The organism is Orientia chuto str. Dubai, assembly GCF_000964595.1.
Lineage (GTDB): Bacteria > Pseudomonadota > Alphaproteobacteria > Rickettsiales > Rickettsiaceae > Orientia > Orientia mediorientalis.
Genome location: NZ_LANP01000004.1, coordinates 1 through 52,288, shown reverse-complemented (window position 1 = coordinate 52,288; position 52,288 = coordinate 1). Strand labels below are relative to the sequence as shown.

At 28.4% G+C, this 52,288-nt stretch carries 43 protein-coding genes, 3 tRNA genes and 6 pseudogenes; 35 read left to right on the top strand and 17 right to left on the bottom strand.

The window, feature by feature from the left end; translation table 11 throughout:
• Positions 1-441 precede the first annotated feature (441 nt).
• The 5 genes and pseudogenes from OCHUTO_RS06225 to OCHUTO_RS06220 form a co-directional block, all read left to right on the top strand.
• Complete coding sequence (locus OCHUTO_RS06225) at positions 442-1,110, top strand: response regulator (RefSeq protein ID WP_232296909.1); 669 nt, start codon at positions 442-444, stop codon at positions 1,108-1,110.
• A gap of 947 nt (positions 1,111-2,057) precedes the next feature.
• On the top strand, positions 2,058-4,130 hold the full coding sequence (locus tag OCHUTO_RS01110) for an autotransporter domain-containing protein (RefSeq protein ID WP_084215313.1): 2,073 nt from the start codon (positions 2,058-2,060) through the stop codon (positions 4,128-4,130).
• Between the two features lie 236 nt (positions 4,131-4,366).
• Positions 4,367-4,582, top strand: a pseudogene (gene traF, locus OCHUTO_RS01105) (conjugal transfer protein TraF); the annotation flags it as partial.
• A 29-nt stretch (positions 4,583-4,611) separates the two neighbouring features.
• A pseudogene (locus OCHUTO_RS01100) lies at positions 4,612-5,440 on the top strand (conjugal transfer protein TraH); the annotation flags it as partial.
• Between the two features lie 161 nt (positions 5,441-5,601).
• A pseudogene (locus tag OCHUTO_RS06220) lies at positions 5,602-5,733 on the top strand (integrase arm-type DNA-binding domain-containing protein); the annotation flags it as partial.
• A gap of 858 nt (positions 5,734-6,591) precedes the next feature.
• Here the strand turns inward: OCHUTO_RS06220 and OCHUTO_RS01095 are convergent.
• From OCHUTO_RS01095 to rsmG, 4 genes are all read right to left on the bottom strand, one after another.
• Positions 6,592-6,668 (bottom strand) — tRNA-Arg (locus tag OCHUTO_RS01095).
• An 812-nt stretch (positions 6,669-7,480) separates the two neighbouring features.
• Complete coding sequence (locus OCHUTO_RS01090) at positions 7,481-8,356, bottom strand: ParB/RepB/Spo0J family partition protein (RefSeq protein ID WP_045797028.1); 876 nt, start codon at positions 8,354-8,356, stop codon at positions 7,481-7,483.
• A 15-nt stretch (positions 8,357-8,371) separates the two neighbouring features.
• Positions 8,372-9,169: a ParA family protein gene (locus OCHUTO_RS01085; protein WP_045797027.1), complete on the bottom strand. Its 798-nt coding sequence runs from the start codon at positions 9,167-9,169 to the stop codon at positions 8,372-8,374.
• 3 nt (positions 9,170-9,172) lie between these two features.
• Positions 9,173-9,772 (bottom strand): 16S rRNA (guanine(527)-N(7))-methyltransferase RsmG, encoded by a 600-nt coding sequence (gene rsmG, locus OCHUTO_RS01080; RefSeq protein WP_084215311.1) that lies wholly within the window; start codon positions 9,770-9,772, stop codon positions 9,173-9,175.
• Positions 9,773-9,934: 162 nt separating this feature from the next.
• Here rsmG and tatC point away from each other — a divergent pair, with 162 nt between their 5' ends.
• Positions 9,935-10,693 carry a twin-arginine translocase subunit TatC gene (gene tatC, locus OCHUTO_RS01075; RefSeq protein ID WP_045797026.1) on the top strand — a complete coding sequence of 253 codons (759 nt, stop codon included), beginning with the start codon at positions 9,935-9,937 and terminating at the stop codon, positions 10,691-10,693.
• Positions 10,671-11,959 (top strand): annotated as a pseudogene (serS, locus tag OCHUTO_RS01070) (serine--tRNA ligase). The gene tatC and the pseudogene serS overlap by 23 nt, the downstream one beginning before the upstream one ends.
• A 6-nt stretch (positions 11,960-11,965) precedes the next feature.
• Here the strand turns inward: serS and rsmI are convergent.
• Entirely contained in the window at positions 11,966-12,823 is an 858-nt protein-coding gene (gene rsmI / locus OCHUTO_RS01065; protein ID WP_045797025.1) for a 16S rRNA (cytidine(1402)-2'-O)-methyltransferase, read from the bottom strand.
• 135 nt (positions 12,824-12,958) lie between these two features.
• Between rsmI and OCHUTO_RS01060 the strand changes: the two genes are divergently transcribed.
• The 20 genes and pseudogenes from OCHUTO_RS01060 (at position 12,959) to prmC (ending at position 35,450) form a co-directional block, all read left to right on the top strand.
• Positions 12,959-13,035, top strand: a tRNA-Arg gene (locus OCHUTO_RS01060).
• 96 nt (positions 13,036-13,131) lie between these two features.
• The gene (locus OCHUTO_RS01055) at positions 13,132-14,670 is read left to right on the top strand and encodes an Npt1/Npt2 family nucleotide transporter (RefSeq protein ID WP_045797024.1); all 1,539 of its coding nucleotides are present in this window, start codon (positions 13,132-13,134) and stop codon (positions 14,668-14,670) included.
• 16 nt (positions 14,671-14,686) lie between these two features.
• The gene (gene mutS, locus OCHUTO_RS01050) at positions 14,687-17,347 is read left to right on the top strand and encodes a DNA mismatch repair protein MutS (protein WP_045797023.1); all 2,661 of its coding nucleotides are present in this window, start codon (positions 14,687-14,689) and stop codon (positions 17,345-17,347) included.
• Positions 17,348-17,418: 71 nt separating this feature from the next.
• Positions 17,419-18,354, top strand: coding sequence for a protein translocase subunit SecF (gene secF / locus OCHUTO_RS01045; RefSeq protein WP_045797033.1), 936 nt, complete (start codon positions 17,419-17,421; stop codon positions 18,352-18,354).
• A 175-nt stretch (positions 18,355-18,529) separates the two neighbouring features.
• A pseudogene (locus OCHUTO_RS01040) lies at positions 18,530-19,596 on the top strand (rod shape-determining protein).
• Positions 19,597-19,602: 6 nt separating this feature from the next.
• On the top strand, positions 19,603-20,448 hold the full coding sequence (gene mreC, locus OCHUTO_RS01035) for a rod shape-determining protein MreC (RefSeq protein ID WP_045797022.1): 846 nt from the start codon (positions 19,603-19,605) through the stop codon (positions 20,446-20,448).
• Positions 20,449-20,713: 265 nt separating this feature from the next.
• Positions 20,714-22,015, top strand: a complete 1,302-nt coding sequence (locus tag OCHUTO_RS01030) for an MFS transporter (protein ID WP_045797021.1) — start codon at positions 20,714-20,716, stop codon at positions 22,013-22,015.
• A 55-nt stretch (positions 22,016-22,070) separates the two neighbouring features.
• Positions 22,071-22,409, top strand: a complete 339-nt coding sequence (locus OCHUTO_RS01025) for a YraN family protein (protein WP_045797020.1) — start codon at positions 22,071-22,073, stop codon at positions 22,407-22,409.
• A 779-nt stretch (positions 22,410-23,188) separates the two neighbouring features.
• Positions 23,189-23,779, top strand: a complete 591-nt coding sequence (locus tag OCHUTO_RS01020) for a phospholipase D family nuclease (RefSeq protein WP_045797019.1) — start codon at positions 23,189-23,191, stop codon at positions 23,777-23,779.
• Between the two features lie 1,202 nt (positions 23,780-24,981).
• Complete coding sequence (locus OCHUTO_RS01015; RefSeq protein WP_045797018.1) at positions 24,982-26,784, top strand: ribonucleoside-diphosphate reductase subunit alpha; 1,803 nt, start codon at positions 24,982-24,984, stop codon at positions 26,782-26,784.
• 20 nt (positions 26,785-26,804) lie between these two features.
• Positions 26,805-27,791, top strand: a complete 987-nt coding sequence (locus OCHUTO_RS01010) for a ribonucleotide-diphosphate reductase subunit beta (RefSeq protein WP_045797017.1) — start codon at positions 26,805-26,807, stop codon at positions 27,789-27,791.
• Positions 27,792-28,012: 221 nt separating this feature from the next.
• Positions 28,013-28,087: transfer RNA gene (locus OCHUTO_RS01005), tRNA-Glu, on the top strand.
• 114 nt (positions 28,088-28,201) lie between these two features.
• Positions 28,202-28,540: a monovalent cation/H(+) antiporter subunit G gene (locus OCHUTO_RS01000; RefSeq protein ID WP_045797016.1), complete on the top strand. Its 339-nt coding sequence runs from the start codon at positions 28,202-28,204 to the stop codon at positions 28,538-28,540.
• Positions 28,524-29,114, top strand: a complete 591-nt coding sequence (locus OCHUTO_RS00995) for a DUF4040 domain-containing protein (protein ID WP_045797015.1) — start codon at positions 28,524-28,526, stop codon at positions 29,112-29,114. The genes OCHUTO_RS01000 and OCHUTO_RS00995 overlap by 17 nt, the downstream gene beginning before the upstream one ends.
• A gap of 5 nt (positions 29,115-29,119) precedes the next feature.
• A complete protein-coding gene (locus tag OCHUTO_RS00990) occupies positions 29,120-29,548 on the top strand; it encodes a Na(+)/H(+) antiporter subunit B (RefSeq protein WP_045797014.1) in 429 nt (142 codons plus the stop codon).
• Positions 29,532-29,894, top strand: coding sequence for a cation:proton antiporter subunit C (locus tag OCHUTO_RS00985; RefSeq protein WP_045797013.1), 363 nt, complete (start codon positions 29,532-29,534; stop codon positions 29,892-29,894). The genes OCHUTO_RS00990 and OCHUTO_RS00985 overlap by 17 nt, the downstream gene beginning before the upstream one ends.
• Positions 29,895-29,913: 19 nt before the next feature.
• Positions 29,914-31,380, top strand: a complete 1,467-nt coding sequence (locus OCHUTO_RS00980; RefSeq protein ID WP_045797012.1) for a proton-conducting transporter transmembrane domain-containing protein — start codon at positions 29,914-29,916, stop codon at positions 31,378-31,380.
• Positions 31,381-31,444: 64 nt separating this feature from the next.
• Positions 31,445-32,863: a proton-conducting transporter transmembrane domain-containing protein gene (locus OCHUTO_RS00975; RefSeq protein WP_232296908.1), complete on the top strand. Its 1,419-nt coding sequence runs from the start codon at positions 31,445-31,447 to the stop codon at positions 32,861-32,863.
• 891 nt (positions 32,864-33,754) lie between these two features.
• Entirely contained in the window at positions 33,755-34,582 is an 828-nt protein-coding gene (truA, locus tag OCHUTO_RS00965) for a tRNA pseudouridine(38-40) synthase TruA (protein WP_045797009.1), read from the top strand.
• 1 nt (position 34,583) lies between these two features.
• Positions 34,584-35,450: a peptide chain release factor N(5)-glutamine methyltransferase gene (prmC, locus tag OCHUTO_RS00960; protein WP_045797008.1), complete on the top strand. Its 867-nt coding sequence runs from the start codon at positions 34,584-34,586 to the stop codon at positions 35,448-35,450.
• On the opposite strand, the gene ubiG is transcribed toward prmC, so the two are convergent.
• From ubiG to pgeF, 11 genes are all read right to left on the bottom strand, one after another.
• Positions 35,437-36,177, bottom strand: coding sequence for a bifunctional 2-polyprenyl-6-hydroxyphenol methylase/3-demethylubiquinol 3-O-methyltransferase UbiG (gene ubiG / locus OCHUTO_RS00955; protein ID WP_045797007.1), 741 nt, complete (start codon positions 36,175-36,177; stop codon positions 35,437-35,439). The genes prmC and ubiG overlap by 14 nt on opposite strands.
• Positions 36,178-36,981: 804 nt before the next feature.
• Positions 36,982-37,467, bottom strand: coding sequence for a transcription antitermination factor NusB (nusB, locus tag OCHUTO_RS00950; protein WP_045797006.1), 486 nt, complete (start codon positions 37,465-37,467; stop codon positions 36,982-36,984).
• A 26-nt stretch (positions 37,468-37,493) separates the two neighbouring features.
• Positions 37,494-38,753 carry a histidine--tRNA ligase gene (gene hisS, locus OCHUTO_RS00945; protein ID WP_045797005.1) on the bottom strand — a complete coding sequence of 420 codons (1,260 nt, stop codon included), beginning with the start codon at positions 38,751-38,753 and terminating at the stop codon, positions 37,494-37,496.
• Positions 38,754-38,756: 3 nt separating this feature from the next.
• Positions 38,757-39,242: an outer membrane lipid asymmetry maintenance protein MlaD gene (gene mlaD / locus OCHUTO_RS00940; protein ID WP_045797032.1), complete on the bottom strand. Its 486-nt coding sequence runs from the start codon at positions 39,240-39,242 to the stop codon at positions 38,757-38,759.
• A complete protein-coding gene (locus OCHUTO_RS00935; RefSeq protein WP_232296907.1) occupies positions 39,232-39,588 on the bottom strand; it encodes an NADH-ubiquinone oxidoreductase subunit NDUFA12 family protein in 357 nt (118 codons plus the stop codon). The genes mlaD and OCHUTO_RS00935 overlap by 11 nt, the downstream gene beginning before the upstream one ends.
• Positions 39,581-40,048 (bottom strand): ribonuclease HI, encoded by a 468-nt coding sequence (gene rnhA, locus OCHUTO_RS00930; RefSeq protein ID WP_045797003.1) that lies wholly within the window; start codon positions 40,046-40,048, stop codon positions 39,581-39,583. Before rnhA ends, OCHUTO_RS00935 begins: the two co-directional genes overlap by 8 nt.
• Before the next feature lie 7 nt (positions 40,049-40,055).
• Positions 40,056-40,562: a ClpXP protease specificity-enhancing factor SspB gene (locus tag OCHUTO_RS00925; protein WP_045797002.1), complete on the bottom strand. Its 507-nt coding sequence runs from the start codon at positions 40,560-40,562 to the stop codon at positions 40,056-40,058.
• 117 nt (positions 40,563-40,679) lie between these two features.
• Positions 40,680-41,504 carry a DsbA family protein gene (locus OCHUTO_RS00920; protein ID WP_045797001.1) on the bottom strand — a complete coding sequence of 275 codons (825 nt, stop codon included), beginning with the start codon at positions 41,502-41,504 and terminating at the stop codon, positions 40,680-40,682.
• 78 nt (positions 41,505-41,582) lie between these two features.
• Positions 41,583-41,903: a ferredoxin FdxA gene (gene fdxA, locus OCHUTO_RS00915; protein ID WP_045797000.1), complete on the bottom strand. Its 321-nt coding sequence runs from the start codon at positions 41,901-41,903 to the stop codon at positions 41,583-41,585.
• 5 nt (positions 41,904-41,908) lie between these two features.
• Entirely contained in the window at positions 41,909-42,619 is a 711-nt protein-coding gene (gene ccmC / locus OCHUTO_RS00910) for a heme ABC transporter permease CcmC (RefSeq protein ID WP_045796999.1), read from the bottom strand.
• A complete protein-coding gene (gene pgeF / locus OCHUTO_RS00905; RefSeq protein WP_045796998.1) occupies positions 42,612-43,340 on the bottom strand; it encodes a peptidoglycan editing factor PgeF in 729 nt (242 codons plus the stop codon). Before pgeF ends, ccmC begins: the two co-directional genes overlap by 8 nt.
• On the opposite strand from pgeF, the gene OCHUTO_RS00900 reads away from it, so the two are divergent.
• A complete protein-coding gene (locus OCHUTO_RS00900) occupies positions 43,339-44,160 on the top strand; it encodes a type I glutamate--ammonia ligase (protein WP_045796997.1) in 822 nt (273 codons plus the stop codon). The genes pgeF and OCHUTO_RS00900 overlap by 2 nt on opposite strands.
• Positions 44,161-44,391: 231 nt before the next feature.
• Complete coding sequence (locus tag OCHUTO_RS06750; RefSeq protein WP_269745470.1) at positions 44,392-44,517, top strand: hypothetical protein; 126 nt, start codon at positions 44,392-44,394, stop codon at positions 44,515-44,517.
• A 158-nt stretch (positions 44,518-44,675) separates the two neighbouring features.
• Here OCHUTO_RS06750 and OCHUTO_RS00895 read toward each other — a convergent pair whose 3' ends face one another.
• Entirely contained in the window at positions 44,676-45,596 is a 921-nt protein-coding gene (locus tag OCHUTO_RS00895; protein ID WP_045796996.1) for a S49 family peptidase, read from the bottom strand.
• 286 nt (positions 45,597-45,882) lie between these two features.
• Between OCHUTO_RS00895 and miaB the strand changes: the two genes are divergently transcribed.
• The 6 genes and pseudogenes from miaB (at position 45,883) to OCHUTO_RS00865 (ending at position 52,243) form a co-directional block, all read left to right on the top strand.
• Complete coding sequence (miaB, locus tag OCHUTO_RS00890) at positions 45,883-47,232, top strand: tRNA (N6-isopentenyl adenosine(37)-C2)-methylthiotransferase MiaB (RefSeq protein WP_045796995.1); 1,350 nt, start codon at positions 45,883-45,885, stop codon at positions 47,230-47,232.
• Between the two features lie 96 nt (positions 47,233-47,328).
• Positions 47,329-48,165: an oxygen-dependent coproporphyrinogen oxidase gene (hemF, locus tag OCHUTO_RS00885; RefSeq protein WP_045796994.1), complete on the top strand. Its 837-nt coding sequence runs from the start codon at positions 47,329-47,331 to the stop codon at positions 48,163-48,165.
• Positions 48,166-48,299: 134 nt separating this feature from the next.
• A complete protein-coding gene (locus tag OCHUTO_RS00880) occupies positions 48,300-48,611 on the top strand; it encodes a DUF2610 domain-containing protein (protein ID WP_045796993.1) in 312 nt (103 codons plus the stop codon).
• Positions 48,612-49,139: 528 nt separating this feature from the next.
• A pseudogene (locus OCHUTO_RS05965) lies at positions 49,140-49,702 on the top strand (DDE-type integrase/transposase/recombinase).
• Between the two features lie 309 nt (positions 49,703-50,011).
• Positions 50,012-50,914, top strand: coding sequence for a hypothetical protein (locus OCHUTO_RS00870; protein ID WP_045796992.1), 903 nt, complete (start codon positions 50,012-50,014; stop codon positions 50,912-50,914).
• An 804-nt stretch (positions 50,915-51,718) separates the two neighbouring features.
• Positions 51,719-52,243 (top strand): sensor histidine kinase, encoded by a 525-nt coding sequence (locus OCHUTO_RS00865; protein ID WP_232296906.1) that lies wholly within the window; start codon positions 51,719-51,721, stop codon positions 52,241-52,243.
• Positions 52,244-52,288 lie beyond the last annotated feature (45 nt).

Here is a 52,288-nt window from a genome sequence, read left to right as displayed (position 1 = left end):
GAAAGAAAGAGTATTAACTATAATAACATTAGCTAATTCTGGTATTGAGAAATTGGTATCATATAGTAACAATTTACTTGATTTATCGAAGTTCGAACAAGGCGAATGGTATTTGATATAGAGTTAAATAATTTTCAATTCATGTTAAAAGAAATAGTTGCTGAATGTAGTAAACTCAACGTAACTGAAAACCATATAATTAGTTTAAATTATGTGATCAAGCTGAAACTATGTTTGATTTGATTATGCTAGAATAAGAAAAGTATGCTAAATCTTATTTCAAATGCAATTCAATATTCAATCTGGCATGTTCTAATTACAGTAAAGCCATACAAAAATGGATAGAAGTATCAGTTGAGGATGAGGAATAGGTATACCTGAGAATGAGCTTGAAAAAATTTTTTACCATTTGAAGAAAGAGCAAAACTAAATCTAAAGCTTGTGGTGTGGCTTAGGTTTAACGTTGCAAAAGAAATTATATTAGCACATCATGGCGAAATTTGGGCTGAAAATCGCCCTAATATAGGAAGTAAGTTTATCTTTAGTTACCATTACAACACCAGAAGGAGGTTTAATAAAGCTGTTTACAGTAAGAATGAAATTTTTCGTAAAACAGATGAAATGGAAAAATTATTGCTGGAATTTAGCTATGAATATCATTCTATAAAATCTCTTAAGGCGCTTGAGGAGCATATTAGAATCAATAAAAGTATTTTAATAGTTGATGATGATCAAAATGTTTTAGATACAATATCTTTGGATATATATGCTGAACGTTATAAGCCCACTCCAGTTAACAATCCTTTTGAAGCTATTAAGTTGATTAAGGAGAATCCAGAATTTTTCTCTTTAGTGCTGCTAGATATGGTAATGCCTGGTAAAAATGGAGAGCAAGTTGTACGAGAAATTCATACAATAACAAAAATGTATAGTATACCCATTATTATTCTATCTGGTCATACTCAGACTTATGAAACTAAACATTTACTTTATTCCATGGGAGTAACCGCATTTATTGAAAAACCTTATACCTACAATGAGCTGCATAATATTATCAACAATTATCTCAAGCAAGCCACTATTCCACTTCCTCCCTCTCGTTTCTCTTAGTTAACTTTAATCATTATATTTCCTTCCTTGGAAAGTTGAAAAATGATCAGTAAAAAGAGGTAAATTATGTATAAAATAGTTTAAGGGAATTGGTAATGATTAAGAGATCATCAATAGGAGATTAAAATTATCAAAGATAGAGGATTTCATGGAAAAAAGATGTAACAACACTCTATTCTGTAATAAGTATTCAGAAACTCTAATTATTAATATTATTAGTCACATTGCAAAAACTCTTCAAATATTTTTATATGAGCTATTTACAATTATGAAAACCTGATCTTAATGTACCTTTATACTGCTATTTTATTGTATTAAAAGCTAGAATGTTAAATTATTTAATATTCTTACTTAAATAATATTGTCATCTTAATTAAAGTATTAAGTTATCATACATAGACCTACATCAATTGCTATTTATTATTAAAAAACTTTCAGAAATAAATTTGATATTGCCGATCTTGGCAAAAAAACAGTATAAAGTTGGTTTTTGTGATTAAATTTACATTTGTTAATTAATGAACAATAAGAAATTTATAGTCTTAAACTAATTAAAAGGAAATTTAGATGATATGGTTCCCTATTCCTAAATTAATCAAGCATATTATTGGTTTATTATTTGGTAATAAATGCTATTTAAAGTGTGAATTAAAGTTAGTAACTAGTATAAAGAATTTATTTAACAATTGTTCGTCTTTGATTTTCAGTAAAATATTTTTAAGCATAACAAAAAAGTTAAGAAAATTTTCTTGCTAAAGCAATTAAAATATATTAATCTTCCTTAAGATTAAAGTAGTATAGTTAAATTGGTGATTATATCTATAAAGTAATTTTTAAATTATATAAAATTCTAAAATATATGTTATTTATAAAGCACTCTAGGGTTACATAATCTTTTTAATTTATTACAAAAAATATAAAATTATCTTAAATATATTACGCTATATATGATGAAAATTAATAAAAAAGTAGATTTAGCAAAAAAATTACTAATTATTTCTGCATTGTTTTTTACTACTGCGATTCAAAGCGCATCAAACATAGATATACTTAATAGTAAAATTAATCAGATATATGATAACAAAAGGAAATTATCTCAACTATCTCAACAACAGCAGCAACTAATCCAAGAAAAAAACAGAATAACGAAACAAATAATATTTAGTAATGATATATTCAAGTATGTAGTATTATTAAACGATTTAAGGAATGATGTAAATGCTACAATGCAATCTTTAAACGAGAAATATAATAATGATCCCAATAATAGGGATCATATGAAAGTCTTGTATGACCGTATATGTAGTACTTACGGTATAATATCTAAAATACCACAAGAAGTCAATAACCCCAATAATATTGTACCATTAAGAAACAAGTTACAGGCAAGAATAGGCCGAAGCCAAAACAGTGCCAATGAGACTAAGCATATTAATGAAGATATACAGGATTTCCAGCAAAAGATAAAGCAATTAGGAGATGGGATAACTAAATTTGAACAGGAAATAACAAATTTACCTTCAATCGATAATCTATCAATAAAATCAGTAGATCCAAACACAGCAGGTATGCTAAGGCTTATTAACATGCAGTTAAACACAATTAAAAGCGGCATAAATAGCATCTTAGCAGTACAGGGAGATGCTATTACACATGAAAACAATCTTATATCTTTATTTAATGAAATGGAACTTGCTATCAATAGTGCCCCTAACAGACTTAATCAAGCAATTCAAGATCTAGAAGTTTTTAAAAATGAAATGAAAAATATGATTGATCTTATATCAGCATTGCGCACAAACATAACACAATCCGGAGCACCTACCATGCAACAAGCAATGCTGCCGGATTTTGCAGATATGTTAGCTAATCTTTCTAGCCAACTTGATCAACAAGCACGGCAAATATCAGCACAATCGCAAGATCTTCTAAATCAGTTAAACATCCTAGATATAGCTAGGACAAGTCAACAGTATTACAATCAGGAGCTAGATATACTGCAACAACAGCTAGAACAGCAAATTAAAAGTTTTAAGAGTCAGCAACAAGCATTGCAAGCTGCTATTACAAATCATGATAAAATAACTAGTAATATTAATTTTGATGTTATTAGTACAGCTAGAGATGTTACAACATTAAGTCTATCTAAACTAACAGCTGAGCAAACCACATTGCCAGCAATGATAAGTTCTGGATCAAATATTTCTAATTGTTGGAATATTGATGGAAATATTTTCTTTGGTAAAGTTCAGCAAAAAGGAGAGAAGAATTATAATACAAGCATTAATGGAGCATTTATTACAGTAAATAAATATTTAAGCGAAAAGGTTATTATTGGTGCTACTGGTTTATATTCAAATCTTGATTTTATACACGATCAAAGTTCTGCTACAACAAGCAATGCATACTTATTTTCTTTAAATAGTAAATATCTTCCTCAGCAAAATGTTTTTATACAAGGTATACTTGGCGTTATTAAGTATGATAGTATAATCAGATATTACGATACTGTTCAACCTTCTGATAGCATGGGTTACTATAGTGATTGTATGTTAGGTGGAAATTTATATCCATTAAAACAACATCATCAAAAGATAATTGTTTCTCCAGTAGTGGGTATTATGTATACTAATCTTAAAGATTATAGTCATACATTCTTTAATAAATTTATTATAGGAGATAGAAGTCACGATATACTAACTGGTAGAGCAGGCATTATGATAAAATATGCTATTGAAAATAATAACATGTCCATAGTACCTGAGTTTTACAGCTATATTCATCGCTTATTGTATACTAACAGCAGTAATATGCAACTTAAATATGATGATGATACTATGCCACAAATATTTATTGTTTCTGAACCTGCTAAACAAATGCCTGAGTTGCTTTATCAATTGGGAGGAGCGATAACTATATGGAGTAATCAGATAGGATTAGGAGTATCAGGTAATATCTACTTATCTAAAGAAGAGTATATTTCTTATATTGGATCCATATATTTTAAAGCTAGATTCTAACGTATAATAGGAAGATGTTTAATGACCTTGTCCACTGAAAAATCATGAAAAGCATATATCAAATTATAGAAAAGATTTATCTATTTCTAAAAAGATCTTGAAAGAATAGCAAGTGCTGAGGATCAATGGTAGTGGTGTTCCTTTCTGATGATATTATGGCAAGTCTAGCTAGTGCAGATAGTTGATAAATAGCGCCAGTGGTATAAAAGTAATACTTAACTTGCTGTGTTATTTATTGTTTGTTCTGTAAGGCATTTATTCCTACTGTTCAAAGCTTTGCTGATAAATATAAATTTCAACTGTTAGCTGTTAGTAAGAATAATGAGTTGCTGAATAAATTAAACCCGGAACACATTGTACCAGTGTTGTATTTGATGGCTAGTAACGGCAGGAAAATATATCCAATAGCTAGAGGAATAGTCTCTGAGGATAAAATTATCGACAATATTTAGCAATTGTATTACCAAATTAGAGGTAGTTTATGAGCTTAAGGAAGCAAATTTTGTGCTACTATTTTTTTTTGCAAATGCCAACACTACTGGCTTGGAACATATTGAATGTGTTTCAAGGAATGAGTGTTAATGTAACTAGCATCGTATCAAGATCAAGCAGCTGGATATTATGCAGCTGGTGGATTATCAGCTCGAACAAGCCGAACATCATTTCATCCGTTTGCTATGACTCCCCACCATCATTAAGCATGAGCTGTAGCGGTATTGATGCTTATCTTGGCAGCTTCTCAATTATTTCAGGAGAAGAACTAGTACAACTAATGAAAAACATTGGCTCTCAGGCTAAGGTTTATGCTTTTTCATTAGGTTTAAAAACCTTTACTCCGCAGATTGAGAATGCTTTAAAAGACTTGCTTAACCTGGCAATGGAGATGAATCAATTTGCTAAAGGAGACTGTGAGTTAACTAAATCATTATTTGCAGCAACTTTACCAAAAACTTGGACTATGAGAGAATCTGTTTGCCATGATATACAGTCGTAAGGCGGTTTTGATTACCTTTTTGCTGCACGTAAAACGATTCTTTGACTCAAAAAAGAGCTTTACAACAGGTACAAAGTAGAGAGCCAGAAATAATGCTTGATGATTTCTTGATTAAAGCTGCAGAGAAAGCTGGTATTCCAGATAATATGCGTAATTCAATTATGTCTATAACTGGTACCATTGTTGTTGTAAATAATAACGTGAACTTTTTTGATTCTTTAGCTAAGGATGAAAAAAGTCGGATTAGTCACCTAAAAGGTGAAAAATCTGCTTCTCGATTTATAGATGTGATAGTAGAAGTTGCCTAAATCCAAACTCTAAAACGAAATACTAACATATTTATGGCTTCAATAATATTAAAGTTTACAAATCGAGTACTAAGTAGACTCCGAATGAAAAAACAGTTTATAGAGATCAAAAGTGGACTTGTCTTAAGAGTATCAAGAAGAAAAATATTTAGATAAGAAATATAGAAAAGAGGAACTAAAACTAAAGATAAGGACATATCCAGATTTATCAGTTAGAGATGCTAGAAAAATAGCAAGAGAATTCAAGACATTAATGGCAAAAGGAATAGATCAGGAGGAATTAAGAATTACAAGTGAATGAATGCTATCAAGTGATAGGAGCGGGAGCAGATAGCATCCATAATAGGATTGTATAAAATTTTTCAAAAGGCTAGCATAGAAAACTTAAGAATACAAGATTTAAAAGAGAATTTGAAAGTTGGATAGCAGATGCTGGTATAAGTTAATATATGATTGGTGCAGCATTGAATCATAGTAATATAAAATTAACTGATATTTATGCTAAAGTTAGTTTAGAACCAGTACTAAGGCAGTTTTTGACTACTTGAGGATTAAAGAAATGTTGCTCAATATCTTTATCAGTTAACTTTGAAACATGAAAAGATAAATGTAATTATAGCTTATTGTTATAGTTACTAATGGATTTTTCAGAATATTAAAAAATAATAGTAGTTAATTTTATCTACATAATAACCTGTAAAACCTTCTGTAAACCATTTGGACCTTTCAATATATTATTATACCAAAATTGCAGTCCTTCATGATTAAATACACGATATAAACTTTTTTCATTAGAATTAGGATTAATAAAAGCTATAATTCAGATATAAATGTTTAGCATATTATTGCGAATAAGACTTACCTTGAATGTCGTAGTTAAATCTGCCTGCAAAAGCAAAACATAATTTCTGTAGTACTATGAAAGGAACAGAAAATTTTAAAGAGAGATAGATAAAAAAAAACTAATACATATCAAATATATGCAAATATTAAAAGAATAGCCGGGATTAGCAAAAGATATGAAAAATATAGAATCATATCTGGGGTTGGAGTACTTTTTTTGAGAGGATTAATAATGTGTCCTAAAATCTTGTAACGACATACTATAGCATGACTTGTTTTGCTATTTTTTGATTTTACTGTAAAATAAATTTAAAAATGGTGCACCTGAAAGGACTCAAACCTCCAACCTCATGATCCGTAGTCATGTGCTCTATTCAGTTAAGCTACAGGTGCATAACATAAAAATATAAACATTCAAAAATCTAGAAGGTAGATATTATAAAAACACAAATAAAATGCTGCAAAACTTTGCTTCTTACCGTATCTTTAATTTTTACAATTCTACACAATAAATTTATATATAAACATTTGTATTTTCAACAAAATTAACTAATTTTATAAAAAAACATATTACATATTAATGTCAAGATAATAATACATCTAATATGAAATCTTTGACTATCTCGTTCTTTTCTTGCTTTACTACTTGTAAAAATTTCGGCATTTCATCGTAAGTTAGACTACGTTCTCTCGCTTGCATTTTATGTTCTCTATTTCTAGTGTAGTTTTTTTTCTATTAGACCCTGTTTTCTATATTTCTTATCTAAATAAACTTGTTCCACTACTTGATACTCTAAACACAAGTCCTCTTTCATTTTCATCTCTATTTTCGGCATTGTGCTTTAATTTTTTTATAATATTGACAAATTTTGTAAATTTAATTAAAGATAAAAAAATAAATATCTGAATAATATCATGAAGCGTGATTATAGATTTATTAAAAATCAAAATCAACTAATGCTTGATTTTAACGGTTTTCATAGTACTAAGATTACTATTACCAGTATAGAAAATATTTGTATGATTTAAAAACAGTCGGAACTAATGATCATATATGTATATACTTTCGATGATTTTAAAATGTTAATGGCAGTATAATTCCTAAAATCTCAGATTTTGGGTAAATTATTATAAATATGCCATACAGATGCGACGGAACCAGACTCAAGTGATATTGAAATAATAATAAAAAATCTTAAATTTTGCTACTTTATTCTTGATAAAATGGTATCTAATTTTTCTAGACTGGAAAAAAAGATAGTTATTTTGCCTCTCTGATTTGAATTTTCAATAATAACTTTTGTGTTCAGTTTTTCTGATAAAGTTTGCGTAAGTATACGCAATTCATCTAATTCTGAGCTAGTGACATGCTTAATTATATTATTGTTTAATTTATTTTTATTATTTAATTTTTTTATATATGCTTCTGTTTGTCGTACATTCAAATTTTGATTAATAATTGTTTCAATTATTTTAGCTGCATCTTCATAACCAACAAGAGTTCTAGCATGCCCCATAGTAATTTTACCTTGAATCAAACTCTCTTTAACTGATATAGGTAAACTGTTAAGTCTCAATAGATTAGCAATATGGCTACGACTTTTACCTAAAATTTTACTTAAACCTTCTTGAGTAAAGTTGAATTCCTCAATCAGTCTTAAGTATCCTTCAGCTTCTTCTATAATATTTAGTTTTTCTCTTTGAATATTTTCAATTAATGCTACTTGTAATGCTTGATTATTGTCAATCTCCATAATAACAACCGGCACTTCAATTATATTAGCTATTTTAGCAGCTCTCCACCTGCGTTCTCCAGCAATTATAATATATTTATCTGCTTCTTTAGTTTTATTAACAATTATAGGCTGTAATATACCATGCGCTAGTATTGATTTAGATAGCTCTATTAAACTGTCATGGTCAAAAGCTTTTCTTGGTTGATTAGAATTAACAATCAACTGATGTATATTTAAAATACTAATAGAATCATTTTGAGCAATATTAGAAGAAGAGCTACCAATATTATCGTTTAATAAAGCTGATAGGCCTCTTCCTAATCCTCGAGTTTTAGATGTGCGCATTTTTTATATTATCCATTAATTTGTACCTAATATTTCCTTAGCTAGGTGCATGTATGCTATAGATCCTAAGCATTTAGGATCGTATAAAATTACTGGTTTGCCAAAAGATGGAGCTTCAGATATTCTAACATTTCTTGGAATTACAGTTTTAAATACTAAATTTTTCAGATGCTTTCGAACATCTTCTTCAACTTGCAAAGTTAATTTATTTCTTCTATCATGCATAGTTAATAATATACCTTGAATTTTTAGATTAGGATTGAATTTTTGTTTAAACCTATCAATAATTTTTAAAAGTTGGCTTAGTCCTACTAGGGCTAAAAATTCACATTGCATAGGAATAATTACTTGAGTAGCAGCTGTTAAAGCATTTAAAGTTAGTAATCCTAAAGAAGGCAAACAGTCTACTATTATATAATCATATTGAGACTGAATATAGCTAAGAGCTAATTTTAATTTTGATTCTTTATCTTGTTCAGCAATAAGTTCAATTTCAGTAGCGCTAAGATCAATGTTAGAAATTATTATATCTAAATTAGGTACTATGGTTGGCACTAGTAAAGAATGAACAATATTATATGCTTGCTCAGAAATATTAATATTACGGTTAATAAAAATTTGATATATACTTTTTTTAGTGTTTAACTCATTTATTCCAAATCCTATACTTGCGTTGCCTTGAGGATCTAGATCGATAAGAAGTGTTTTTTTTCCTACCGCTGCAAATGCTGTTGCTAAATTAGTAGCAGTAGTAGTTTTACCTACGCCTCCTTTTTGATTAACAATGACTACAATTTGTGTGTTATTATTCATTGCTTATCGCATTTTAATTTCTAGTATATATGAATTATGCTTAGTACAACTTTGATATAACTTATAATTAAATTCATTATGTAATAATGATTGAGTGATTTCATTTTGTGGACTTTTACCTTTTAAAATTAAATATTTTTCTTTAATAATAAATTTTTTAGTATAAGACAATATTGTATCTATATTTGCTAGCGCTCTAACAGTCACAATATCACATTTTATCTTTAAGTTTTGTATTTTATCATTTATTATTTCAATCTTTTGCTCAGATAATTGAGCAGCTTGTAATAAAAAAGCAGCTTTACGGCTATCAGATTCTATCAGTACTACTTTTTTTATCCCTGCTATAGACAATACTACTCCTGGAAATCCAGCCCCACTACCTAAATCTACTAAAATAATATCTTTATTGTGAATGTAATTTAATAATTGTATAGAATCCAAAATATGCCTTTGCCAAAAGTTTTGTAAAGTAGTTGCTGAAACTAAATTTATTTTTGAATTCCATTTACTTAATAACGAATAATACTTTTGAAATTTATCAAATGTTTCACGTGAAACATTATAATTAACATTTAAAAGGTTATGCATTGATTGAAACATATTTACACTTCTGAAATTATCTTTTCATTAAATAACAAAGCATAAATTATTCAACTTTTTATTTTTAATGATATTATATTGCAAAAAATGTTTCACATGAAACATTTTTATGAACCATTTTTTCCATAATAGCATATATAATATCATTAAACCAATGTAACTATGAATTTTAAAACTTATAAATTCAGTGAACATCTAGCTGAACTTAAAGTTAGAGTATTAAAAGTACTAATTTGTTTTTTGCTAGCTTGTGGAATAAGTTATTGCTATAGTAAAAACATATACAATTTTTTAACTATTCCACTAAAAAATATCTTACCTGATCAAAGTCATAGAATGATATACACTGGTTTAGCAGAGGGATTCTTTACTTATCTACAATTGTCATTTTATACGGGATTTTTAATTATCATTCCAATATTATCAGCACAAATTTACTTCTTTATAGCTCCAGGATTGTATAAGTCTGAAAAATACTATTTTAGAATTTTGATATTTATATCACCAATATTATTTTATCTTGGCAACTTATTTGCTTTTTTCTTAGTAATACCTAATGCATGTTATTTCTTTTTAGGATTTGAATCACTAAAAGATACTGGACTTCCAATAGTCTTAGAAGCAAGAATGAGTGAATATTTAACTTTATTAATACAATTTAGTTTAGCTTTTGGTATTTCCTTTGAGTTACCATTAATATTAATAATGTTAAATTTATTAAATATTATTTCGATATCAACATTAATAAAAAAAAGAAGAATAGCTATAGTACTAAACTTCATAATAGCTGCTGTATTAACTCCACCAGATATTATAAGTCAGTTCGCTCTTGCAACTCCATTGATTTTATTATATGAGGCTTCTATAATAACATGTAAAATTTTAAAGTCGAGAACAAATGCTAGACATAAAGTGGATTAGAGAAAATCCAAGTAAACTTGATGAGTTATTAAGTAAACGAGGAATTAATTCAGTATCTAAATCAATAATGCATATTGATTTAAAAAAAAGAAAATTAATAGCTTTAATTCAACAATTACAGCATGAAAGAAAAGAAAAATCTAATTATATAGCCTGTGCTCATAATAAATCAAGCGTAGAGTGTGAAAAGATACAAAGTGATGTTAAACTTATTAATCAAAAAATAGATAAGCTAGAAAATTCATTATTTCATTATGAAAAAAAGTTTTCTGAAATTATGAATAATCTTCCCAATATAGCTGCCGATGAGGTACCATACGGTGTTAATAGTGATATGAATAAAGTGCTTAGAGAGTGTGGTACAATTCAAATATAAAATCACCTAAACATCATTATGAAATTGGAAAGAATTTAGGAATGATGGATTTTAATATAGCTACTAAGATGTCAGGTAGTAGGTTTGTAATTTTAAAACATGATCTTGCCAAACTTGAAAGAGCTTTAATTAATTTTATGATTGATATTCATACTACTGAATTCAATTTTTTTGAAGTATCTCCACCATATCTTGTTAAAAATCATGCTATGTATAATGTTGGCCAATTGCCTAAATTTTCTGACGCATCATTTGAAACTACTACTGGGTATAGATTAATACCTACTGGAGAAGTGCCACTAACTAATATTTTTGCTAATACCACCTTATTAGAAGATGAATTACCGATAAAATTAGTAGCCTTTACTCCTTGTTTTAGATCGGAAGTAGGAAGTGCTGGTAAAGATGTTAAAGGTATGTTACGAATGCATCAATTTGGAAAAGTAGAACTTTTCACTATTACTACTCCTGGAACTGCAACTAGAGAATTTGAGTATCTTACTACTGCTGCTGAAAAAATTCTGGAAAAATTAGGTTTACCATATAGAGTAGTGTTATTATGTAGCGGTGACATGGGATTTGCTGCACATAAAACTTATGACCTTGAAGTATGGTTACCAGCACAAAATTGTTATAGAGAAATTTCAAGTTGTTCGCATTTTGGTGATTTTCAAGCTAGAAGATCACTAAGTAAATATAAAGAACTCGGTTCTAAAAAAGTTAGATTTTTGCACACCATTAATGGATCTGGGCTTGCTATTGGTAGAACTATCATTGCTATTTTAGAAAACTATCAAAATCCAGATGGATCAGTTATTATTCCAGAAAATCTTAGAAATTATATGGGAGGGCAAAAGCTTATCACTCCATTAACAAAAAAAGTATTTTAATATATTTTACTGCAAACTATTTTTTATTTTTGTCACTAACTTATACAAATCAGATTTGTTATGTAGTTGATTACTGGTATCATAAATTAAATTTACGATATCTTTTGTTGTGAATTTTTGCTTAATAAATTTACGTATTTTGTTTTCTATTAAAAATTGCGATTGTTTTATATTAGAGTATGATGCAAACTGAGGGGAAATTAGCAATACTAGTTCCCCTTTTACTAGATTACTCTGATAATATTGAATCATTGCTTTAACTTTCATTTTTTTTACTTCTTGATGAATTTTTGTTAATTCACGAGCAATGCATACTTCAGTATCACCTAAAATTTTTAATATACTACTAAGAGATGAAAGTAACCGCTTTGCTGTTTCAAAAGCAATAATGGTTAAATCAGAATTACAAAGTGTTCTTAGAATCTTCTCTTTGGAGGTAGTAGTTTTAGGCAAAAATCCTAAAAACATAAATTTATCAGTTGGCATAGCTGAGATAGTTAATGCAGCAATAATAGAACAAGCGCCAGGAATTATATCAACATAGCAATCATTTTCTTGCAGAAATTTTATGAGCTTATAACCAGGATCTGATATTAATGGTGTACCAGCATCAGAAATTAAGCTAACTACTTCTTTATTAATAATCAAACTTTTAACATATTCTCTAGTTTCAAGTGTACTATGGTCGTTATATATTATTAATTTTTTGTTAACATTATATTCTGTTAATAACTTCTGAGATTTTCTAGTATCTTCACATAATATGTAGCTGGAACATTGCAATATTTCTAGTGCTCTAATTGTGATATCCTTAAAATTACCGATAGGAGTAGCGACAATATATAACCCAGGCTTATAAGACATACTTAAACAAGAATATGAAATTAGTTCAATTATTTTTAGTTGCAATAAAAGATGCTTATTAATATAATGGACTTGGTATTAAAAAGCACAAGTAAATTGTTAATAATTATTGATCAGGGCAAGTGTTTTAATCAAGCACTCGTAGCTTAATTGGATAGAGTATTGCCCTCCGAAGGCAAAGGTTGTTGGTTCAAGTCCAATCGGGTGCACCAAAAAAGATTTTTCATTATGCAATTAATAAATGCAGTTATACTGCCAATACATTAAAAAATTAATTGGTACAACACTTGATAGCCTTCAAAAATGTCATGTTTTATATGCAATATAATTCGGGCTTCTCTTATTTTCAAAAACTATGCAACAGCAAACTACGACAAATATTATGGCCAATTAGAGCATCAGAGCTAAGGAAATTTTTTTTAATGGCTTTGTTAATGTTTGCTGTTCTATTAAATCAAAATATTGTTAGAGCCATTAAAAATACTATTGTTACAACTCAAATCGGAGCAGAATCAATTAGTTTTATAAAATTCTGGGGAGAAATGCCAGTTGGTTTTTTGTTTATTCTTTTCTACTCAAAATTATGTAATGCAGTTACAGCTGAAAAAGCGTTTAGAATTATAGTTTTTTCTTTTTTTTTATTTTTTGTAACCTATAGCTTTATTATCTTACCAAATCATAAATTTTTTTATCCAAATCCTGAAACCATTGAACTATATACATTACAATTTCCTCACCTTAAATGGTTTATAAAAATGTGGGGACATTGGGGAGATGTATTATTCTATATAATAGGAGAATTATGGCCTATTGTAGTTTTCTCATTACTTTATTGGCAATTAGCTAATAAGATTACTACTACTGAAGAAGCTACACATTTTTACCCCTTTCTTACTTTATTTGGTCAATCAAATTTACTGCTATCTGGTAATATAGTAGTTTATTTTTCTAGAGAAAACCATATTTTCATAAAATTGTTTAGTAGCGAATTAACTACAGATGAAATACTGATAAAATCACTAATGATAATTGTTATTCTATCAACTATTATCATATTATTATTACATCGCTTCATAGAAACTCGCATAGTACATTCATTTATGAGCAACAAAGCAAGTTTAAATCAATGCTTTAAAATGAATCTTAAAGAAAGCATAAAAGTGATTTTGTCATCTAGATATTTATGGCAAATTTGCTGTATGATTATCTCTTATAGCGTTGTAATAAATATTATAGAAGGAGTATGGATGTCTAAAATTCAAGAATTATATTCTACTACTGAACAATTTATGACATACCAAGGTACAATACTTATTTATACTGGAATAAGTTCAATAATCTGTTCATTTTTAAGTTGTAGTATAATTCGTTATTTAGGATGGTATTATGGAGCAGTTATTACCCCGGTAATAATTTTAGTTGTTGGAACATGTTTTTTTTTTAGTATTGCATTAGAAAATTATCTTGAATCAATAATACATTGTGTGTCATCATTATCTATCATTGTGTTAATTGGAACTATACAAAATGTCCTAGCTAAAGGAGTAAAATATTCTATATTTGATGCTACTAAGGAAATGGCTTATATTCCTCTTGATGATGAAATAAAAACTAAAGGTAAGGCTGCAGTTGAAGTTGCTGGAGCAAAAATTGGCAAAGCAGTTAGTAGCATTATGCAATTTTCAATTTTTTCAATTATGCCATTTATCAAATATGATGATATTATCATATTCTTAACTATATTATTTATCATTGTATGTATATTTTGGATATTAAATGTTAAGTTTTTACATAAAAATTATATTGCTTTATTAATATCTGATAACAAGAAAAAACACCGTATTTAAAAATTATTGTTGGCTAATGCTTACTAGAGAAGATTTTAGAAATAAGTATCAATATTGTCAAGCAACACCAATGCTGCAGCAATATCTTGATATAAAATTTTTACATCAGTACTGTATTCTTTTATTTCGTGTAGGTGATTTTTATGAATTGTTTTTTGATGATGCTATTACTGTAAGTAAATTATTGGGGCTTGCTTTAGCTAAAAAAGGAAAACATGCTGGTCAAGATTTACCGATGTGTGGAATACCACATCATGCTCTAGAGTCTTACTTACCAAGGTTAGTTGAACAAGAATATAAAGTTGCATTATGTGAGCAGCTAGAATCACCAGAAGAAGCAAAAAAAAGAGATGGATACAAGGCTGTAGTAAAAAGAGATGTAGTAAGAATTATTACTGCTGGTACTATAACTGAAGAAAATTTAATCAAAGCTAATGCTCCTAATTATTTAGCTGCAATTGTCATCCATAAAGATACAGCATCTATATGTTATTGTGATGTTAGCACTGTAGAATTTATAGTTATTGATGTTGCAATACATCATTTAACTAGTGAATTATCAAGAATTAATCCTAAAGAAATAATTTTATCAGAGTCTATACAACATAATTCAAGTTTATTAGCTTTATTTGATAATTATAAACAAAAAATAGTATATCAAGTAGAAAGTTATTTTTCATTCAATAAAGCCCAAAGAATAATTCAAAATTATTATGAAATTATTACAATTGACTCTATAGGTAGTCTTAATAATGCTCAAGTATCAACAGTGGGAGCTATTCTTGAGTATCTTAATATTATACAAAAGCATAGTAAATCTAAGTTACCATTTCCACAAATAGTTAGTCATGAAAATTTTATGCTAATTGATGCTTCAGCAAGGAAAAATTTAGAGCTAACATCTGCTCTAAATGGAAATTTTAAAGGTAGCTTATTGTCAGTAATCGATGCTACAGTAACAAATCAAGGGGGCAGGTTGTTATACAAATTTCTTTCGACTCCTTTAGCAAATGTTAACTCAATTAATTCAAGATTACAGGTAACAGATTTTTTTTATCAAAACTTACAGCTAGTTGAAAATTTAAGACAGATTATTAAGTCAGCACCAGATATAGAACGGGCACTAAGTAGAATATTAATAGCAAAAGCATTACCTAAAGACCTAGAATGCATCAAAATATCTTTAAAATTAGCATTAAACATTAAAGAAGAACTAGCAAAAGTTTTAGATCAAAATATTCCTAAATATCTAGAGAAAATTTATAATCCATTATTTGGAGATAATGAATTATATAATCTACTAGACTCAGCTTTATTAACTGACCTACCTAATAGTACTAATGATGGTGGATTTATAAAAAGTAGTTACAATGCTAAATTAGCTGAACTACGCCATTTAGTTCATAATAGCTCGAACTTTATTGAACAATTAAAGTTACAATATCGTCAGGAAACATTAGTTGATACATTAAAAATCTGCCGTAACAATGTTTTAGGGTTATTTATTGAAGTTAGTAGTAAAAATGCTCATAAAATTACTGATCACAAGTTTATATATAAGCAAACTACTACTACTGCTGTTCGATTTACTACTAATGAATTACAGAATTTAGAAGCTGAAATGCTTAATGCAAATGGTATGATTATAGCTCTCGAACAAGAGATTTTAGTCGAGCTATGTAAGGCTATATCTTTAAAATCTAAAAAATTAAACAATTTAGCAAAGAGCATTAGCTTAATAGATGTATTTTGTAATTTTGCATATATATCACATGAATATAATTACTGCAGACCGGAGATTACAAATGATTTAGCTTTTAATATTGTCGCTGGTCGACATTCTGTAATTGAAAAATTAATAACGAAAAAGCATGAAAATTTCATTAATAATGACTGCAATTTACAAAATAATCAGAGAATATGGTTAATTACTGGTCCAAATATGGCTGGCAAAAGTACATTTTTACGTCAAAATGCAATAATTGTAATACTTGCTCAGATAGGTTGCTATGTTCCGGCTCAGTCAGCTCAAATCGGAGTAGTTGATAAATTATTTAGTCGTATTGGAGCAGCTGATGATCTTGCCAGTGGACAATCAACTTTTATGGTTGAAATGGTAGAAACATCTGTGATTTTAGCTCAGTCTACATTTAGGTCGCTTGTAATATTAGATGAAATTGGTCGTGGCACTTCTACTTATGATGGCATATCAATTGCATGGTCTTGTCTTGAGTATATTCATAACAATATTAGCTGCAGATGTTTGTTTGCTACTCACTATCATGAATTAGTAGATCTAGCTTCAAAATTACCGTCGCTAAAAAATTTTACTGTAAAAATTCATGATTCAGATGGTAAATTATCCTTTTTATATAAAATTATTGAAGGAGCAGCAAATAAATCATACGGAATCCATGTTGCTGAGCTTGCTGGTTTACCTCAAATAGTTCTTAAAAGAGCTAAAGAAATATTACTTGAGCTTGAACATAATAAGGCTGATATTAGTCAATTTAAGAGCGATACTATACAAAATAATACAACATTACCACCTGCTTATCCTATTAAAACAATAGAAATCATAAAACAACTCAATCCTGATCAATTAACTCCTAAAGAAGCATTAAATATGATTTATAAAATTAAAAACATAGCCTCATTAGAAGAAACAACCTGTTAGTATTGACTAAAATTAATATAAACTGCTATGTTAGAGAATATTTTAAACAGATAATATATTTTGGAGTTAAAATGCAAATTCTGACACTAGAATCAATAATTAATAAATTAACAATAGACTTTGTTGGACTAAGAAAAGTAAACTACTTAGTTTCAGGTTTACTAGTTATATTTAGTATAGTTAGTCTGTTAATTTTTAAGCTTAACCTTGGTGCAAGCTTTGTTGGTGGAATAAATTTAGAGATCAAAATATCCCCTTTTACCCAGCTAAGCTTGATTCGAACAGCTTTAAATGATACTTCTTTTGGAAAATTATCAATACATAACTTTGGAGCTGACGATGTTTTTGCAATAAAAATACCAAATAACTCTCAAAATAATGACATTGAACTAATAACCAACCAAATAAAAAGTATTCTTGAAACAAAACTTAATTGTAAAGTGGAATTAAGAAAAACTAGTTTTATTGGACCACAAGTTAGTAACTATTTAATTAAATCTAGTATTAAAGCCTTAACTCTAGCTCTTGTTGGAATTGCTATATATATATGGGTTCGCTTTAAATGGAAATTTAGTATAGGTATATTAATTGCTATTATGCATGATGCTATATTATCTATGGGTTTTATGAGCATTAGTGGTCTTGAATTTGATTTAAGTAGTGTTGCAGCTTTACTAACAGTTATTGGTTATTCAGTAAATGATTCAGTTATTATCTATGATCGTATTAGAGAAAATATGAATAAAACCAATCTCTCTAGCAAACCTATCGAAAATATAATCAATATTAGTATTAGTGCTACATTATCAAGAACTATACTAACAGTACTTACAACTCTATTAGCAAATTTAGCATTAATATTCTTTGGCGGAATTGCTATTAGAGGTTTTAGTATTCTGGTATTTATCGGTATTATCATAGGTACATATTCCTCAATATTTATTTCAGCTCCAATATTGATGTTATTGGATTCCCCCACAAAAAAAAGTAATAAACTATACAACTAATATATCATTTTTTGTATTTATAGAGTAATTGATATTATCATTCTTATAAAGAATAGAACTATAACGCTATTATAAAATATTAATTAATTCTTGAATAATTAATATTTTACATTTACTTCCAAACAAGGACAGCTATATTTATGTGTTGAGTTATAATTTTATTCTATTGTGGATTATGCTTTTTAAGAAATATATAAAAAAAGTCAAAGAAAAAGTACTAAGTTTATATTCCTCTAGTATGGCTATTGATCTTGGTACAGCTAATACGCTTGTTTATGTACAAGGTAAAGAATAGTATTAAACGAGCCATCTGTTGTTGCATTGATTCGTGATGGTGGAACTTATAAACCATATGCATTTGGTCATGAAGCTAAAATGATGTTAGGCAAAACTCCATCAGATATTGAAGCAAAAAGACCACTAAAAGACGGAGTTATTGCTGATTTTAAAGGTGCTGAAGAGATGATTAAGCACTTTATTCACTCAGTACACAATCGTAAAAGCTTCGCTGGACCAATGATTATCATATGTGTGCCTTCAGGCTCAACTCCAGTGGAACGGCGTGCTATACAAGAAGCAGCAGAGAGTGCTGGAGGGCGTGAAGTATTTTTAATTGAAGAGACTATGGCAGCAGCAATTGGAGCTGGATTGCCTGTTACTTCTCCAACTGGATCAATGATAGTAGAAATTGGAGGAGGTACTACACAGGTAGCAGTATTATCACTTGGGGGAGTTGTATGTTCAAGGTCAGTACGAGTAGGTGGAGATAAAATGGATGAGGCAATCTTGTCTTACATTAAACGTTATCATAACTTAGCAATAGGAGATCCTACAGCTGAAAGAATAAAAAAAGAAATTGCAACTGCTTATTTTTCTCCAAATACTGAAGCTAAAACTATGCCAATTAAAGGTCTAGATTTAACTAATGGTATTCCAAAGGAAATTATAATTTCTGAACAACAAATTGCTGAGAGTTTAATTGAGATAATTAATCAAATAATCGAAGCAATTAAAGCTACACTTGAGTGTACTCCCCCAGAGCTTTGTGCTGATATTGCAGATAGAGGAATATTATTAAGTGGTGGAGGGTCTTTAACTAGAGATTTACCTTTAGTGTTAAAAAAAGCTACTCAATTACCAGTGTTAATTGCTGAAAAGCCTTTGTTTTGTGTAGTTTTAGGATGTGGTAAAATATTAGAAGACTTTGGCAAATTTAAACATGTATTGTTCAAGCAACACTAATTTTTTATGGCTCTTTTAGAAAATCGCTATAAGTATCAGAGCAAAAATATAATAAAATATTTATTAACTATATTAACTAAATTTCGTTTAATTACAGTTGTTTTTATACTTGTTGCATCTATATTTATAGTCTGTTTTTCTAACACTCAGCGTATCAAGTCTATTATACTAGAAAATACAGGTCAAATACTTGAAACTTCTTTATCAGTTCTAAATTTTATTAGTAATAAATACACTAATATTGCGCAGTATTATAAATCTCTTAATCAATTACAATTGGATAATGCTGAATTAAACTTAAGAATATCTTATTTACAAGATGTTGAGCAAAAACTCGCTATATCAATAGCTGAAAATCAAAGATTAAAACATTTCATTAACTTTCGTGAAGAAGAGCTTAGTAATTCAATTACTGCTAGGTTATTAGCAATTAACTCAACTGAGTATAACAAACTAGGAATTATATCAGCAGGACTACATCAAGGTGTGAAGAAAAATAATATTGTATATGATAATTATGGGTTAATTGGACGAATTATTGAAGTAAGTGATAATTACTCTAAAGTTTTGCTTTTAGCTGATTCAAATTCAAAAATACCAGTAATATCATCTATTTCTCAGGAAAGAGCTATTATTGTTGGTAGAGGTAGTGATAACTATGCTGTAACACTATCATATCTAAATGAAAATGCCCAGGTTCAGCCTGAAGAAATATTTGTAACGTCAGGAGATGGACAATATTATCCTTATGGAATTGCAGTAGCTAAAGTATCTGCTATAAATAACAAAAATATTATCTTAACTTTATGTTCTAATTTAAATAGAGTTGAGTTTGTAAGAGTAAGATTATAGTACTAATATTAACATAGCTTATAATAAAATAGAGATATATCGTTAATACTTGACAATCAGATATATTATGCCAAAATGCATATACACTTATTTTACAAATAAATGAGAATTTACATAATTTTATTTTGTTATAATTTACTCAAATTGGAACAAAATTTAGCTTTCTAAGTATCAATGCATCATTTATTCTACAGAAATATCAAGAATTACTCTCCAGCACTTTTAGCATTAACAAATAATAATTTAACAATTAGGCCAGAATTTTATGTGTAAAAATAAGTACAAATTTGTTTTTCTTGCAGCAATATTTGGAAATATATTAGAGTATTTTGACTACACATTATATACAATTTTTGTATTACAATTGGGACAAGCGTTTTTTCCAAAAAGTTCTGAGTTTGTACAAGTAATATCTGCTTTATCATTGTTTGCTGTAGGCTTCCTAGCAAGGCCTGTAGGTGGAATATTTTTTGGTTATATTGGAGATAAGTATGGCAGAAAAATATCTTTAGTTATATCAATGTTAGGCATGACCATTCCTACCTTTTTGATAGGATTAATTCCAACTTTTAACCAGATTGGTTACTTAGCTCCACTTACATTAGCATTATTGCGGTTAACACAAGGACTGTGCTTAAGTGGTGAGGGAGCAGGAACTGCTATTTTTGTTTTAGAACACCAACATAATCTAAAACCAGGATTAGTTACAGGATTGGTACATGGATCTAATACTGCAGGGATGCTGTTAGCTACTATTGTTGGTATAATAGTTGAAAATTATTATTTTGATATTAAAGATGCTTGGAGAATAGCATTTTTACTAGGTGGTTTTCTTGGATTAATAGGGCTATATGTACGGATTAAAGTAGCTGAAACTCCAGTGTTTTTAGCGTTAGTCAAAAAGAGGAATTTATTAAAATATCCACTAGTTGATGTTATTAGAACTGCAAAGCATAAAATGTTAATAACTTTCTGTGTTGGAGGAGTAACAAGTAGTATTGTATATCTTGTAAAGAGTGTTAATGTTTTTTATAAAACCATATTACATTTTAATAATAGCAGTGCTTTATATTACTTATTTTATACATCTTGTATTTTAATGATTTGTATGCCAATATCTGGGGCTATTTCTGATTTTTTAGGACGAACTAAAATGATGATATACTCCGTTGCTGCTACAGTAATTATGGCGGCTGTAGTTTTTTCTCTTATGTCTTCAGATATTATCTGGCATCAGCTTTTAGGATTAACAGGTCTTGGCATGCTTGCAGGTGGAGTTTCAGGAGTATCTTATATCTTTATAATTTCATTATTCACTCCTGAGCAAAGATTCACTGGTATAGCATTTAGTTTTAACTTAGGTAATGCAATATTTGGCGGTACTGCTCCAACAATTACAACTTGGTTAGCTGGAACAATAAAAAACAATTATGGTTCAACACTTGGACATATTGCACCAGCATTTTATATTATGGCTACTTCAACAGTTTTTTTATTAGTAATGTATTTTACATATCACTGGGTTAAGGAGTATGATAATCAATTAAATTTTAACAATAAAAATTAAAGTTTTTAGCTATATTATCGTGTATAAAAAGTGCTAGCAGTTTAAAAGGACGTTAATGATAAGTTGTTACAATCTAGGAATATTAGCTGAATGGTTAATAATTGCTAGGTACTGTATAAGGTTATACTGTTTAATAGCTCATAGAATGCGTAACAGCGCTGGGGAAATTGATATTATATGTACTAAAGGTCAAATTATTATTTTTATTGAAGTTAAAGCCCGTAGATCAAATTTTGATGATACTATATGTAGTCATAATCAAATAGCTAGAATTAGAAAAGCAGCTGAGCTGTATCTTTACCACAATAAGCAATATAGTAATTTTAACGTTAGATTTGATTTAGCAATAGTAAGGCCTATGCAATTTCCATTAATTATTGAGAATGCCTGGTAGTAAACCACGATGTGTATAGCTTAATCTATTCATGTTAATTCAAAATAAGAAATAATAAATACAAATATTAAAATTAAGTTTAGTAAAAACCTGTAAAACATTAGAAAGTTAGAAAACAGCACTTTGAATATATAAACTTTGTAATTACATCTGTTTATATCTGTGTAGCATATTTATTACATAAAATCTGAGATTTTAGATGTTATACTGCCATTAGCATTTTAAAATTCTCGAAAGTAAGCTACATAATCATTAGTTCTAACTATTTCCTTTTTGGATCATACGAATATTTCTATACAGGCAATAGTAATCTTAGTACTAGTGAAAACTCTTAAAACCAAGCATTAGTTTAATTCTTTTTTTTATAAAATAAATACAATTTACCATTTAATGTATCTTGTTTATTCTCCAGCTATTTCTAATCGCTTTCTAACATTTCTTAACTAACCAAAGGAGAAAAAAAGTTGCATAATCTATTTTAGCTATACTTGCTATTTCTTCTAAATTATCTATAATTTAACGAAAATCTGCACTTCTAATATTATTATTTAGGTGATGAGCAAAATCCTTTCAAATACTCCAAGTATCTTGGAAATATAGTAAATAGCATAAATATTGTTTTTAAGATACTTACACTCTATAATCACATAACGAACAATAGATGCAATAGAACCGTATATTAAACCCCCTATTAATTCTATATCTCTATCAAGCAATTTATAGTTGTATTTATATTAATTTAATATTAAAATGTTGACTTTATTTAAGAAATATAAGATATGACAAATACTAACATATCAAGAAAATCTAAATTTATTAAAGGCCAGACTCTAGCAGTCATGCTTGTTAATCTTACAATTGGTGCTGTAGCTGGTATTAAATATTCAGACTTAGAACCGAGGCATCAGACTGTAATTAGTAAAGAGGCTAATTTAGATATTTGTTTTACACCTTCATCTTCTGGATGTGCTACTCTAATAACTAAAGAAATTGCTAGTGCCAATAGCAGTATATATATACAAGCTTATGGATTTACATCTGCTAGTATAGCAAATGAAATAGTAAAAGCGAAAGAACGTGGCGTAAAAGTATTTGTGATACTAGACAAAAGTAATCTTAGCGGAAAATATTCTAAAATTAAATTGTTAAAGCAATCTGGTATTGATGTTAGAATTGATACTGTACCTGGAATTGCACATAATAAAGTAATGATTATTGATGATAATAAAGTAATTACTGGCTCTTTTAATTTTACAGAAGCAGCTGATAAAAGTAATGCTGAAAATGTTGTTATTATTCAGAATAATGATGTTGCTAAAATTTACTTTGATAACTGGCAAAAAAGATATTCACGCTCAAGAGAAGCATAAATACTTATATTGCATGTGTGTTTATTAACTAAGGCATATCAAAGACATTGTATGTTAAAAATATATTAGTAATATAAGTTACAAAAGATTATGAAATAGAGAAAGCTAGTGTATAGTATAAGCTTATGAAGACAACAGCTTGTGCACTAGAAGCGACTAGCTTTCAGAACAATTCAAACACAAACAGCGGAGGTTTTTATAAAGTCATTAAGCGGGAAGTATTACTACACTCTTATATATCACTATTTTGGTATAGCATTATTCTTAAATACTTTCTGAAAAAATTACCTTAGCAGCTGCAGCATCTCTACGTTTTCGTTATAAGCATTTGATAATATTGCTACAAGAGTGAATTGCTATATAGATATATCCATTTACCATTTTAATATGTCTCATCCATGCTCTAGCTATTTCTAAGCGCTTCCTTATGTTTCTTAACCTCTTGATCTATAAAGAGGAAAACACAATTAACCATCTTTGAAAAGTCACATTATCTATGCAATTACAGCATCGATAAGAGCAGTAGTAATACTTCTGTCTTATAGAGCAAGATAATGCATTTATTAAAAAATGCATTACACTAATACTTAGTTTCATTAGTTTTAAAAGTCTTATAGTACTAAGATTACTATTGTTGTTATAGAAAATATTTGTATGATCACAAAAAAATAGCCAAGCTAATGATTATGTATCCGTTTTCGAGAATTTTAAAATACTAATAGCAGTATAACATCTAAAATCTCAGATTTTAATAAATTAATTATAATATGCTACACAGATAACAGCACCTCGATTTACAGTTGGCACTATAAAAAGAGCCATGAAAATTATTAACTTTTTATTGCAGGTATTAATATATGCAAGTTCTACAAATTAACTATTCTAGTTTTATTTCGTGTCTCTTATGCAACAAGAAAATTATATGCATAATAAGTGCCTATAGTCTTAATTTACTAAGTAAGCATCCAGTAAGTCAGCCTATAGTTGAAAATTTTGATAAAATATTAATCTTTTTAGATTGAATAGATTCAATAATAACTTATTATTACCAAATAATAGTTTAGTAATGCTAAATTAAACTAAAGATGGGTATTGATTTATAAAAAAAAACTCAGTAAACAATTCTCCACCACAATAAGGTACTGAAATTAGTTGTCTTGCTAAACAATTAAAGGTTATATTATAGAATTAAGTTTTTTGATATGGTAAGTTCATCAAAATTTAGTATAAAGATCAATAATGAACGAAATAAGTTACTATCTACTTCAAGTCAAGCTACTCTTGCAGATAGATATTTACTTAAAGGTGAGACATTCCAAGATTTATGTGTAAGAATAGCAAGCTATTATGCAGATAATAAATCGCATGCTCAAAGGTTGTATGACTATATGAGTCAGCATTGGTTTTTACCAGCTACTCCTATATTAAGTAATGGAGGTACTAATAGAGGATTAGCAATATCATGCTTTGTAAATGAGGTAGAAGATAGCCTTCAGGGAATAGCAGATATATGGATGGAAAATGTTTGGTTAGCATCACGTGGTGGAGGAATTGGCACCTATTGGGGTAATGTTCGTGCCATTAATGAAAAAATTGGTGCAAATGGTTATAGTTCCGGTATTATTCCATTTATAAAAGTTCAAGATGCTATGACTCTTGCTATTTCCCAAGGCTCTCTAAGACGTGGAAGTGCAGCTGTATATTTGACAATTTCTCATCCAGAGGTAGAGGAATTTATTGATATTAGAAGGCATACAGGTGGAGATTCTAATCGTAAATCATTAAATATTCACCATGGTATAGTAATATCTGATCAATTTATGCAAGCAGTGGAAAAAAATGAACCTTGGAACTTAGTTAGCCCTTATGATAATAAAGTTATTAATGTAGTTAGAGCTCGAGATTTATGGGCTAAACTCTTAACAACTAGAATTGAAACTGGGGAGCCATATATTCTATTTATTGATGCAGTTAATCAATCTTTACCTGAGCATCATAAAAAGTTAGGATTAAAAGTAAGAACATCTAATTTATGCAGCGAAATAACTCTACCAACTGGTCGTGATTACATAAATAATCTTAGAACAGCAGTCTGTTGTTTGTCTTCATTAAACCTGGAATATTTTGAACTATGGCAAGGTAATGAACATTTTATACCAGATATTATAAGATTCTTAGATAATATACTTGAAGATTTTATCAATAATGCTCCAGACACAATGTCTAATGCAAAATATTCTGCTATGCATGAGCGTAGCATTGGACTTGGAGTAATGGGATTTCATTCACTCTTGCAAGCTAATAATATACCAATTGCTTCTGTAATGGCAAAAGTCTGGAATAAAAAAATATTTGAACATATAAAATTACAGGCAGATAACATGTCTGTAGTTTTAGCAAAAGAGCGAGGTGCATGTTTGGATGCTCAAAAATGCAATATACAGGAAAGATTTAGCTATAAAACAGCAATAGCTCCAACAGCTTCAATCTCAATTATAGCTAACAATGCTTCCCCAGGTATTGAACCATATGCTGCTAATAGCTTTACACAAAAAACTTTAACTGGTTCATTTTCTATCAAAAATAAAAATTTAGAGAAATTACTTGAATCAAAAGGATTAAATAATGATCAGGTTTGGTCTTCTATTGCAACTCATGAAGGCTCAGTACAACATTTAACATTCTTATCTGATCACGAAAAAGAGGTGTATAAAACAGCGTATGAAATTGATCAACGTTGGTTGATAGAATTAGCAGCTGATCGCACACCATATATTTCGCAATCACAGTCACTAAATATATTTTTGCCAGGAAATTGTAGCAAACAATTATTACATGACATACATTTTGATGCTTGGAAAAAAAATATAAAAAGCTTATATTATTGCAGATCTACTTCTATTCAACGAGCTGAGAAAGTTTCACATGTGATTACAACGAATGGGTTGACAGATAAAGAATTAGCACAAAACAATCATAATGATGAATGTTTAGCATGTCAGTAATATAAATTTAGGAAAAGGAAATGTCATTACTTAATGCAAGACCAATTTATAAGCCATTTTCATATCCGTGGGCATATAAAGCATGGCATATTCAGCAAAAAATTCACTGGTTACCAGAAGAAGTGCCATTAGCAGATGATATAAAGGATTGGAAATATAATTTAACTCCTGGGGAGAAGCATCTCCTTACACAAATTTTTCGCTTTTTTACTCAAGCAGATATAGAAGTCAATAATTGCTATATGAAGCACTATGCTAGAGTATTCGAACCAACTGAAATACAAATGATGTTGTCTGCTTTTTCAAACATGGAAACTATTCATATAGCCGCGTATTCCCACTTGTTAGATACTATTGGTATGCCTGAAACAGAGTATCAGGCATTTATAAAATATAAAGCAATGAAAGATAAATATGATTACATGCAGCGATTTAATGTTGATAATAAAGAAGAAATTGCTACAACTTTAGCAGTTTTTGGAGCCTTTACAGAAGGCGTTCAACTATTTGCCTCATTTGCTATTTTACTAAATTTTCCAAGATTTAACAAAATGAAAGGGATGGGACAAATTATTACGTGGTCAGTTAGAGATGAAACTTTACATACAAATTCTATTATCACATTATTTAAAACTTTTATTCAAGAAAATCCAGAAGTTTGGACAGAACACTTAAAAAGTAGAATTTATGAAGCATGTTGTACTATTATACATTTTGAGGATGCATTTATTGATTTAGCTTTTGAAGTTGGAGGAATTGAAGGATTAGGAGCTAGAGATGTTAAAAAATACATTCGTTATATAGCTGATAGAAGATTATTACAACTTGGGTTAAAAGAAAATTATCTTATCGAACAAAATCCTTTAACATGGCTTGATCAAATCTTAAATGGAGTAGAACACACCAATTTCTTCGAAAATAGAGTTACAGAATATACTAGAAGTGCTACGACTGGATCATGGGATGAAGTATTTGCTAAGATAGATAATAATAAACCCACTATATAAAAGTAACAAGATAAATTTATAACTAGTCTTGTTATCTATTTATCTATCATGTATTTCTATGAGGGATTTCTTACCTAACAAAAGATTATAATTTTTTAATGAGAAGCACAAAGAATCATGTATTAAAAAAGCTATAATATTTATTACTTATATGAACTTATTTATTGATATATATTTAATCCTTGTATAATATAAATTTAATATTTGCTTATAAATGATAAGGCCCCTTCGTCTAGCGGTTAGGACATCACCCTTTCACGGTGGAAACACGGGTTCGATTCCCGTAGGGGTCACCACAAATGATCTTAAGTTAGTATTCTCTTTGCTAGAATCACAACTGTTATTAATACTTGATTATAATTAGTTTTTAATAGTACAATAAATCCTATTAGGAAAATAATATTTTATTCATGCTTCATATTTTTATTAACAGTTGTGGCTTTATATTTTTAGCTTGTGGGATATTTTTCATTGTCTCAAGTGTAGTTGGATTAATCAGATTTTATGATTTTTATGCTAAAGTCCATGCTGCTGGAGTAGCTGATAGCTGTGGAATACCAATGTCATTAATTGGCTTAACTATAATTAATTATCAAAGTATTAGTATTTTTAAAATCCTAATTTTAATTATCTTAATATATATTTTAGGACCAACAGCTACCCATACATTACTTAAAACTTGGTATAATTGTAATCAGCCTAAATCTTTGAAAATTAATGCAGACTCAAAACATGATGCTAACTACTAATTCTTTTCCTAATTTACCTCTAGAATTTAATATTGCTAACATATTTTTATATATATTCTGTTTTTTTTTAATTATAGCAAACATTTCTTTAGCACTAAGCTATAACTTACTAAAATCTATATTATTAATGTCATTATCTAGTTTAATCATTTGTGTATGCTATTTGTTAATGGATGCTCCAGATGTTGCAATGACTGAAGCGGCTCTTGGAGCTTGCTTATCTACTGTAATATTATTAAAAATTGTAAAAAGAATACAGTATAATTTTACTTCAGTAGAAAAATTACCGTTATATAGAAATATAACTTACAGTTTGATATGTATAATTTTTGCAATATGCTTTATGTTAGTTTGTTGCGATTTGCCTGACTTCGGCCAATTATCAACTCCAATGCATAATCATGTTTCAAAATACTATATTGATAATACTGTAGCACAAATTGGTATTCCATCATTTGTAGCTGCTATACTAGCTAGTTATAGAGGATATGATACTTTAGGAGAAACTACAGTAATTCTTTGTGCTGGAATATCAGTAATTTTAATTTTTGCTAATAAAAAAAACAATCAATAACACATATGAAAGGTAATAATGTTATCGTATCTTCAATTATTGCTAAAATTATTACACCATACATATTACTTTTTGCGCTATATATTCAGATTAATGGCGAAGTTTCTCCTGGGGGGGGTTTTCAAGCAGGATCTATACTTGCTTCTGCTATCATTGGATATGATAGCATCTATCCACAACAACTAGTAAGACATAAGCTAGCAATTTTACCACTTAGTATTATAGCTACTTTAGGAGTAATGATATATGGATTAACAGGATTATTAGCACTATTATATGGCAAAAACTACTTAAATTATAATGTAATAACTTTCAGCTATGATAGTCAATCGTTAGGTATTTTTATTGTTGAACTAGGAGTAGGTATAGCAGTAACTGCTAGCTTATTAATTATTTATTATTTATTTGTGATTAATTATGATACTAACCAATAAGTTAATTTATTTTTTTTCTGCAGTATTATTATCATTAGGATTATACATAATTCTTAGCAGTTATAATTATGTTAAGAAAACTATTGGTTTAGCAGTCTTTCAAAACTCTGTTCTAATTTTTTACATAGCTCTTGCAAAAACTAAAGATGGAATAACACCAATAGATCAATGCTTTAAACAACTAAATTGTTCACCTATTACTTATTCCAATCCTATATCACACGTACTAATGCTAACAGCTATTGTTGTAGGCATAGCAACTATGTCTGTAGGCCTTAGCTTAATTTGTCAAATTCATAAAAGTTTTAATAGTTGTAATGAAAATGATATTTTATTACAGCTATAAAAAACAGAATTAAAACAAGATGAGTAATATTTTTCAAGTTGTTAAAGATCATTTGGTAATACTGGAGGTTTTAATACCATTTTTTGGTAGTCTAATAACAGTATTGTGTAGAAAGTTTGCATTAATAATATCGCGTTTATGTGCAGTATTAGGAATAATACTAGGCATATATGGAGTATTATCAATGATAGAATCTTCTCCACATTTCTATGCAATTGGTAACTGGGAAGCCCCTATAGGCATAGAATATCGAGTTGATCGGGTAAACCAAATAATTATTGTTTTTAGTTATTTTATTCTATTCTCATTATTAACATTTAACTCTCAACTTATAAAAACAAGTTTATTATCATCACTCACTCCATCTAGATCTCATTTATTATATTCTATCTTACTTTTACTGCACACAGGATTTTCTGGTATTATTCTTAGTAATGATTTATTTAATATTTACGTTTTTATAGAGATTGCTTCATTAGCAAGCTATACTCTGCTTTCTCAAGGTTTTGATAAGCGAGCCTTAATTGGCAGTATTAATTATTTGATATTAGGAACTATTGGTGCTACTTTTATACTTATTGCCATAGGACTTATACTAAGCAATACTGGTAGCTTGAATATTACTGATATAATTTCCAGGTTGCCACAACAACACTCAAAAACTTTGATTGCAGCAATAATGTTTTACATTACTGGATGCTTATTAAAAGTAGCTATGTTTCCAATGAGTTCATGGCTTATTAACACTTATAAATATACTTCTTCATTAATATTATCATATTTTGCTCCAATTTCATGCATGGTTGGATTTTATATTTTGCTATATTTTGTCCATAAAATTATTGGTATTAACTATATCAACACATTGCATTCGCATCATATTATCAATGCCATAGGACTTGCAGGAACAATATTCTGTTCTTATTACGCTACTCAACAAGGTAATCTGAAGTCAATAATTGCATATTCTGTGTTAACAGAAACAAGCTATATATCACTAATGGTATTTAATATACAAAACTCCACTGTTGGTGCACAAATTATTATTATATTGTTAACTAGCTGTGTAATTAAATCTGTAATATACTCTTTAATTAGCAGAATAGAGATATATTACCATGATAGTAATCTGAAAAATATTGAAGGTATTGGATCAGTTTGCCCAGTGTTTGGTATATTATTTACACTAGCTTTAATTAGCAACCTAGGTTTACCATTAACTATTGGTTTTGTTAATAAGTTAAATATTTTTTTTACAATTTTACAGTCACTGGGTTATTTTAGTATAATAATCTTAGCCATTAGCAGCTGTCTGAGTTTTAATTACCATTATAAAATTTTTCATTACTTATACTCTCATTCTTCTAATATTAGCTTAAAACCTAAAGGTAATAATTATGGAGCATTAATTTTAACCGTTATTAGCTATTTGATGTTAATATTCTACAATCAATTATTAACATACTTGAAGCCATTTTTTTGCTAAAAATCATGTGAGTTTATTAATGCTAAAAAAAATTGTTTTATTATATAATGATATGATATGTTACATGCCGTTTACTATAATTACTGCAATAGGAATATGGAATTTAATTATTCCATTTCTAGTTCATAAAAGTTTTACTAAAGAACTATTAATGCTTGCAATAACAGTATTGCATGCTATTAATGCAATACTGTTATATTTTAAATATCAAGCTGGACATGAATGCTATACTACTTTTTTCAGTATTTGTGACTTTGATTTTAGCTTAAGATTAAGCTTATTAGGCAGTAATATACTTTTGCTAATAGCAATATTGTGGCCAATATCAATAATATATACTATTGGTTTTTTAAAGGCTCATAATGAACCAAATCAGAATAAATTTTTACTTTGTACTAATCTATGCATATTAATCAGTAACTATATTGTTTGTTCTGCTAATTTTTTTACTATGTTGATATGTTATGAACTTTTAACCTTTGCTACAATTCCATTAATAAGACACGTAATTTCTCATAGAACTAATAAAGTTTTACATAAATATACTCAAAGATTATATTTACCATCTTTACTATTTTTAATTCCAACTTTAATAGTTTTGCAATACCAATATCATACAACAGATTTTGTAGAAATTTATAGCATATTACAGTCTCACACTTCATCAATAAATTCTATTTTAGTATTATGCATATTGTGTGGTACTGCAAAAGCAGCAATTGTGCCATTTCATGGCTGGCTTCCACCTGCTATGATAGCACCATATCCAGTAAGCGCAATTTTACATGCAGTTGCAGTTGTTAATGTTGGGATTTTCTGTTTATTAACTAGCATTTTCTCAGTACTAGCGCAGGAAACGTTGTTACTAAATTACGTACAATATTTTATAGCATGTGGAATCGTATATACCAGCTTAAAAGCAATCTTTCAAACTAATATAAAAAGAATTTTGGCTTATTCAACTATCTCTAACTTAGGCCTAATAGTGCTAAGTGCATTTATGAATAGCAATGAATCTTTATTTGCTGCTATTTCTCACATAACTGCTCACTCAATAGGAAAGATTACAGTATTTTACTCTGCTGGCAGTTTATACACAATTAGTAAATGTACTGATATTAAAGATTTAATATCAATGTATTATAAAGCTCCTATAACAACATTATGCCTAACCATAGGAAGTTTATCATTAATAGGTATACCACCATTAGCTGGATTTTTTAGTAAACATCATATAATACTAGAAGCAGCAAATGAACATAATTATTTAGTAATTGCTATTACAATTTTTTCAGGAATTACATCATGCCTCTATCTAGCAAAAATAATAAAAACTTCTTATAGCAATGTAGATAGTGAGTGCAATAATATTAATAATTGTATTAATTTAGAACAAAGTATACCTAAACATATGCTTTATAGCACAATATTGTGTGCTTTGTTAGTTATATTAATTCCTATTATTAATGCTTTTATTATGTAATATAGTTGACAATATAGTTAACTACCAGTATATTGGCTAAATATTTTAGGTTTAGGGATGAAGATTTTAAATGCAACAATGTATTATTATTTTAATTATACTAATATTATTAATTACAATGATAACTGTATTTAATCCATTAGTATTTATTATCAATTATTTCATTTTACCTATGATAGGTAGCTGTATAATTAGTATTATAGCAAGGATATTTGGGTTTATCTTTAGAAAAAAACTTAATTCTTTATATGATAAAACAAGCATAAAAAATCGCTTGTAAATTACTGCTTTTGAATAAATAGTTTAAGGTATAAATTACTATTATAAAATAATATATAAAGATATAAGCCCCCATAAGAGCACTTAAAATAGAAATAAAAAATCAGTTAAAACATAGTTAGTTTCTTCAAAAGGGCTAATAAAATTTTGTAGTTTTTATTCAGCAGACTCAGTTGTTTTAAACCTCAGTTTTAAATTAGAATGCAGAATTAATAGAAGGTTCAATATGCTTAAACAATAAGTAACTAAGAAAGATAATATATGAACAAAAGTATTCCATATTGAATGGTATCATATTATGTTTAAGCTCAAAGAGCTCATTTAATATACTAACTACAACAATTGAACACTATGTTGTTAAGCTATTTTTTTTTTCACAAGTTATACTCTAACTTCTGTATATAATTCTTTCCAATCCAAAACTAAGATATATAATAATTAACTAAAGTATAGAAAATTACAGAAAAAGTTATAGTTTTTAATCATTAAATATTAGTTAACATTGTGTTGAAAAGAGCATACTTTATTAAGTGCAATAATAAAGTTTTTAATTTACTTTTTTTACATTATTAGTATATATGAAATATTACCTTTAATTATTGTATATTTTTAATGTGGCGTTATAAAGCTGTTGTCGAGTATGATGGCACTAATTTCGCTGGATGGCAACGGCAACAAAATAGCATTTCAATACAGCAATTACTCGAAGAAAAAATATCCACATTTACTAAACAAAATATTAATCTTATTGCTGCTGGTCGTACTGATTCCGGTGTGCATGCTTTAGGCCAGGTGGTACATTTTGACTTAATAAATACAAATAATAAAGCTTGCCTTAGTAAGGATGGTCAAGAAAGTAAACAGAATAATACTGCTGCAATTAATAGCTTAAATCTTCCATATTACTATGATCCTTACAAGTTAATGGCTGCAGTTAATCATTTGTTAAAACCTTACCGTGTAATATTAATAAGTTGTGAGCTAACGACTTTACAATTTCATGCTAGATTTTCTGCTAAAGCTAGGCATTATAAATATAGAATTATTAATCGTACAGTACCTTCAGTTATTGATCAAAATCATACTTGGTGGGTTAAAACACCGTTAAATGTTATTAATATGATTGAAGCATCTAATTATTTAATTGGTAAACACGATTTTACCTCTTTTAGGTCTTCTGCCTGCCAATCAAAATCTCCTGTAAAGACTTTAAATAAAATTGAAATCATTACTGCTAACTATCCAGAAATACAAATTTATTTTTCAGCTCCATCATTTTTGCACCACATGGTAAGAAATATAGTTGGTACCTTAGTTTATATTGGCTTATGTAAAATACCTCCTGCTGCTATTAAAACAATCTTACTTGCAAAAAACAGAGCAATGGCTGGCCCTACAGCACCATCCTCCGGTTTATATTTTGTAAAGGTAGATTATTAGTGTGCAGATCAAAGATGCTCTTATAATTGGCAGAAATTTACTATCGCAATATAAAATTTCAAATTCTCACTTTGAATCTAGAGCACTGCTAGCTCATGTTATTAATCAAAGCCAAGAATATATACTTTTTTATTCTGATCGCTTATTATTAAGCAGTGACTATAATCAATTTTTACACTTGATTAAGTTGCGTACTAAGTACTTGCCTCTTGCCCATTTAGTTGGATATAAAGAATTTTATAGCAGAAATTTCATTGTTGACAACTCGGTATTAATTCCTAGACCTGATTCTGAAACTTTAATCGATGCAGTAGTTAGAGATTATAGTAAGATAGCTAATTATCAAACTTCAATACCAATAAACATCCTTGAATTAGGAGTTGGAAGTGGATGTTTAATTATTACTTTACTGCTTGAACTTAAAAACGCTATTGGAGTAGGGGTAGATATTTCAATGTCAGCTTTAAATATTGCTCATCGTAACTGTCAAAAATATAAACTAATAAACTCATTAAAGTTATTACAAAGTAACTGGTTCAGTAAATTAGTATTAGGAGAAAAATATGACATAATTATTGCAAATCCACCTTATATATCAAATTCTGAATTAAATATGTTATCACGTGAAACATTATTATATGAACCACACATAGCTTTATTTAGTAGTAATAACGGACTTCAATCTTATCAAAAAATAGTTCCTTTTATTTCTAGTTTCTTAAATCAGAATGGTAGGTTATATCTAGAATGTAGTTATAATAAAGCAGAAATAATATCTAATATTTGCCTGAAAAATGGCTTAATTCTTGAAAATAAATATTATGATCTTAATGGTTATTGTAGATGCTTAAAATTTAAACTGCAGTAATATACATAATGTAATTAATGCTTATATCATTACTTAAGTACCATTGTTGCAATATAGGATTATAAGATAACCCCTGAATTTCTTTTAAGAACATATTGTTAGAGATCAAAAAATTGTTAATAGTAGAAGGCTTTAAAAATTTATTAAAATTATGAGTACCTTTTGGTAAATATCTTAATAAATATTCAGCTAAACCTATAGCGAAAATATAAGATTTAAAGGTTTGATTTATGGTTGAAATAATAACCATGCCTTTAGGCTTTAAAATTTTACTTAAACATAAAAAAAATTCCTGAATATTGCTTATATGCTCAATAACTTCTAAACATAAAACTACATCATATTTTTCATTGCTAATTTTTATATAATCTTCTATAGAAGTACAAATATAATTAACTTGTACTCCTATTTTACTAGCATGTATTTGAGCAATTTTTATATTTTCATTGCTGGCATCAATAGCTGTAACTGCAGCACCAAGTTTAGCCATAGGTATTGATGTTATTCCGCCACCGCAGCCAATATCAGCAACCTTTAGATCATTAAAAGGCTTTGAGACATTATCTATTAATTTATAATGTGTTAGTATTTTTTGCTTAATAAAACTAATTCTAACTGGGTTCATTAAATGTAATTGTTTAAACTTGCCATTTGGATTCCACCATTCATTAGCTATCGAATTAAACTTTTTTATTTCATCTTGATCTATTGTTGAATTATTGTACATAAGAGGTATTCTTTAAGAAATATGCATTATCAGATGATAAATTATAATGTAATTATAAAATAGTAAGATTGAAGATTATAGATCGATTTTATAAAAATTTATAGAAAACTAAAAAATATATTTTTAAACCTCAGTTTTAGATTAGAAAAGATTAGGTACAAAAGTTAGAGAGGTAAATTGTGAATAAAAGTAATTTAAGGAAATAGTTTACAAAGTATAAGAGATACTCTATCAAAATTAAAAAAATTATTAAAGAATTTCATCAAAAAAGGTATAACAGTTCTATATATAAAAGCTAGTATTATCTAATATATAACTACTTACTCAGTTTTTTATAACTCTTTGATTAATACATCTTCTACATAAATCTCCAAAATGTCTTTATTGTAGTTACCTTCAAATATAAAAGTAGCAGTTAATTACAATTATGCTAATAGACTTAATAGCACCTTTGCTCTGCTTATAGATGCTCTAACCATAGTTACGGTATACATTATCTTCTATCCAGACACATCAATAAATTGTCCTTTTGAAATTAATTTTTTCTATAAACTTATTCCTTAACCTATCATGCCTTTTGGAAGGATAAAAACTTTTTCATAGCTATTTGATTAACCTTAGTATTTGGATACTTGAAATCTTTATATACCATAACTTACTAACTCATTGTTGATTTTGTCTGTATTATTTTCAAGTAATTCCTTTTCCATTAATTCTATATCTCTAAACTTTAATATCTTTCCTATATTTTCTTCTTAATTTGACTTATTAATGCCTTATACTATAAGTATTTTAGAAAACTAATTACTTATCTTTGTTAAGTGATCGTACATTAAAGCTAACTTTTTCCAATAAAGAATTAACAAAGCCAATTTCATTTTCTTGTACAAAATCACTAGCTATATTAGTAAACTCATTAATTATAACTTTATATGGAGTATTAGTAAAAAATTTTAACTCACAAATAGCAACTTGTAAAATTGATAGCAACATTAAATGCAAATCTTTGATTTGCCAGTTATTAGCAAGATGTGATGAAATTATCATATCTATAGTTTCTAAGTTGCTTATAGTTTCATTAATTAACATAGTAAGGTAATTTACCTTTATTTTAAAGCAAGGTACAGTGGAATCTAATTCAAGATCCTCTAATGAACTTTTATCTTTATAGTAAGTAATAATAAAACTTATTATATAATCTATTGTATGCTCAGACTTTAGTATTTGATAACTATATACTCCCTGAATACTTGCAATCCTAGTTATAGTTTTAGCGTTAATTTTAACCATAAAACAGTAATTTACTTAATATAACATCAATTATTTTGTAAATAATTAAGTATTTCATTATGCATTATAACACACTCTTCACTAGTATCTAAGTCTTTGATTTTATAATTTTGCTTGTGAATTTCTGTCGATCCAATAAATATCACTTTTCTAGCATTAATACTATTAGCTTGATTTAATCTTTTAGAAACATTGCCTTGCAAATCAATTACTGTTACAATATTATTGTTTCTTAACTTTTGTAGCAACATAATAGCATGTTGGTTATTTTCTTCATTTATTGGTATAATAACTATGGGCCTTGTATTAACTAAGTTATAATTAGTTAAAAGTGCTAGCCTTTCTATTCCAGCTGCAAAACCCACTGCAGGTAATGTTTTTTTTACCCATTTCCCTCCCATTTGTTCAAATAATCCATCATATCGTCCTCCTCCTAAAACAGAGGATTGAGTTCCAACTTCAGTTAATACATATTCAAAAACTGTATGACAATAATAATCTAAACCACGTACCAAATTAGTATTAATACTATATTTGATACCACAAAACTCTAAATATTCTAGTACTTTATTAAAGTAATTTTTGGCATCTATAGTATAATAATCATATATATTAGGGGCTGATGCAGATATTTTTTGATCATGCAAATTTTTAGAATCTAAAATTCTTAATGGATTTTCTATAAGACGGCGTTGGCTATCTATTGATAATTCGGTTCTATATTTGCTGAAATACTCAACTAAAGCTTGTTGGTATTTTGATCTTGATTCTATACATCCTAATGAATTTATTTCTAAGTTTACTCGATTAATTAAATTCAATGCTTTAAATATATCCTGAGCTAGCAGAATTAGTTCCACATCACTAAATGGAGAACTATCACCTATACATTCTAAATTAATTTGATGAAATTGTCTCTGTCGTCCAGCTTGAGGGTTATCATACCTAAAAGCCGGGCCTGATGAAAAATATTTTAATGGTATCTTCTGATATTGTAGATTATTATGAATAACTGCACGCATAATGCCTGCAGTAAATTCTGGCCTTAAACTAATACTACGACTGCTCTTATCTAGAAAAGTATACATCTCTTTACTAAGAACATCAGAATCTTTGCCTAAAGTACGGCTAAATACTTCTGTATATTCTATTATTGGAGTTGCAATGGGCTGAAACCCGTATAGCTTGCTTAATTTTCTAGAGATGCTAATAATATAATCATGCTTATGAAATTCCTCAGGTAGTAGATCTTTACTTCCCTTAACCGGTTGCAGCTTAACTAACATTTTTTACTGCTTATTACTAAAAGGAATTTTAAAATAGTTATGTCCAAAAAGCTCAGAAAATACTTTACCAATCATTCTTTCAACATTTATAGCTGATTGAGTGAAATGAATTTCCCCTTTATCTGCAATATAACTTTCTCCTGTTCCAGGAAGAATAGTAATATACTTTTCTCCTAACAATCCTCGATTCATAATTATTGCTTGAGAATCATTAGGAAGATTTACATCAGCAGATAATTTTAATTCTACAGCTACATCAAATGATGATGGCATTAAAGTTAGCTTTTCAACTGTACCAATCTTAATACCAGATACTAGCACACTACTTCCTTTGTTTAATCCTTCAACATTTTGAAAAGTAGCATAGATAGTTTTAAATTTGTTATCCTTTGTGTAATCATTATATGATCTATAGCCAAAATATAGGCATAGCACTACGAATAGTAGTACAAAAAAGCCTGTAAATGTTTCTAAAAAACTATATTGCATTTTCATATTTTTTAGGTTGCCAAGACTGATAATCAGAAGATACATTTTGTCTTAAAAAGTTATTACCATTTTTTATCAATGGAGAATAAGCAAATTCAGTACCAGTCATATTTGGTATTCTATTAACTTGCCAATCATATTTTTTAAAACTTGATTGAGATGGAATATGATTACTCATATAATGCAGCCATTGATACCACTCGCAAGGTATTGAAGAAGGATCTTCTACACCATTAAAAATTACTATTCTTTTTTTATGCTTCAAAAAGCCAGTTTTTTTTAAAAAAAGGTAATACTTGTTGCCATATTGATCAATACCAACTAGCTTACTTGTATATTTAACCAATAAATTTCTTAATACTTTCATTTGCTATTGTTAGTGCTTTGATTTTTCCATTATTTGCTAATCTATCAGCAATTTCATTACCGATATTACCAGAATGACCTCTAACCCAATGCCAATTAATCTGATGATTTTGAGCTAAAGAATAAAGAGATTGCCACAAATTAACATTACAAACTGACTTCCAGTTATTTTTTATCCACTTTTCTATCCATTTAGTAATACCAACTTGTACATATTGACTATCAGTATATAGTTCTACTTTGCAGTGATACCTAAGTGTTTTTAATGCTTCTATTGCTGCTGTTAACTCCATTTTGTTGTTTGTAGTATTTATATCAAATCCATGAATTCTTTTTTCTTTATTTTTATAACTTAAATATGCTCCCCAACCTCCTGGGCCAGGATTACCACTACATGCTCCATCTGTATATATTTGAACTGAATTAGAAATATATAACATATAACTACTAATCGCTAGATCTTCGTCTGAAGCTATCTAAACTAACAACTTTATTTTCTATTGCATTTTTTTTATCTTTTAACTTGCCTTTAATAGATACTGGACTACTAGGCTGATTTTGATTTTTAGCATTACTTTTATGAAGCTGATTTTTATGCTTATTTACGTAGTAAATAAGCTTAATTCTTAGCTGAGCTACAGGATCAATAAACGTCATTATTGATTTCCAAGGAACAACGACTTCTTCAACTTTTCCGCTAAAGCTTAAACAAACTGAGAAAAAATCATGTTTAATTACTAAATTTGAAAATTGATGTTGTAATACAATAGTCATTTGCTCTGTATACTTAGTTCTTAAGTGCTCTGATATTTTCACGCCTGGAAATGTTGTACAAAATGATATATAAAAGTAATTATCTTCTAAATCTCCACTTGCAGAAACAAATTTAAGAGCTTGTTTAACAACATTTAACATTGACTGATCAACAAGCTCTTCGTAATTGATTTTTCCCATTATTACTTACCAAGATCACTACATTTAATATATTATTTAACCTATTAATCCTAATTCTATACTCATAAAATACTATGATTAATTCTAAAAATTGTCTATACCAATTTACTATTATTTCTATTGCTTGTATTCAATAGGACAAACAACAGCTTGATTATTTTTTTTCCTTTCTCTAGCTGCATCAATGCCGAGCTGTAATTTATCTACTAGTCCTGAATATACTTGACCATCAATTACTGTTAATGGCACACCATTTAAGCGACATTTTAAAGCTATATTATTAATTTCTGAAATTATGTTCTGTACATTAGAGCTATTAGTTAAATTGAGAACCTCATCAACATTGATTTGATATTCAACCAAAATACTTTCAATAGCTTGGGAAGTAATTTTAGTTAAGCTCATCATTTTATTATGAAACAAATCAAATTTACCTGGACTTACTTGATAAACTGCTAAAGCAACTCTAGCAGAATAATTTGATAATTCCCCTAGAATTGGTAATGGTAGCCATATAACCTTTATATCTTTATTTTTAGCAATTAGCTTATTAATTGAAACATTTAACTGTTTACAGTATTTACAATGATAATCATAAAAAATATTTACGATTATATCACCATTACCAATACTAGGTAATTTATGAGTATCATGTAAAATTTTTAGTTGCTCACTAATAACTTTAGAAAAAAGCTCTAGTTCTTGCTGTTGTTTTCTTTTTTGCATAGCATCAATAGATGCTACAATAACCTCAGGATGATCAAGAATATATTGTTTTATATGCTCATTGATTTTTTCAAGTGTTAAATCATTTGCTTGATGTGAAACTAGCTCTATTGTAGTTGAAGCATTTTCTAATAATTTTGCATATACTATACTACTGCATAGAATTAATACTACTACTGCAGTCACCGCCTTTTTATATATAGATAATATCATCATAATTATTACAAACTTAGTATTTTATTTATCAAAAATATCATCTCTTGTGCTTAAAACTAAGCATCATATTGATAATATTTATTTTGAAATACAATATTTCTCAAACTTATTAGTTTCATTTTTATATAAATCAGCTTGAGGTAGTGGTGCTTTTTTATGTAAAATTTGTGGCCATTTTTTAGAAAATTTCTGACCAAGCTCTATCCATTTAATCAACTCTTCTGCCTCTGGTTTTATAGCTTCTACTGGACACTCAATTTCACACACACCACAATCAATGCATTTTTCAGGATCAATAACAACCATAACCTCCCCTTCATGAAAACAGTCTACCGGGCAGACTTCTACGCAATCGGTATACTTGCATTTCACACAGACATCAGTAACAACATAAGTCATAATTATTACCTAAAGCTTATAGAATTAAATAACTTTAATTTAGTAAACAGTATATTAACTCTACAAATAATTACAATAATAAAATAGATTACAAATGCTATAAACATTATTATTAGCGGTTTTAACATTAAAACATGAATTGTAGGACCTCCAATTTTAAATACACTAGATTGTTGATGCAATGTGCTCCAAATATTTACTGAAAACTTAATAATAGGTATATTAATGATTCCAATTAGAGAAGTAACTGCTGCTGGTTTTTCACAGCGTAATATATTATCTCCTGCATTTACTACTATAATATAACTTAAATATAATAATAACAATATTAGCGTTGATGTTAGCCTAGCATCCCATACCCACAAAGTGCCCCATGTCATCTGTCCCCAAATTGATCCAGTAATCAATGTAATTGCTGTAAAACAGCAACCAACAGGGGCTGCTGAAATAGCGATTATATATAGCATTCTAATTTTCCAAACTATTGATCCAAAACTGCATAAAGCTATCAAAGTATATATTATTACTGCTAACCATGCTGATGGCACATGTATATACATTATTCTTACTAACTCTCCTTGCTGATAATCGATTGGAGAATTAAAAAGCGATAAATAAATACCATAGCTAAAAATAACTATAAATATAATTATCAAATAAGGTAATATTTGCCGAGATAACTGTAAAAAACACTTAGGATTAAGTAACTTAAGCATTATTCATTACTATAGTTGATAATATATGGTAGTTTATATGATGATCACGCCTATAGCTTGGATATAATTCTGGCAATGAGTAAGTGTCATCTTGATAAACCTTAACTATTTCAACATTTTCTTCTAATAATTTATCTTGCACAAAACCTACTAAGTTAAATAAAAATTTATTATTAAATTCTAATCGTTTAAAAAGATATTGATAATTATTACTCTCTTGCATAAAAGTATTATAGAAATGTTCATCAACTTCATAAGAGTTTTGTTGAATAGCTGGTCCAATTATAGATTTTATATTGATCATATTGTTTAAATTCCGCATTAAGGAAATAATATTCCTGATAATGTTAGCTTTAGCGCCACGCCAACCACAATGAGCTGCTCCAATCATTGTACCATTATCAGCAAACAATAATACTGGAACACAATCAGCTGTTTGAATACCTAATATTAGTTGTGGAAGATCAGTAACTATAGCATCAGCAATAGGTGCATAATCACTATAGCTTTTTGCATAATATACACTATTGCTATGCTTTTGATTTAAAACAATAAGCTCTTTTGCTGCAAAATAATTAATAACTAACTGCTTATTATTTGCTACTTGCTTAGAATCAATAGTTTTATTATTCTGAGGTGAAAGTAGATATACACCACTTGAGTGTATAAAACTTTTATCAAAGAACTTATACGAGATGTTATCAGGTATTAAATCTTGCATGCAGAATAATAATTTTCTTTTAAACCTATCAAATAATTTAAAAAAAGTAAATGCGCTAGAGAAATTGCAAAAAAAATTAGCACAAAATTTTAATTATAAGCTTAGGATTGGAGTAGAAATAGAATTTTACTTAGAGCCACAAGATATTCAACAAAAATTATATGCATATCTACAAGCTTATAATTTAAAGAAGGAAAGAGGATGTCATCAATATGAAATTGAAATTTCACCTACTGAAGATTTAACATATTTGGCTCAATTAATTAATGATATTATAACCAAAATTCAGCTATTAGCTCAATTATATAATGGAATATCAAAGTTTGATGCTAAGCCATATTTATTTGATTATGGTAATGCATTGCATTTTCACATTGAATTACTAGATTATAATAACTCAAACATCTTTGAACAAGATTGTAATATTCTAACCTTAATAATTAATAGTATTTGCCATTATATGAAGGAAACTTTTTTGGTATTTGTTCATCGTGAAGCGGATTTTCTAAGATTAAATAAAAACTTTATGGCTCCAACTCATATCTCTTATGGTGGTAATAATCGTACTGTTGCAATTAGAATTCCAAATAGTTTCCCCTTAAGAATAGAACATCGTTTAGCATCACCATTAATTTGCCATTATTTAGCCTTATACACCATATTGAGGTCAATATATCTTGGAATAAATATGCCCCAAACAATCAATCACTATGTTAAAGTCTATGGTAATGCTTATGATAGTCAATATAACTTAGAACCTTTGCCAACTGATCTTATTACTGCTACTCAATGTTTTAACATTGAATTCTTTAAAATATAAAAAGCAAATTTATTTTGCATAACATAAATATTAAGAAGCAGCTATATTCATAGCTAAAAATCAAGAAAATAGTTTACAAAGGATATAGAGATGTTCCATAGAAGATTTAAAAAATTTCTCAAAGAGAAAATATCTTATCCTTATCAAAAACTGAGATTACGAATATCGATAGTATGCCAATACTAGAAATATTCAATCAGAACAATACATCAATATAGCTATATCGGAAAGATGAAGGACGAATTATTACTAGCAATTGGTACTAATTTTGAAAACTTAACACAGGAAAAAAAGTATAAAAATGTGTTAGAACATTGGTGTTTATCAGGAATTGAATTTAAAATGGACACAACGTAATTAATATTTGTATCACTGCTACTGCTTAGATTTATAGATAAAAAATACCTTTGGATTCTTGTTCTTGTTACCACAATAACTAGTATTTTAACATTAAAATTCTATTACACAAATCTTAATGTTAATCAAAACCATAACTTTGTTGTTGTATTTGTTTATTAATGTAAATTATATCTATCTATAGATGCTTTTTGTTCAATGGTGTTTAATGTTTTTTGAACAATGCTTTCAGTGTTGAGATCTATTATTAACCCTAATCTTTTTTTGAGCCAACTTTGTTTAGCAGATACATATTCTATTTTGATTGAATCCCCATATTTAGTATCTAGAAAGCTATACATATCTTTTATGCCATCTATTAAACCATATTCTAAAGCTTGCTCTCCAGACCAAAATTCACCATTATAAATAATTTTATCTTCTTGAGTAATTTTATTTCCTCGCCTTGATTTTACATAATTTATGAAGTGATTATGTACTTGCTGCTGAAGATTTTTTATGATTTTTATATCGCTATCTTTTTCTGGCAGAAACGGATCTAATATAGATTTGTTACTGCCGCAAGTATAAACTCTACGCTTAATACCAAGCTTGCTTATTGCTTCATGTAAACCAAAGCCAGAAGAAATTACGCCTATGCTACCAATAATTGAACTTTTTGAGGCATAAATTTTCTTCCCAGCACATGCAAGCCAATACCCACCGGATGCAGCAACATCTTCAACGAAGCTATATACAGGTATGTTTTTTTGATCTGATAACTGAATAATTCTATTTGCTATTAATTCTGATTGTACTGGAGATCCACCAGGTGAATTTACTACTAAACATACAGCTGCTAATTTTTTAAATGAAAAAGCTTTTTCTATTACGGAATTTAATGCATGTAAAGTAAGACAAGGTTTTAAATTACTTATTTTTCCGATAATTCCAGTTAAATTAATAACTGATACTACACTTTTATTACTTAACAAACTACAATGTAAACAGGATAATAGTTGATCAATCTTACTTGCTGGTTGCCGTTGTGATATTGTCTTATCTAGAGCATTAGCATGATTTTTACTAATAATTCCCATATATACTCCTCCAAATTTTATATTAACTTAAATGACTGCATAATTTGCGCAATTTAAGACTGTAAAAGCTTGCATAACTGAACTACCATAAAACGCAACAGTGCTTAAGATGAAACAATAATATATTACCTTATAATTAACGCTATTTTAATGAAAAAACCTTGTATCTTAATGCTAAGGTAAGTATATTTTAAGATATAATGCAGTATTATGCATTAATTTATTTTTATAATCAAATAAAAATATATAAAAATAAATTTGAAATAACTTAGTATTTTAAAGCAATATGAATAAAAAGTTGTATATAAAAACATACGGCTGTCAAATGAATGTTTATGATTCTAATCGTATGGTAGATCTATTAGAAACCCAGGGGTATGATGTTGTTGCCAATATGGCAGATGCTAGCGTAATAATACTGAATACTTGCCATATAAGAGAAAAAGCTTCAGAGAAGATGTACTCTGAATTAGGTAGAATTAAAAAATTACAGCAAAATCAACTTAAAGCTGGCAAAAAAAAAGCTAAAATAATAGTAGCAGGATGTGTTGGACAAGCTGAAGGGGAGGAAATTTTTATTCGTGAGCCAGCAGTTGATATTATTGTTGGTCCTCAGTCATATTATAATTTACCTACTATGCTAAAAAAATTAGATGTAGAAAATCATCTAATTGATTTAGATTTTGTTGAAGCTGCTAAATTTGATATACTTCCTGAAGTTTCAAAATCACCAACTGTTAGCGGATTAGTATCGGTTCAAGAAGGATGTGATAAATTTTGCGCATTTTGTGTTGTACCTTATACTAGAGGTGCTGAGTTTTCAAGGCCTATGGAACAGGTATATCGTGAAGTTCTTAATATTGTTCAACAAGGTGCAAAAGAAATTACACTAGTAGGGCAAAATGTAAGCTCATATCATGGCAAAGATCAGAGTGGCAAAGAATGTAGTTTAGCAGATCTAATCAAGTATATTGCAAAAATAGACAAGATACAAAGAATTAGATATATTACTTCGCACCCTAATGATATGACTGATCAGTTACTGTCATTACATGCTACAGAAGAAAAGTTAATGCCATTTCTGCATTTGCCTATTCAGTCTGGTTCAAACAAAATACTAAAGTTAATGAACAGGCGATATAGTAGAGAGAAATATTTAGAAATCATTCAACAATTAAGAAAATTAAGACCTGATATAGTAATTTCTAGCGATATTATTGTAGGCTTTCCAGGAGAAGAAGATAAAGATTTCGAAGCAACTTTAAGTATTGCTAAGGAAGCACAGTTTGGGCAATGTTATTCTTTCAAGTATAGCCCTAGACCAGGCACTCCTGCAGCTGTTAAAGAGCAAATACCTGAAGAAATAAAACAACAGAGGCTCAGTATATTACAAACTCAGCTAATGCAACAGCAACTAGAGTGCAATCAAAAGTTGGTTGGTAAGATAGTGCCAGTGTTATTTAATCGTGATGGCAAATATGAAAATCAAATAATTGGAAAAACACCTTACATGCAATCTGTGTATACTAAGAATGAGAAAAGTAGCAACTTATATGGTAAGATAGCTAATGTAAAAATTTTGAGCGCTTCAGCATCTAGTCTATTTGGAGAAGTTTGTAGTAATAACATATTGTAAAATAAATTTACTTTAAATAATAATTTATTTATCAATTTTTATAAAAATAAGATATGGTACGTTAAAACTTAAATAACTCAGTCAAATTTTGCATTAATGCTTGAATATCAAGAAAAATGTTACCAATGGTTTAAGAGATTACAGGACAAGCTGATTAATTCATTTGAGTTAATAGAGCAATATTACGCATGTAGTCAAAAAGTAAAAGTAGCTAAATTTGTCCGCAGTAAATGGGATAGAATTGAAGGTGGAGGGGGGGAAATATCTATAATGAGAGGTAATGTATTCGCTAAAGTTGGAGTTAACATTTCAAAAGTGTATGGAAGCACACCAACAGCACTATGTGATATTATACCTAGAGTCGACGGCAGTTCTAATTTTTTTGCTACTGGAATTTCAGTAGTAGCTCATATGAAATCTCCTTTAGTTCCAGCTGTACACTTCAATACTAGATATTTACAAACTGAAAATTATTGGTTTGGTGGTGGAAGTGATTTAACACCATTATACCCTGATGATTTTGAAACTAAAAAATTTCATCAAGCTTTCAAATCAGTATGTGATAAGTATAATCCATTATATTATACAAAATTCAAAGCAGCATGTGACAGTTATTTTTATTTACCACATCGAAAAGAGTTTAGAGGAGTGGGAGGAATATTTTACGATTATCTAAATAGCAATGATTTTGATAATGATTTTAACTTTACTAAGAATGTTGGAGAAGCTTTTTTAGCTATTTATCCAGATATTGTGAAAAGTAAAATGTTTTTGCCATGGAGTAATAGCCAGTATGACGATTTATTAGTGAAACGTGGGAGATATGTAGAGTTTAATTTATTACATGATAGAGGTACTAAATTTGGATTAATGACTAATGGCAATATTGAAGCTATATTAATGTCTCTTCCTCCTGAGGTGAAATGGCCATAAATTACTATCAGACATCAAAAAATAAGAAATCTAAAGAGAGTATTTACTTATATTAGAAAAATAAATATGATACATCTACTATGAAAATTTAGATTATCATTAAAGCATTTAAAAATATATATAGCTAATTTAAAATGAAGAAACTTACAATTAATTGTAATTTTGGTGGCCAAATAGCTCCTTTTCAAGTAATGATAGGACAGCCAAAACCAGATCAACATCCTTTGCATTTTCAAGCAAATTGGTTATCAACTGAAAGAGGAGGAGTAATACCAGCAGAAGTAATGGAATCAATAACACAATTAGTAGAGTTATCAAAAAAGTATCAAGTACCTCTAGAAGAATTAGTAGTATATGCTTTAGGATCTGCTGCCAATGGTAATGCTACATCTACTGATAATAATACTCAAACTGACAAGGAAGGCACAGAAAATATAGCTACCTAATTATTACATGGTAAAGCAGTCTTAAATTAGTATAAATAACTAGAGAAAAATGCACTGGAGTATGAGAAGCTCTGCCTTTCTTCAAAAATATTTATACAAATCTAAAGCAAACTTTACTAACAATTGCTTAAATAATTTTGCTGTACCATATGTTTATAACAGTTTTTCGCATAATCAAGCTTAAATTATTAATCATAATAGCTTGTACTATTATGCCTAACAGGCATTTATCATGAGTTTAGCTGAAAAAATTGTTGAAAAGATAAGTTAATTACTTATGAGTAGTAGAGTATGTGTACTATGGGTATTACGAAAAAATTCGGTAAATTTATATTAAGATTAGTAGCAATAATTCATATGACACAATTATTCCTTCCAAAATTGGAACAACTATACCACGTAAGTGATATTTTCATCCTTCATACCTTTTGGATTTAAGATTTTAGAATTAACAGAAGAGTTCTATAGTATTGCCAAGTTATGTGATATAGAATATAAGTAGCTAAAAAAAAGATTTATGCCATTTTTATTTACCATATCCTAAGACACTTGAAGTATTTAAAAGGGTTTTGCTCATTACATGAAATAATAATATTATGATTATTTGTATATATGAAGTGCAGATTTTCATTAAGTTATATAGAACCTGAAGAGATGAAAAGTATAAGAGAAGCTAAAATAGATCATGCAACTTTTCAAAGATAGTTAAATTAATGTTTTCTCCTTTGGTAGATCAAGAGGTTGAGAAATATAAGAAAGCAATTGGAAATAGCTGGAGAATGGACTATACCTATTAATGGTACTATATAGAGCAATGACTCTTGGCAAGACTATCGAATTCTTAATGACTTTAATATACCTAAGAAACAAAAGATACAAATATTCCAAAATGAATATTCTGAACAATTTCATAGAGCAAGATCATAGATTTATTAAAAGATGAAACTAATGTTTGCTTTTAAGGGTCTTCATAGTGCTAAGATTACTATTACCGGTATAGAAAATATTAGTGTGATTCAAACAGGATAAATAGTTGGAGCTAATGATCATATATATACTTTGAGAATTTTAAAATGCTAATGGCAGCATAACATCTAAAATCTTAGATTTTGTGTAAATTAATAAATATGCTATACAGATGTGACAAAGCCTCAAGTTTCAAAATAACTAATTTTAAAAAGGTAATTGTTTTACTTAACTTGTAAGTTTTATTATACTTTGCTTTAAGTTATATAAATAAGCTACTATAAGATCTTCATTACTAATCATATAGCTTTTTTATTGCTTGATATTTTTGCCATATTGATTATTTATTATTGACATTAAATGTATAATTATGTTATCATTTATAAACAATAATTTATAAAAATTATAAAAACTTTAATATATAGTAACAAATTATGTTTGGAAATATATCTAGTAATATAACAAAGTCTTTCAGAGCACTTTATCAACCTATTTTAGAAGTAACAGGACTTGCTTCTAAAAACACAGTTTTTAAAAATACAACTTTAAAAAGTGCATATTTTAAAAATACAGTTTTAAACGGAGGGAAAAATGCTATTGATGCTTCACAGCTTGTTGTTGCTCAACAAGAAGTATTACCTAAACTAGTTAAATCAGCAAATCTTAAGCTCAAGGAAGTCATAGAATATAGAAGCAAATTATATGGAATTGTATCTGAGCAAAAAATGTCTGTACATGTTATTTTAAACGAATTAATAGATTCAAAAACAGTTATTATGCCTCCAGGACATGATCACATAGGAGAAGAAACAGATGCTCCACGTACAATAGCAGACAGTTTATCAACAGTACTTAATACTTTAAAAGTAAATGAAAAAATTTCTGATTTTCAAACTGCTATAATTCCTATACAACAATCCAATACATATTTTGGCCTTCAAAAGAGGCACTTTACTTGGCTTAAACTTGAAAAAAGTGAAATAAGTAACACAATTACAGCTACTCATTATGATTCTAAAGGATTAATTGTTGGATCATTATATTCATTAGATCCAATCAAAAAAGCAATACAAAACTGCTTTGATGGATATAGTATTAAATTTAATGCAATATATTCAGGGATGCAAGGCATGCTTGATGATATTAACTGTGGACGCTACACTTTTGATGGTATTAACAACTATGTTGACCAAGAAGGCTTTATTGAGGTAGATAAAGAAGATTCTAAAGGATATCATAATAATCATTATTCAAGTTGCAATAATAATGAAAGTATGGAATGTGCTACTGCATTTGCTGGTGATAGCTATGTAACAGTTAACAATAATTATGAGTAATATAATATTTAATTTAATATATTTTACAAAATATATCATAGAATCTCAGTCCTAGATTAGGAATTTAGAATTAATAGAAGAAAGTTTAATATGTTTAAGGCAATAAGCAAATAAAGCAGATAAATATATGAACGAAAGCATTTCACACATTGAGCGGTATCTTATATGTTTGAGCTCAAAAGAGTATTTATAACTTAACAAAATAAAGCTCCTCCGCCAGGTTTATAGTAATTTGGTCCTGAAGGACGATGCTATAATAATTTATTGATAATTATCATTTTACTACCAACCCAATAAGGAAAATACTTATTAGTAGTTGCTTCTGACAGAGAAGGTAATTTTGTTAGTAAAAATCTCTGCTATAAATTATAGCATAAAACAAGCCTTAATGCAGTAATAATCATTGTTACAAGCTTTTTATATGTGTTTTTACAACCATGAATGCGATAATTTCGCATCAGTGTTTAATATTATGAAAAATTTTTCAGAAATATTACAAAAAAGCATGTACTGATAAAAATCAAAATGCTACTGTATACCTGATGTTATCTGGTTTAGAGTCAGATAATATTCCTAGAGATTAAAAGCAATAAATTTTCAAGTTAAACTTTTAACCTCTAGCAAAACCATTTTAGAAATAAAATAGCAGGAGCATTCTATGCCTATAGAAGATGAAGGTCAAAACAAAATTAATCAATTAACTAAAAAATTAGCTATTGCATAGATTGGATACAACATTTTAGAAGAATAGTAAATAACTATAAAATAGGCAATGTAACAGCTTCTCTGAATAGCATAATTTTTTTGTTTAGACAATACATAGAATCAACGAACGTCAAGAGTGAAACATTTAGCATAAAAGCGCTAATAGATAATACTGTTAGCAAAATAAAACAAGACTTTGAAAATGAAGATATAGAGCTAAATATTCAAAATGATATACAGAATTTGGTCATTGGAGACAGTTTTAGAATAAAGGCAGTGCTAAGCCAGTTAATTGGTAGTGCAATTATAAACAGTATCAAAAACTGCAAGATTGCTATTAACGTTAATCAGAATTCAAAAATATTACAATTTACAGTACAAAATACATGCCTAAGCATTTCTAAAGAAAAATTACAAAGAATAAATGCTGAACTAGAGAATCAAGATTTAGAAATATATCGAGAACTAGGAGAAGGATTAGCATTTATCAAACATCTTACACATCAGATAAAAGGAAGTCTAAGAGTAACCGAACAGAGTAATTATATAACTTTTTTATTTGAAGTGCCAATCCCTTATAAATTAGGAAGCAAATATGAAAAACGAAAAGTATCAAAAAAATGAGGAATATATGAGAACAATATTATACGCATCCATTACTACAGCAAT

What these genes read in the sequence shown, in the direction of transcription:
- OCHUTO_RS01110 (WP_084215313.1), top strand. Translation starts at nt 2,058, where the DNA reads ATGATGAAAATTAATAAAAAAGTAGATTTAGCAAAAAAATTACTAATT.
- OCHUTO_RS01090 (WP_045797028.1), bottom strand. Translation starts at nt 8,356, where the DNA reads ATGCGCACATCTAAAACTCGAGGATTAGGAAGAGGCCTATCAGCTTTA.
- OCHUTO_RS01085 (WP_045797027.1), bottom strand. Translation starts at nt 9,169, where the DNA reads ATGAATAATAACACACAAATTGTAGTCATTGTTAATCAAAAAGGAGGC.
- rsmG (WP_084215311.1), bottom strand. Translation starts at nt 9,772, where the DNA reads ATGTTTCAATCAATGCATAACCTTTTAAATGTTAATTATAATGTTTCA.
- tatC (WP_045797026.1), top strand. Translation starts at nt 9,935, where the DNA reads ATGAATTTTAAAACTTATAAATTCAGTGAACATCTAGCTGAACTTAAA.
- rsmI (WP_045797025.1), bottom strand. Translation starts at nt 12,823, where the DNA reads ATGTCTTATAAGCCTGGGTTATATATTGTCGCTACTCCTATCGGTAAT.
- OCHUTO_RS01055 (WP_045797024.1), top strand. Translation starts at nt 13,132, where the DNA reads ATGTTTTATATGCAATATAATTCGGGCTTCTCTTATTTTCAAAAACTA.
- mutS (WP_045797023.1), top strand. Translation starts at nt 14,687, where the DNA reads ATGCTTACTAGAGAAGATTTTAGAAATAAGTATCAATATTGTCAAGCA.
- secF (WP_045797033.1), top strand. Translation starts at nt 17,419, where the DNA reads ATGCAAATTCTGACACTAGAATCAATAATTAATAAATTAACAATAGAC.
- mreC (WP_045797022.1), top strand. Translation starts at nt 19,603, where the DNA reads ATGGCTCTTTTAGAAAATCGCTATAAGTATCAGAGCAAAAATATAATA.
- OCHUTO_RS01030 (WP_045797021.1), top strand. Translation starts at nt 20,714, where the DNA reads ATGTGTAAAAATAAGTACAAATTTGTTTTTCTTGCAGCAATATTTGGA.
- OCHUTO_RS01025 (WP_045797020.1), top strand. Translation starts at nt 22,071, where the DNA reads ATGATAAGTTGTTACAATCTAGGAATATTAGCTGAATGGTTAATAATT.
- OCHUTO_RS01020 (WP_045797019.1), top strand. Translation starts at nt 23,189, where the DNA reads ATGACAAATACTAACATATCAAGAAAATCTAAATTTATTAAAGGCCAG.
- OCHUTO_RS01015 (WP_045797018.1), top strand. Translation starts at nt 24,982, where the DNA reads ATGGTAAGTTCATCAAAATTTAGTATAAAGATCAATAATGAACGAAAT.
- OCHUTO_RS01010 (WP_045797017.1), top strand. Translation starts at nt 26,805, where the DNA reads ATGTCATTACTTAATGCAAGACCAATTTATAAGCCATTTTCATATCCG.
- OCHUTO_RS01000 (WP_045797016.1), top strand. Translation starts at nt 28,202, where the DNA reads ATGCTTCATATTTTTATTAACAGTTGTGGCTTTATATTTTTAGCTTGT.
- OCHUTO_RS00995 (WP_045797015.1), top strand. Translation starts at nt 28,524, where the DNA reads ATGATGCTAACTACTAATTCTTTTCCTAATTTACCTCTAGAATTTAAT.
- OCHUTO_RS00990 (WP_045797014.1), top strand. Translation starts at nt 29,120, where the DNA reads ATGAAAGGTAATAATGTTATCGTATCTTCAATTATTGCTAAAATTATT.
- OCHUTO_RS00985 (WP_045797013.1), top strand. Translation starts at nt 29,532, where the DNA reads ATGATACTAACCAATAAGTTAATTTATTTTTTTTCTGCAGTATTATTA.
- OCHUTO_RS00980 (WP_045797012.1), top strand. Translation starts at nt 29,914, where the DNA reads ATGAGTAATATTTTTCAAGTTGTTAAAGATCATTTGGTAATACTGGAG.
- OCHUTO_RS00975 (WP_232296908.1), top strand. Translation starts at nt 31,445, where the DNA reads ATGCCGTTTACTATAATTACTGCAATAGGAATATGGAATTTAATTATT.
- truA (WP_045797009.1), top strand. Translation starts at nt 33,755, where the DNA reads ATGTGGCGTTATAAAGCTGTTGTCGAGTATGATGGCACTAATTTCGCT.
- ubiG (WP_045797007.1), bottom strand. Translation starts at nt 36,177, where the DNA reads ATGTACAATAATTCAACAATAGATCAAGATGAAATAAAAAAGTTTAAT.
- nusB (WP_045797006.1), bottom strand. Translation starts at nt 37,467, where the DNA reads ATGGTTAAAATTAACGCTAAAACTATAACTAGGATTGCAAGTATTCAG.
- hisS (WP_045797005.1), bottom strand. Translation starts at nt 38,753, where the DNA reads ATGTTAGTTAAGCTGCAACCGGTTAAGGGAAGTAAAGATCTACTACCT.
- mlaD (WP_045797032.1), bottom strand. Translation starts at nt 39,242, where the DNA reads ATGCAATATAGTTTTTTAGAAACATTTACAGGCTTTTTTGTACTACTA.
- rnhA (WP_045797003.1), bottom strand. Translation starts at nt 40,048, where the DNA reads ATGTTATATATTTCTAATTCAGTTCAAATATATACAGATGGAGCATGT.
- OCHUTO_RS00925 (WP_045797002.1), bottom strand. Translation starts at nt 40,562, where the DNA reads ATGGGAAAAATCAATTACGAAGAGCTTGTTGATCAGTCAATGTTAAAT.
- OCHUTO_RS00920 (WP_045797001.1), bottom strand. Translation starts at nt 41,504, where the DNA reads ATGATGATATTATCTATATATAAAAAGGCGGTGACTGCAGTAGTAGTA.
- fdxA (WP_045797000.1), bottom strand. Translation starts at nt 41,903, where the DNA reads ATGACTTATGTTGTTACTGATGTCTGTGTGAAATGCAAGTATACCGAT.
- ccmC (WP_045796999.1), bottom strand. Translation starts at nt 42,619, where the DNA reads ATGCTTAAGTTACTTAATCCTAAGTGTTTTTTACAGTTATCTCGGCAA.
- OCHUTO_RS00900 (WP_045796997.1), top strand. Translation starts at nt 43,339, where the DNA reads ATGCAGAATAATAATTTTCTTTTAAACCTATCAAATAATTTAAAAAAA.
- pgeF (WP_045796998.1), bottom strand. Translation starts at nt 43,340, where the DNA reads ATGCAAGATTTAATACCTGATAACATCTCGTATAAGTTCTTTGATAAA.
- OCHUTO_RS06750 (WP_269745470.1), top strand. Translation starts at nt 44,392, where the DNA reads ATGAAGGACGAATTATTACTAGCAATTGGTACTAATTTTGAAAACTTA.
- OCHUTO_RS00895 (WP_045796996.1), bottom strand. Translation starts at nt 45,596, where the DNA reads ATGGGAATTATTAGTAAAAATCATGCTAATGCTCTAGATAAGACAATA.
- miaB (WP_045796995.1), top strand. Translation starts at nt 45,883, where the DNA reads ATGAATAAAAAGTTGTATATAAAAACATACGGCTGTCAAATGAATGTT.
- hemF (WP_045796994.1), top strand. Translation starts at nt 47,329, where the DNA reads ATGCTTGAATATCAAGAAAAATGTTACCAATGGTTTAAGAGATTACAG.
- OCHUTO_RS00880 (WP_045796993.1), top strand. Translation starts at nt 48,300, where the DNA reads ATGAAGAAACTTACAATTAATTGTAATTTTGGTGGCCAAATAGCTCCT.
- OCHUTO_RS00870 (WP_045796992.1), top strand. Translation starts at nt 50,012, where the DNA reads ATGTTTGGAAATATATCTAGTAATATAACAAAGTCTTTCAGAGCACTT.